This is a genomic window from Corynebacterium sp. HMSC056E09 (assembly GCF_001813425.1).
In the GTDB taxonomy this organism is placed as follows: domain Bacteria; phylum Actinomycetota; class Actinomycetes; order Mycobacteriales; family Mycobacteriaceae; genus Corynebacterium; species Corynebacterium hesseae.
This window is the reverse complement of the sequence record NZ_KV812490.1, coordinates 114,005-170,670: the sequence shown is the minus strand read 5'-3', so window position 1 is coordinate 170,670 and position 56,666 is coordinate 114,005. Positions and strand designations below refer to the sequence as shown.

Here is a 56,666-nt window from a genome sequence, read left to right as displayed (position 1 = left end):
GTGCGAGCGCAGCGCCGACAATGGCGAGGACAGGGCCGGCAGTCGAGGCATCCGCGGAGAGCACCGTGGCCCAATCAGAAATGGTTGTGGACTCCACGGAGGTATCATTCGTGCCTCCCTGCAGCAGTTCCTCGGCGCGCTCCGCCTCTGGGCCGGCGGTCAGCAACGCAACTGGGCGCCATCCCGCAGCCGCCGCGGCAAGTGCTGTGAGGCCAGATACGATTCGGCGGCCGGTGCGCCGTAACGCGAAGGCCGCAACACCGCCGGCGAGGACCACAACGCTCAACGCGATGAGCTCGAGGGACCACAAGGAACCCGATAGCTCCGCAACGCTGGAGCCGGCCTTATCATCCTCAACCGCAGCCTTTACCCACGTCATGCGGGAAGACAGCCACAATAGGACGGCACCGACAAACATCAACAGGGGCCCAATGCGCTTAGCCATCATTCTCCTCCCCTAAGAGATCACGTGCATCGAAACAGGTCCGGTCACCGGTATGGCATGCCCCGCCGCGCTGACGAACGGTGAGCAGGATGGTGTCACCATCGCAATCCAAGCGCGCGCCGACCACTTCTTGGGTGTTGCCGGATGTTAGGCCTTTGATCCAATACTCGCGGCGGGAACGTGAATAGTAGGTTCCGCGGCGCGTCGCCAACGTGTAGGCCAGGGCATGGTCATCCATCCACGCCAACATGAGCACCTCACCGCGCTCCGACTGCACGATGGCTGGAACAAGCCCCGCCTCGTTGCGCTTAAGTTGCTGAGCAATCTCATCACTCAGCTCATAAGCCCCGACAGCCGTTGGGTCGGTGGTGGGGTTGTCGCTGTTCCTCGTCACTGTCGCACCTCCTTGCCTGCCGCAGCTAGCGCCTGCTTGACCTCGGAGATCCCCACTTCTCCGAAGTGGAAAATGCTGGCGGCCAGCACCGCATCTGCCCCAGCGTCGACAGCCGGTGGGAAGTGTTCGGCCTTTCCCGCACCGCCGGAGGCGATGATCGGAACGGAAACTTTCTCGCGCACTGCCTCGATCAATTCGATATCGAAGCCCGCCTTGGTTCCGTCGCCGTCCATGGAGTTCAGCAAGATTTCGCCGACGCCTAATTCCTCACCGCGCTTGGCCCATTCCACGGCATCGAGGCCCGCAGAACGCGTTCCGCCATGCGTGGTGACCTCGAATCCGCTGGGGAAATCTGCAGCACGGCGCGCATCCACCGACAACACAATGCACTGCGAGCCAAACACATCCGCGAGCTCGCGCAGCAGCTCCGGGCGCGCGATGGCAGAGGAGTTGACGGAGACCTTATCGGCGCCGGCACGCAGCAGTTCGCGGACGTCGTCGACAGACCGCACTCCACCGCCAACGGTCAGCGGGATAAAGACCTGATCGGCGGTGCGGCGTACGACGTCAAGCATGGTACCGCGGCCGTCCTTCGACGCTGACACATCGAGAAAAGTCAGCTCATCAGCACCCACGCGGTCGTAATGGGCGGCCAACTCGACTGGGTCGCCGGCATCACGCAGGTTTTCAAAGTTAATGCCTTTGACCACGCGGCCATTATCAACGTCAAGGCACGGGATCACTCGCACGGCAAGAGCCATGGTGACAATCCTCCTAAAGCTCAAAGCGAAATGAAAGGCAGCTCGAATCGAACTGCCGATTGATGAAATTCAAGTCCGGTATGCGGCGCCAGCGACGAGCACTAGCGTCCTAGGCAAGCCAAGCGCCTATCAACGGCTTCCGCGGGGGTTTCGGGCGATGGCATCCAAGATCGTGGCATGCACCTGCGGGGTACCGCCCACGAATCCCTGTGAATGCGCGGTCCACTCGTTGCCCTCTGGATCACTCACGCGGCCACCGGCAGCCTTGATCATGAGAGCACCCGCCGCGTTATCCCACGGGTGCGGCGAGAAATTCACCGCGCCGTCAAACACGCCTTGAGCCACAAATGCATTATCCAGACCCACGGACCCGGTCATGCGGGGACGCAGCCCGGTCTCCCGGAGATCATTGAACAGGCCCGTCGGCAGGTGCGAGGAGCAGCCCACGTGGCCACGAGCCTCGTCGAATCCCTGGGCTTCTTCGCCACCACCGAAACCAGTGGAGGGGCCGCCGCTGGTTCGCAGCTGCATGCCCTGCGCCGCAACGACGCGGCGGTGTAGCAGGGGGAAATCCGCTACTGCAACAACCGGCTTTGCTTCGTGGATAAGCGTGACAAGAATGCCGCAGCATGGATTCCCGGCTGAGTAGTTCGCGGTTCCATCCACGGGATCCACAACCCACACCGTTTCTTCAAGGCTGCCGCCTGATTCTTCACCGAGTACCGGGATACCGGTGAGCTGGTTCAGCGTCAGTCGCAGCTGCTGTTCAATCAGCAAATCCACCTCGGTGGCAAAGTCCCCTTCGCCCTTGAAACGCGCGGGCGCTGCACCGAGGCCCCGGCGGAAGAGATCATCAACCTGGTCCACCGCTGCTTCTGCAAAGGCCACGAGTTCGCGCGGATCCGACGCGGAGGTTCCTGACATCGGGGCCATTGGCCTACCTCTCCTCGATCGGGTCAATGTATTCTTCGCCCGGCAACGGAGTAACTTCCGCAACCGCCGCGAGCGCCTCCTCCAGTGTGAAGCGCTCCTCATAGAGAGCCTTGCCGATGATGGCGGAATCAATTCCCTCATTTTCGTAGAGGGCCAATTCACGCAGATCATCAAGGGTGGAAATCCCACCGGAGGCTGTTACCTTTGCCTCCGTGGCGGCCGCAACCTCACGCAGCAGTTCGATATTGGGACCTTGCAGCGTCCCGTCCTTGGACACGTCCGTCACCACGAAGCGAGTGCAACCAACGGCGTCAAGGCGCTCGAGGACCTCCCAGAGGTCGCCACCATCGGAAACCCAGCCGTTACCGCGCGTGCGCCACTCGCCGTCCACCATCCGCACTGCGAGATCGACCGCGATGCGGTCACCATGCTCTGCCAAGACCTTGGCAATCCATTCGGGGTTCTCCAAAGCCGCGGTACCAATATTGACGCGGCGGGCTCCGGTGGCGAGTGCACGGGCCAAGGAGTCATCATCCCGGATACCTCCGGTCAACTCCACGTTAAGGTCCACGCTCGTGGTGATCTCAGCGAGCAGCTCGTGGTTGGAGCCGCGGCCAAAGGCTGCGTCCAGATCTACTGCGTGCAGCCACTGCGCGCCTTGGGCCTGCCACTTAAGGGCGGCCTCACGCGGCGAGCCATAGGGCTTTTCAGTTCCGGCCTCTCCCTGATCAAGGCGAACCGCCTGACCGTCGACGACATCAACCGCGGGCAACAGTGTAAAGCTCATGGTGGGTAGTCTACCTTTCGAGTGGGCTCTTTAAAGCGTTCCAATCCAGTTCTTTAGCAGCTGCGAGCCGACGTCACCCGACTTCTCCGGATGAAATTGCGTGGCCCATAGCGCACCGTTTTCTACCGCGGCGACAAAACGGTCACCGCCATATTCGGACCACGCTACCTTCGGCGGCTCAGTGATTTCAGTCTCGAGCTCCCAGCTCCGCGCGGCATAGGAGTGCACGAAGTAGAAGCGATCCTGCGCGCTCACGCCATGGAACATAAGGCTATCGTCGGGAAGCTCGACGGTGTTCCAGCCCATATGGGGCAGAACCGGCGACTGCAAGCGGGTCACCTCCCCCGGCCACTCACCACAGCCTTCCGTAAAAACGCCGTGTTCTGTACCGGACTCAAAGAGAATCTGCATACCTACGCAGATACCGAGAACCGGGCGGCCGCCAGCTAGGCGTTGGCCAATGATCCGTGGGCCCTGGGCCGCACGCAGGCCTTCCATACAGGCAGCGAAGGCGCCTACGCCGGGCACCAACAAGCCATCGGCTTCCACCGCCAGCTTCGGGTCTGCGGTTACCGTCACGGTGGCACCGACCCGTTCCAGTGCGCGCACAGCCGAGCGGACGTTGCCGGCACCATAATCAAGGACAACTACGTCGTGTGAGCTCATCGTGGCTCCTTTCCGGGCCTCCTCGGCCTTCTAATCCTGCGCAAGCGCGTTTGGATGTCATTGAGTTCGCTCACGCGGGTCTTACCCAAAGCTAGATCAGCAGCAGTCATGAGCAAGCCCACCGCAATGATGGCGGCACCTGCGGCAAAAGCGCCTTTGTATCCTGACATCGCCACGACGGCGCCAAGAACCGTCGAACCAAGGCCAGTACCACCGTCGTAGAAGATGTTCCACACCGCAGAACCCTCGGAGAGCCGCTCGCGTGGGAGGCGGTCAAACATCGACAACAGCGCCTCGTTTTGAACGATGCCGAAGCCAGCACCGTAAATGACCGTACCGAACACGAGCAGCCATACCGACCACTCTTGCCACAGCACGGCGGCGATGAGTCCCACACCCACAACCGAGGAAGCCTGGGCCGGAATCATGAGTGTGCCAGGCTTGCCCACTCGGTCCGCCACGACACCGGCGACGTAGCGCGCAATCATGCCCGCGCCACCAATCACGGATAGCATGAAGCCGCCCAAAACCGCGCCGCGTTCAGGATCCAATTCGCGCACGGCCGGCGAAATGAAATTCGAGGCCACGCCGTAGCTCACGGAGAAGCTCATCAACGCCAGTGCCGGCACGAGCACAAGCTTCCACATTGGAGCACGCGGAGTGGTATCCGATGGGTCCGGCACTCCCACCGGGGCAGCCTTGATCTGCGGTACCAGGATGCAGGTAAAGAAACCCAGAAGGCCGAGGCCGGCGGCCAAGAGGTACACCACGTTATAGTTGTACGCTGCGGCGACGGCAAGGCCGACGGGCAGGAAGGCCATCTGTGCCGCGCCGATAAAAAGGCCGAAGATTCCAGTGGCCTTGCCCAACAAGCGCCGCGGCGTGATTTCCGCGATGAGCGCGTTTTCCGACACCGTCAGGGCACCAAAGCCAATACCGCGCAGTGCGGAAAAGCCTAGGGCGATTGGGGCGGCGTCGCCCAGCATGTGGCCCAACGCCGGCACGCCCAAGAGCAGCGCCGACGCCGCCATGATCGGCCGGTAGCCAAAGATGCGCAGCAGCATCGGAGTCGCCATTTGGGTAAGCACGGTGGCCAGCATGAATACGCCGGTTGTGGCGCCAGCCAGCGTGGCCGATCCGCCGGAATCCAACACAGCCAACGGCACCACGGGTAGCAAGACTGACCACGCGCCGAAGGCGGAAACCACCGCGATCATGGTTTCCTTGAAGCCGGCAACCTTCCACACACTCTGAGGGGCGTTATCTGTCACTTTGCCGCCAATCCTGCCGAAAAGATGTCGAGGAACCAGACCAACGCGGCGGCCACGGCGACCGCCGCGAGCGCGCCCGCGACCACAGTCAGCAATACTGAACCGTTCTGATACGCCGCCCACGCGCCGCCGACGAGCAGACCGGCGACGAGAAAGAGAATGAGAACCATGACATTCATAGCGTCTTAGAGTGCTCCCTTCGTCGAAGGAACTCCGGTTACTCGCGGATCCCGCTCGGTTGCCTGGCGCAGGGCGCGGGCCACTGCCTTGTACTCGGCTTCCGTGATGTGGTGCGGATCGCGCCCATAGCGCACGTTGACGTGCAGAGTCGTCGCCGAGTGTGTGGCAAAGGTTTCGAAGAAGTGCCGGTTGATCACCGTGGCGTAGTGCCCGCCGATAACCTGCCACTCCAAGTTCTCCGGCTCGCCATTCATGACAAAGTAGGGCCGCCCAGAAATGTCAACGACGGCCTCCACCAGCGTTTCATCCATGGGCAGAAGCTGGGAACCGAAACGGCGGATGCCGGACTTATCCCCCAGTGCTTCGAGGAAAGCGCGGCCAAGAACAATCGCGGTGTCTTCCACCGTGTGGTGGGCATCGATATCGATATCGCCCTCGGCATGGACCTTAAGGTCGAAGGAGCCGTGAGTGCACACAGCGTTGAGCATGTGGTCAAAGAACGGCAGCCCCGTTGAAATATCCGCCTGGCCGGTGCCATCGAGGTTGATTTCAACGGAGATCTTTGTCTCCCCAGTCACGCGCTCTGCGCGGCCAATGCGGTCGCCTAAGTCGTGGCGTGTAGCTTCACCAGCGCTCATTGTCCCACGCTCCTTCTTGTCATCATGAGCCTTTTCCTGGGCTCAAGTTTCAGTTCTCAGTTAGCCATCTCTACTGTATCTGCCACGTCCTCAGCCGCCGAAAGGAAGGCGTCATTCTCTTCGGGCAGACCAATCGTGGCGCGCAGGAGACCCGGTACGCCGTTGTCTCGGATCAACACATCGCGGTCGAGGAATCCCTGCCACACCGCGTGTTGATCGGCAAAACGTCCGAAGGAGACGAAGTTAGATTCGCTCGGCACCACGTAGTACCCGAGCTCCTGGAGCCGTGCGACGACCCGATCCCGCTCTGCGGAAAGCTTCGCCACGGTGCCCAAGGTCTCTTCCTTGTGAGCAAGGGCCACGGTGGCCGCGATTTGGGATAGCACGGAGAGGTGGTACGGCAAGCGGACGAGCATCACGGCTTCCACGAAGGCAGGATCCGCCACGAAGTAACCCAAGCGCCCGCCGGCGAAATCGAAGGCCTTGGACATCGTGCGCGAGACCACGAGCTTGGTCGGGTACTTAGCCAGCAGTGTTGTAGCTGACGGCGAGGGCGAGAATTCCATGTAGGCCTCGTCCACGATGACGATGCCCGGCGCGGCCTGCACGATCTTCTCCACCAGTTCGATCGGGGTGACGTCACCGGTGGGGTTGTTCGGGGTGGTGATGAAGACGACGTCGGGGCTGTGCTTGGCGACGGCCCCCAGAGCCGCCTCCTCATCGATGCGGAAGTCCTCATCGCGCGGGCAGGAAATGAATTCGGTCTGCGTGCCTGCGCACAGGATCGGATGCATGGAGTAGCTCGGCGTAAATCCCAGCGCGCTGCGGCCCGGCCCACCGAAGGCCTGCAGCAGCTGCTGGAGCACCTCATTGGAACCGTTGGCTGCCCACACGTTCTCCACGCCCACGGTGACACCGGTCTGTTCGCTGACGTATTCCGCCAGCGCCGTGCGCAGCTCCACAGCATCGCGCTCCGGGTAGCGGTTGAGTTGACGTGCGTGCTTCTCGACGGCCTCCACCATGTCCTTCACCAGCGCCTCCGACGGCGGATAAGGATTCTCGTTGGTGTTGAGTTGGTTGGTTACCGTCAGCTGCGGGGCACCATAGGCGCTGGAACCACGCAATTCTTCGCGCAGGGGAAGATCCTTCAGCTCAGTCATGGCTTAAACCTCTCCTTTCTGGGTATCTGTGGCCTCTCCGAATCGTGCGGCGATTGCTTCACCGTGGGCGGGCAGCGCCTCCGCGGTGGCGAAGGCGATAACGTTCTCCGCTACCTCGCCGAGTGCCGCGCGGTCATACTCGATGAGGTTTACTGGGCGAAGGAAGGTGTGCGTCGACAAGCCGGCGCTAAACCGCGCGGTTCCAGAGGTTGGCAAAACGTGGTTGGAACCCGCGGTGTAATCACCAAGAGGTACGGGCGAATAGTCGCCAACGAAGATGGCACCGGCGTGGCGAATGCGCTCCGCAACTGCCCGGGCGTTCTTCGTGTGAACCTCCAAGTGCTCGGCGGCATAGGCATCCGCGACGGCGATTCCCGCCTCAAGGTCCTCAACCACGACAATGCCCGACTGCTCACCGCGCAGCGCCTCGGCGGCGCGTTCGGCATTGGCAGTGGCGGTATAACGCTGCGCTACCTCCGCGTTCACGGCGGCGGCAAACTCCTCTGAATCAGTAATGAGCACGGAAGCAGCCATGGGATCATGCTCTGCCTGGGAAATGAGGTCATAGGCCACGTAGACGGGGTTGGCGCTATCGTCTGCCAAAATGGCGATCTCCGTTGGCCCGGCCTCCGCATCAATGCCCACCACGCCCTGCACTGCGCGTTTAGCGGCGGCAACAAACACGTTGCCTGGGCCGGTAATGATATCGACAGGCTCCAGTGCTTCTTCACCGGTAACCGGTTCATCATCGCCATAGGCCAGAAGGGCAATGGCTTGCCCGCCGCCTACTGCCCACACCTCGTCCACGCCGAGCATGTGGCATGTTGCCAAAACAGTCGGGTGCGGCAGACCACCGAACTCCTTTTGCGGCGGGGAAGCCACGACCATCGCCTCAGCGCCCGCTTCCTGGGCGGGGACGGCGTTCATAATGACGGAAGATGGATACACCGCCTTGCCGCCCGGGACGTACAGCCCCACCCTCTCGATGGGGTGAAAAACCTCGGTGACCGTTGCCCCCGGCGCCAGGGTGGTCGTGTGCGAATCCGACCTCTGGTCAGCATGGACAGCACGCACGCGTGCGATGGATTCCTCGATGGCTGCCCGCACTTTCGGGTCCAGCTCATCGGCTGCTTTCTTCAGCTCCTCCTGAGGAACACGCACCGCGGCCGGGCGAATGCCGTCAAATTTTTCGCCGAAGTCGAGGGCGGCCGCCGCTCCGCCGTCACGGACCTTCTCCACCATGGGGATAACAGTGCCCATCACCGAGGACACGTCCGTGCCCCCTCGCGGCAATACTCGGCGCAAACGGGAGGTAGTAAGTTCCTCTCCTCGCAGGTCGATGGTTCGTAGCATGCTGGGACCTCTTTTTATAATATGCAGTGGTTTCTATACCTTCCCATTACTATACCCGGACCGAAAAGCCAGCGAACCGGCAGGTGCGGGTTATAGAATGTGCCACTAGTAACACATTCCGGCATCCCGAATCGGTAGAGGGAGGTGGCGAAATGAGCAACGGCGCCGACGGCTTGGACCGCCAGTCCCCGTCAGACCTGCTTGCCCGCGTCGAATGCCTCACGCGCCGGGAAAACCTTGACTGCATCCGGGTAACCGCACACGAACTCCTCTTCCCGCACTCGCCGCTCGGGGAAACCCGCGCTTTCATGGACACTGAGGGCGAGCCGATCCTACGCTTCTACACCACCCACCATGGCATTCTTGGTTTCGGCGATATCCCCAGTCTCAGCGAGTTCGTCAACGACTGGAACCACGACTGCCTCTCGCCGCACCTCGTGCTCAACTATTCCTCCCCTACCGAAGTCGAAGTGTGGGGCCACTCCTTCCTCGTGGTGCACCAGAAACCCACGACAGCCCAACTCTCCGCTTCGGTAGTGCCAGCGCTCCACAACGCCGCGGCCTGCCTCGAAGAACTGGCTAAACACTTCCCCGTTCTCACGCTTCCCCGCCCGGCAGTCCCGGAAGAACAGACAGAACTCGACGGCCCCGTCGCCAGCGTAGATACGGCCCGCCTCGAAGCCCTCTTACCCGCCCTGGGAATTTCGCGCTTCCAATCAGATGGCGATGAAGCAGTTTATGCCTGGATCAATGACGTCCTCTTTGCCTTCGCCATTGACTCCGGCCCGAGCCTCATCATCAAAGGCCATTGGGACCCGAACCTACAGGGCAGCGAGTTCTCCAAGATCTTCCTCATTTGCAATGATTGGAACCGGAACAATCACTCGGCCTCGGCCTTCTGCCACTCCAACGTTGACGGGCTGCAGGTGCGCATTGATTACGCGGTCATGACGGGCGCTGGGCTTTCCGACGCCCAACTGATAACCGCCCTCGGCCGCGGCATCAAGCACGTCCTCCACGGCATCGATGACATTTCACGCGATGCCGTGGGCTCCTCCCCCGTCGCCTGGCCCTAGCGCACGTCGACCGCTGCCTCGTTTTCTTCCGTTTCACTTTCGAGCGCCACGCTGGGCGGCTCAAAGAACAGCGCGGACCAGTAGACAAACATGGCCATAAATGGTCCCACAAGCCACGCGATGCCGGGCGAAAACTTCGGCACGAACTCCACGAATTCCCCAGGGTTCTCCGGAACATCAGTGGCCGTCGCCCCGCCGAAGACATAGAAGGACGCCGCACCGGCCAAAGCCGCCAGCGCCACCCACAGCAGCACACCGACGCCACGGTAGCGCTCTCCCCAACGGTGGGCGATTGCCCCCAAGGCCATACCGAGGACTCCGGTGATCAGCACGAAGGTGATATAAGAATCGAATTGCACGTCGGCAACGTTGCGCAGGACATAGCCGCCATCCTCCATGCGATGGCCCTCCAGAGTAGGCCGCCACAGCCCCCAGACAGCGCCAACAGCGGAGAAACCAAGGAGCGCTAACGCGAGCAACCCCGCGCCGAATCCAATGGCGCGGGGTATATGAAAGCTAGGTGCACGCAGTGCAGGCACGATAATCTCTAGCCGCAGAAGGTCCAGTTACCGTTCTCGCGCTTGAAGCGCATGGTGGAGCTGTCCATGCCCTTGCTGGTGTTGACGTTCACGGTTGCGGATGCATCGTCACCGTTGACCACGACATCGTTGATGGACTCAACACCGGTCTTGGACCAGTCGAAGCCCTCCATCTGGGAGGTGTCCTGGCCAGCTGCGGCCATCATGTCCTTGAGCTGGTTCATCGGCACATCCGGGACCTGGTTGTAGTCCACCTGATCGAGGCCGGAGTTCGGATCATTACGCACGGCCGCGCAGGTGTGCTCCGGAAGGTACTTCACAAAGGAGCGCATAGTCTGCTGTTCGTACATGCCACGGACCAGTCCATTGATGCCGTCGATGTCTTCCTGGCTTGCGGCCTCACCCTGGACCGGCTCAACCTTCGGCATGCTCTGGAACGGATCAACGCCGTTTTCGAAGGGGTTGGCCACGGCTTGGTCGCCGCCCTCAGGGTTCTCTCCCTCCGGCTTCGGCGCAGCGCTCTCGCCGTCCTTATTCTCTTCCCCCTCCTTCTTCTCCTCAGATGTCTTCTCTTCCGTCTTCTTCTCAGACGTCTTTTCCTTGGACTTCGTCGCCGTGGTGGTGGTCTTTGCCGCAGAGGAAGCGGTGTCGCCTGCGTTCTCGTCATCGGAACCACAAGCAGCCAAGGAAAGCGGTGCAACGAGTGCAACAGCGATGAGGGACTTCTTGGCAGGTGTCAAAAAGGACAAGGGATAACTCCTCAAATTAAATAGAGAGCGATAGGTAAATCCACGCTAGGCGTGGTGGTTGCTCTTGGGCATCTCCGACAACCCTAACAAGGGCTGTTTGAAGAAATCATATTTTACACCTTGAAGCTTCCTGTGAGCCCCACTAGGGGTTTCTTGCGCCGCGTAGAGTTGGTCGTGTGCATCTATCTCGCGACGCTATCGTTTCCACCGCCCTCGAACTCTTGACCCGCTACGGGCTTGCCGACGTTACCATGCGCCGCGTCGCTACCAACCTCGACGTGGCCCCCGGCGCCTTGTACTGGCATGTAGCTAACAAGCAATCGCTCATCGCAGCCATGACCGCTGAGCTCCTCTCCCCCGTCGCGGGTGAAACCACGGCGGAGTTGGTCAGCTCGCTGCACCGGGAGCTGCGCCGCTGGCGCGATGGAGCCGAGGTAGCCATTGCTGGCGCCGCTTTCCCAGAGTCTTCAGCCAGCACCGACTTAGAAGAGCTATTCACAACTACGCTGCAGAAAGAAGCCCCCGATGCGTCACCGGAGGATATCGCCGTCGCCGCTCGTACGCTGATCCACTACACACTCGGGGCTACGTTCATGGAGCAATCCCGCGAGCAGCTCAGTGGGGCGTCGTCCAGCGAGGCGTCGCCCAGCACGGCCTCTCCCTCTCCGGGCACCGCGCCCGTGGACGCCACCTCTGTGCGCGCCGCGGAGCTCATGGTTGCCGGTTTAAAGTCACTGCGAACCGATCGCTGCGAATAGAATTGACTAAGCTGAGCCTCATGACTGAGACCCGTGCTGATCTAACGCCATCTCGCCAGGTGTGGCCTGGTTCCCCCTCCCCGCTCGGCTCCACCTTCGATGGAGCCGGAACTAATTTTGCTATCTTTTCCGAAATCGCGGAAAAGGTTGAGCTCTGCCTCATCGACCACGATGGCAGCGAAGAGCGCATTGAGTTGACCGAAGTCACCGCCCATGTCTGGCACGCCTACCTCCCCAACGTCAGCCCCGGACAGCGCTACGGTTACCGCATCCACGGCCCTTATGAACCGGAGCACGGCCTGCGCTGCGATCCCTCGAAGCTACTTGTCGATCCTTATGCCCGCGCCTTCGACGGTGATTTTGACGGCGATGCCTCGCTGTACTCCTACGATATCTTCGCTGAAGAGCCTGGCACCGGGCGCAACGAAGATGATTCCTTGGGCCACACGATGCTGTCGGTGGTCATCAACCCCTTCTTCGAGTGGCACGGCGACAACCGGCCGCATACCCCGGATAACGAGACCATCATCTACGAAGCCCACGTCAAGGGCATGACGATGACGCACCCGGATGTGCCAGAGGAGCTGCGCGGCACCTACGCCGGCATGGCGCACCCGGCGATCATCAACTACTTCAAGGACTTGGGTGTGACGGCCGTCGAGCTGCTGCCGGTCCACCAGTTCCTCCAGGATGACCGTCTGCGCCAGCTGGACCTGCGTAACTACTGGGGCTACAACACCTTCGGCTTCTTCGCTCCGCATGCGGACTACGCCTACGCCAAGAAGCCAGGCGAGGCAGTGGCTGAGTTCAAGGCTATGGTTCGCGCTTACCACGAGGCTGGAATCGAGATCATCCTCGATGTCGTCTACAACCACACCGCCGAAGGCAACCACATGGGGCCAACCATTGCCTTCCGCGGTATTGATAACCATGCCTACTACCGCTTGGTCGATGACAATCCCGAGCACTACATGGACTACACCGGCACCGGTAACTCCCTCAATGTCCGCCACCCGCACTCCCTCCAACTGATTATGGATTCGCTGCGTTATTGGGTGACGGAAATGCGCGTGGATGGCTTCCGCTTCGATCTCGCGTCTACTCTGGCGCGCGAGCTGGATGACGTCGACAAGCTCGCCACCTTCTTCGATCTGGTGCAGCAGGACCCGGTGGTCTCCAAGGTCAAGCTCATCGCCGAGCCCTGGGACGTGGGCCATAACGGCTACCAGGTTGGTAACTTCCCGCCCATTTGGAGCGAATGGAACGGTAAGTACCGCGATACCGTCCGTGATTTCTGGCGCGGGGAACCGTCGAAGATGGGTGAGTTTGCCTCACGCTTGACCGGCTCTTCCGACTTGTATGCCAACAACGGCCGCCGCCCCACCGCATCCATTAACTTCATCACCGCTCACGACGGCTTCACGCTGCGTGATTTGGTGTCCTACAACGAAAAGCACAACGCGGACAACGGGGAGGACAACCGCGACGGTGAATCCCACAACCGCTCGTGGAACCACGGCGTGGAGGGCCCGACTGACGACGAAGAAATTAAGAAGCTTCGCCGCCGCCAGGTCCGCAACTTCCTCACCACTCTTCTGCTCTCCCAAGGCACCCCGATGCTGTGCCACGGCGATGAACTAGGCCGCACCCAGGGCGGCAACAACAACGTGTACTGCCAGGACAACGAGATTTCCTGGATCGATTGGTCGATGTTGGAGCAGGAAAAGAACATCGCCATGCACGGTTTTACTAAGCGCCTGATTAACATCCGCAAGAACCACCCGGTGTTCCGTCGCCAGCGTTTCTTGGCCGGTGGCCCCTTTGGTTCTGAGGTGAAAGACCGCGATATTGCATGGCTCGTGCCCTCCGGCAAGCTGATGACCTCTGAGGACTGGGATTTTGAATTCGGCAAGGCCCTCATGGTCTACCTCAATGGCAACGCCATCACGGAAACGACGGCCCGCGGCGAACGCATCACGGATGATTCCTTCATCATGATTTTCAACGCCCACCACGAGGACATTGAGTTCACCCTGCCGAAGAAGGACTTGGGCGCTAGCTGGCGGCTCATCGTCGATACTTCTGATTCCGGCGGATATCCGGACGAGGAAAAGCTGATCTCTGCCGAAGGAACCATCATGGTGCAGCCGCGCTCCACGCTGATTTTGCGCCAGACCGAGCCCCCAGTCTTCGACGACAACGACGAACCTGCATAATCGGTTGCTTCGGCAAGAAGCAGCTGAAGCTTTGGCTGCTTCTTCACCGCTTGCTCTCCACCACCAACACCATGCTTTGAAAGGAATCCGTGTCCTACACTGCCCACGGTGCCGTCATTGATGTCACCGCCGAAGCCATTGTTTTCCGCCGCTCTTTGCTTGCTTCTTCCCTCGGCGCACCAGCCCACGAGAGTCTCTCCCTCGCTGGAGCCACGGGCGTGGAATGCACGGAGCCGACGGCAACTGGTTTTGGTCAAGTCATCGTTCACGGCACCAGTGGTTCCGGAGATGGTGCTGGTGACACGGTCATCCGTTTTGCACCCGGCCAGGACGCCACGGCTTTCGCGCAGGCGGTGGAGGCTGCCTTGCGCGGCGAAGCACCGGCCGCCAGCACTCGTGTTCAGGGATTGAACTTCACCGCCGTCGATGTGGAAACGGCCAATGACAACTGGGGTTCGGTGTGCCAGATCGGCGCGGTCCGCTTCCGCGATGGCGAAGAGACCGAGTCCCGTACGTGGTTGTGCACTCCCCCGCCGGGCCTAGAGCACTTCGACGACGTCAACATCAGTATCCACGGCATCACGCCAGATGACGTCGCTGATGCTTCGCCCTTTGCGGATGCTGCTGCCGAGCTCTTCGACTTCCTCGGCTCTGACACGATGGTGGCCCACAACGCACAGTTCGATTCCACGGCCTTGCGCAGCGGCCTTAAGAAATCTGCGGCGCCAGTTCCGGAGATTCGCTTGGCGTGCTCGCTGGCCCTGGCTCGCGATGCCTCCCGCGCCGGCGTCATCGACGTGGCCAACCATAAGCTTCCGACCGTCGCCTCCTGTATCGGGGCCGAGGACTTCCACCACCACGAAGCCACAGCGGATGCCCGGGCAGCCGGCGAAATTGTTAGCGCCCTGGCTCAGCGCTTTGGTCACTCTGGTTCCATCGAGGACTTGTTCACCATCCGTGACTTTGCCCTGGGCACCTTGAGCGAGGAGTCCGTCATCCCAGTTCTGCGCGCTAACACTGCTCCGCTGTCTGCAGCGGACTTAGGCGCAGGCACGGATTTCCGCGACAAGACGCGCATGGCCGGAACGACCTCGGGTGCGAAAAAGAAGAGCTCCGGGTCCGCACAGCGCCGCGGGCCGGCCCCATGGCAGTCCGTATCCACGCCAGACACCATCCCGGATCCGAACCCCGACGCCGATCCAGAAGGCGCATTGTTTGGCCAGAATGTCACCCTCACTGGTGACTTCGAACCTTTTGATAAAGGTCTGTTGTGGTCCAAGATTGCTGAGCGCGGTGGAAAGGTGGGCAAGAACGTCACGAAGAAGACCACCATCCTCGTCGTAGGCCAGTGGGCCACCAAGACATCGAAGGAAAAGCGCGCCGAAGAGCTACAAGGCAAGGGCCAGGATATTGAGATCTGGCAGACAGACAAGCTCCTCGAGGAGCTTCAACTCGATGAAGCACCTCCGTTTTAACCCGCGATTGGCCTCAAGGCATCCGCGATAAGCCCCAATACAAAGGAATTCTCCTCTTCGCTGGGAACCGGTGGGCGTGGAGCGCAGTCCAATAAGCATAAGGAATCTGCACCTGCCCAACCGTTACGGAGATAAATCCTTATGACCATCGCGCTATCCACTTCCCTCCACGTCGATCGCCTTCTCCCCTCGCTCTGCCCGAGCGAAGAGCTGACCGGAAATAAGCTGTGTGATGATGGTTTTGGGGACTCACCTGCTAGCCTCCAGCTATCGCGCACGCTATCGATGTCCATAGTGCGCGGCACGGGTACGGAGGCCAAGCGTGTGAGCCAGCGCGCTCTGGATGATATGGGCTTGACCGTACGCCAGGCATGGGATTCCGCAGCGTTGAATCTGCAGCGGCGAGCGTTGACGGAGCAGGGACTGCGATTCTTCACCCGCCCTGCCGAACTGGGCTTCATGGGGGCCGAGGCAGGTCTCGAGGTGCGAGCTCATCGCTGCACGATATCGTCCTGGTTGGCCCATCCGCAGGCTTTCGTTATCCTAGACAATCATCTTCAGAGGCTCAGCCAGGCTCGAAGTATCACGTACCTCGTGCCTGATGCGCACACTCTTTATGCGTTGTTCAACGTATCCCCGCATCGCGCCACAGAGTTAGCGTGGCGCGCTGCTGAATTGCGCCCGCGCCATCGAGCCCCGCTCAGCATGCAACCGCTAGTATTAGCTAACGGCTTCCCATTGGAGGTGTAGACGCACCCCCGCGCTTTTCCGCCGTGGCCGAAAGGAGTCACGTTTCACGATGGCTGAATCATCCATGTCCCGCTTGAGCAACCAGTATCATTCCTGGGTGCACGCGCATCCCACTGCGGCGCAGGACTTCCGCGATGCCATCGAGGACTTGCTTAACGACGCCGGAATTATCTTCGACCGCGTAGCTACCCGCGTCAAGCTTTGGCCGTCCCTGAAGGCCAAGGCAAAGAAGCGTCGCGGCAACGGCGAGCTGATGTACCCCACTCCGTGGGAGGATATCCACGATGTCTTGGGCGTGCGGATTACCGTCTTCCACTCCACAGTTATTCCGGAGGCCCTCGAAGTTCTGGGGGAAACCTTCACAGTGCTTCGCTCGGTGGACAAGGCAGCAGAAACGCGGATTTCCGGCGGCTTTGGCTATGGCTCACACCACCTAGTGCTCAAGGTTTCTGAAGATAGTGCCGCTGCCCTTGAGGAACTTGAAGCCTATGTTGGCTGGACCTTTGAGATTCAAATCCGCACTGTGCTGCAGCACGCCTGGGCGGAATTTGAGCACGATATCCGGTACAAGCAGGGCCCCAACCCGCCTTCCCCACAGGTGGATCGGCTGTTCACGCTCGCTGCGGGCCTCATTGAGTTGGCGGACCAGCAGTTCGATGAGATCGCCGCACTCAAAGCCCCCAGCTCCGAGGCGGACGATGACGTGGAAATCACGGCAGAGACCCTCCCCGGCGTCCTCGCCATCATTCTGGGCAACCGCTTTCCGCGTTCACGCTCGGAGCACTATCGCTTCCTAGCGGAGCTTTTAGAAAACAACGGCATCAATCGTCTAAGCCAGCTCAAGCAGCTCCTCGATGAAGACGCTATCGCCCACGTGCATGACGCCATGCGCTACCGCTTCCGCCCGGGCCAGGTCAGGCTTATCGACGATTTGCTGCTCAACAAGTTCGGCGCCCAGCACATCGAGGCCACCGCCCAAGCCGGCGACCGCAAGGATCGCAAGCGTCGCCTGAACGCGCGCCTGAAGGCCTTAAAAAACTTCCGGAATAATTAGCGGAATCCGCCGCGGAACTTGTCCATCTGCCGGCGCTCCTTCTTCGTGGGGCGGCCGGCACCGCGCGGGCGAACCGGAACCGAGGGTAAAAACTCCTTCGGCGGTGGCGGCGGTGCGTGGTCGATGTAGCAGGTCCGCGCGATGGGAGCGCCCACGCGCTTGGACACGGTGGCGAGCACCTCGAGATCATGTTCGTGGTGGTTGCGCCACACGCGCACGCGGTCGCCGGGGACAACCTGCTGTGCGGGCTTGGTGGCGTTGCCGTTGAGCTTGACGTGCCCGGCGCGCACCGCCGTGGCAGCTTCTGACCGGGTCTTGAACATGCGCACGGACCAGACCCAGGCGTCAATGCGGACGGGCCGCCCGTCGGGCTGATTCACCATAGACGCTTATAGGTTGTGGTTTTCGTTGACGATCTTCTGGATCTTGACCCAGTTGTACACGCCACCCACCACGGCGACGATGAGGCCAATGGCCATACAGGTCCAGAAACCAGTCAATGCCCAACCCAGGAGGATGCCGCCGGCGACGCCTCCCACGACACACACAGCGCCGTTGCGTGCGTGGGTGCGTACGGCTTGTTTGCGTTGCTCAATGGGATTGTTGGGGCGTCGCTGCATAGTCATGGGGCTTATTTTACATGGCCAGAAACCCGCAACCTTAAAGCTCCACCCAGGCTGTTCCGGCTTCCTTCGGCCCTACCCCACCCTGAGTCAGTGCCGCGAGCGTTGCAGCGAGTTTCTCCTCACCGCCGGGCTCAACGGACACGGTGAAAGTCACTGCCTGGCCATAAGCGGTATCCACCATGTCGACGCCGCGGTTGCGCAGCTCCGCTTCCAGCCGGCCGGCCTCCGCGTGGGAAACCTCGACAGTATAGAGCTCGCGCAAGGCGCGCGTGACATGCTCAACCTGTTCCATCGTCTCGCTCACGGCACCGCCATAAGCGTGAACGAGCCCGCCCGCACCCAACTTGATACCGCCGAAATAGCGCACGACCACCGCACAAATATCAAGCAGCCCCGAGCCTTTCAAAACATCAAGCATCGGTTTACCGGCGGTGCCGGAGGGCTCGCCATCATCGGAGGAGCGCTCCACCGGATTCGAGCCATCGACGTGATAGATATACGCCGAGCAGTGGTGGCGGGCGTCGGGAAAGCGGTCGCGGGCGGCGTCGATAAGCGCGCGTGCTTCCGCCTCGTTCGTGGCGCGGCCGATGAGAGTGATAAACCGCGAGCGTTTGATCTCAATCTCGTGCTCGACGACGTCACCTGCGACCGGGCGTTGATAACTCTCCAGCATTATGCGACGAGGAAGTCGTACTCAGGGGTGCCCGGCTGAAGCTGCTGGCAATTCAGCTTCGACTTCTCCATGCGCTCCAGCAGGCCATCGATGCCCGCTGCGCTGCCCAGTTCGATGCCTACCAGTGCCGCGCCGGTCTCGCGGTTATTGCGCTTGAGGTATTCAAACAAGGTGATGTCATCCTCCGGGCCGAGAACATCCTGCAGGAAGTGGCGCAACTGGCCTGGCTCCTGCGGGAAGTTCACCAAGAAGTAGTGCTTGAGGCCGCGGTGTACTAGGGAGCGCTCCATGATTTCGGCGTAGCGCAGCACGTCATTGTTGCCGCCGGAAATAACGCAGACCACCGTCGAACCCGGCTGCAGGTTCAGCGTGCACAGGCCGGTCACGCTCAGCGCGCCGGCGGGCTCGGCGATGATGCCTTCGTTCTGGTACAGGGCCAACTGCTCAGTGCACACAGCGCCTTCGGAGACGACATCCCAGTGCAAGCGGCCTTGATTGGCCTCCAAAACCTTGAAGGGCAGCTCACCGATGCGCTTGACTGCAGCCCCATCGACGAAAGGATCCACGGTGTCGAGCGTTACCGGCTCGCCGGCAGCGAATGCAGCGCTGAGCGACGCCGCCCCGGCCGGCTCAATGCCAACCACCGCGGTGCGCGGGGCCATGTCAGCGAGGTAGGAGGTGATGCCGGAGATCAGGCCGCCGCCGCCCACGGGGACAACCACGGTGTCGAGGGATTTACCGATGGACGACAGCTGGGACACGATTTCCGCGGCGACGGTTCCCTGGCCGGTAACGGTATCGCGTGCGTCGAAAGGCTCAATAAAGAAGGCACCGCGTTCCGCAGCATCCGCGTGCGCGGCGGCTGCCGCTTCATCGAAGTTGGCGCCGGTGACCACGAGTTCCACGACGTCACCGCCATGGACCAGGATGCGGTCGCGCTTTTGCTTCGGGGTCGGCTCCGGCACGAAGATCTTGCCGTGGATCCCCATGGTGCGGCAGGCATAAGCCACTCCTTGGGCGTGATTGCCGGCAGAGGCAGTAACAATCCCCTGCTTCCGCTGTTCTTCGCTTAAGTTCGACATGCCGTACAGAGCGCCGCGAATCTTGTAGGAGCGCACGTCCTGCAGATCTTCGCGCTTTAAGTACACCTCATAGCCGGTTTCTTGGGACAGGCGCGGGCAATACTGCAGCGGAGTCGGGGCAATCTCCGAGCTAATTCGCGATTGTGCCAGTTGGATATCAGAGGCGTGGATTGGCTCGAAGTCTTGCGGGGTGCTTGTCATGGTGGCTCATTTTAGCGCCCCAGCTCTCTCGCGTCGCACATTACCTAGCATTCGACCGATTCACCCAACGTTTACCTAGATATCGATTGTTTGCAACGCTGCGTTCCCCAAAAGCACCATGGGCGCAACGTACGGTGGTTCGGAAACTTTTTCGTTCCGCTTCAAGGAGTCTTTCTCAATGTCTCGCTCTTTCTCCCGCCGCACTCTCGCGGTGTGTGCTGCGACCGCGACTAGCCTTAGCCTGACCGTTCCGGCATCCTCGGCCGCGATTGTGGACAACGTCATCGAGCATTCCGCCGCTGACGCCAACCTCAAGGTGACCCCGATCGGCACCTATGAATCCGGCGTGTACGCAGAGTCAGCCGCGGAAATCGTGGCCTTCCACCCAGCCTCCAAGCGCATCCTTACGGTTAACGCGCACGCGGGCCAGATCGACGTCCTCGACGCCGCTGACCCAGCCAAGCCCACCTTGATCGGCTCCATTTCTGCCGGTGAAGGCAAAGAGATCAACTCCGTAGCCGTGCGCCCTGATGGCCTGGCTGTGGCCGCCGTCCAGCAGGCGGACAAGACCGAGAACGGCGAGGCGCTCTTCTTCAACGCTGCGGCCGAGGACCTGGCCGCCACCGAGCTGGGGCGCGTGGCGGTGGGGGCTTTGCCGGATAACGTCCACCTCACCGCGGACGGAAGCTACGCTCTCGTGGCCAACGAGGGCGAGCCGTCGAACGAGCTCAACGCCGAGGGCACCGATTACGTCGCCGACCCAGAAGGTTCCGTCTCCGTTATCAAGCTGCCGGCGGGAGTTGCGGCGCCGGCTCAGGCGGATGCCCGCATCGCTGATTTCACGGCTTTCGACGGCAAGCCACTGCCTGAGGGGGTGCGCGTCTTTGGTCCCTCCGGGCACGAGGCGAAGCCCTCCATTGACTTCGAACCGGAGTACATCTCCTCCCAGGCGGGCAAGGCATACGTGACACTGCAGGAGGCCAATGCCATTGGGGTCATCGATATTGAATCCGCCACCGTGGAGAAGATCCTGCCGGCTCACATTGCGGATCACTCGCAGGTGCCGCTCGACTCCTCCAACAAGGATGATTCGGCTGAGCTGCGCACCATCCCGGTCAAGGGGCTGTCCATGCCGGATTCCATCGGCGCTTTCACCGCCGGTGGCCAGACCTACTTTGCTACCGCGAACGAAGGCGATGCCCGCGAGTGGGGTGTCAAGGAAAAGGACGGTGGTTCCGGCGTCTACACCGATGAAGTCGAGCTCAAGGACCTCATCGAGGACGGCAAGGTGTGCGAGGGCGCGCTGGGCGACGTCTCTGCGGAAGACCTCGCCGATAAGAAACAGGCCGGCAACCTGAAGCTGAGTACTGCTTCCGGCTGGAATGAAGAGAAGGGCTGCTTCGATGAACTCTATGCCTACGGCTCCCGGTCTTTTAGCATCTACGATGCCAACGGCACGGTCGTCTTCGACTCCGGTAGCGATTTTGAAAAGATCACCGCTGAGCTGAATGAACCGGGTGTGTTCCACCACAACGCCGATAACGAAGCGGCCGAGTTTGATGACCGCTCTGACAACAAGGGCCCTGAACCGGAGGCCCTGACAATCGGCAAGGTTGGGGATCGCACCTATGCTTTCGTTGGCGCCGAGCGCGTCGGCGGCGTTTTCGTCTATGACGTCACTGACCCGGCCAATGCCTCCTTCGTCACCTATGTCAACAATCGCGACTTCTCCACCGATGAGTTCGCCGCTGCCGGTGACTTGGGCCCGGAGGGCTTCACTTTCGTCGACAAGGCCAACTCCCCCAACGGCGAGCACCTGCTCATCGTGGGCAACGAAGTCTCCGGAACCACCACCATCTACTCCGTTGAAGATGTGCTCGACGACGAAGACGCTGCCGACAACAAGGACGACGAGGGCAAGAATAACCACAGCTCCCACTCATCCACCGCGGGCATCATCGCCGGTTCTGTCATCGGAGTCATCGCCGCGGTGGCTGCCGCGGTAGGCCTGCTGAACACTCCGGGTATCCGCGAAACCGTCCTCAGCCTTGCACCGGCGCCGCTGCGTGAGCAGCTGGAGAAGTTCCTGTAATCCCTACTTTTCCTCGGGGCGGGCTGCTACATTGAAGTGGGCTTAGGACAAGCTAGCCCCCTTTTTTCTCACACCCCCTTCGCACCTTCTTTCAAGGAGAATTCCTGATTATGCGCCTTTCCACCTCCCTTATCGCAGTGTGCGCGACGACGATGGCCCTGGTCACTCCGTTGGCCACAGCCGCAGAATCTGCTGAGAGCAGCCAGTCCTCCGCTTCCTCCCAGAGCCAAAGCTCTAGTGGCGGAAGCTCTCAGGGCCCCAACGGTGGAAGCTCAATGAACGTCGGTCACATCGACACCTCCGATCTCTCCAAGGAATGTGCGGACGCTGTGCACAAGGCGCGTGAGGAGCACGAAAAGGCGGTTGCCGATGGCACCGCGGGTTCTTCCTTCATGGGGCCGCAGGAGCTGGGGCTCGGCATCCTTAACGGTTATGGTTCCTCTGGCATGCCAGCAGAGCCAGACTGCGTCCAAGCGGAAAAGGACGCCGAGTTGGAGAAGGAATGGGACGAGATGCCCGAATGGGTACAGTCCGCCCGCCCCAATGACACAGCCGAAGAGGTCTTTGCGTGGGTCGGCGGCATTATCGCTCTGGTCGCCGTCGCTATTAATGCGCTGACCGTGGTCGCACAATTCGACCCATCCGTTCTCGATGGTCTGCGCGCCTTCCTGAAGAGCCAGGGCTTCCACTGGGATAACTCCCAGAAGAAGGAAGGCGAGAAAGCGGCTGCGAAGTAACCGCCTCCCCACCAAAAATTAAACGCGCGAACCGAGCAGGTTCGCGCGTTTATTTAGTTTGCTCACTGGTTCATGGCCGCTCGCTGATTAGAACAGCTCCTCGGTGGCAATCTGCGCACCCTCCACGAGGGACTCCAGCTTGGCCCACGCGATCTGGTGGTGCAGACGGCCGCCGAGACCACAGTCCGTCGATGCGATCACGTTTTCTGGGCCGACCAGTTCAGCGAACTGGATGATGCGGTCTGCTACCAAGCGTGGGTGCTCCACAGCATTGGTGGAGTGAGAAACCACACCCGGGTAAATGACGGTGCCCTCCGGCAACTTGTGGTCCTTCCACACGCGCCACTCGTGGGCGTGACGCGGCGAGGCACCCTCGAAGGAGAATCCGCCGACCTTGGCCTGCAGGATCTCCTCAATGATGTCCTCGAACGGAATATCCGTCACGTGCGGGCCATGCCAGGAACCCCAGCAGATGTGCAGACGAGTCTGCTCACGCGGGATGTCCTTGATGGACTCGTTGAGGATCTCAATGCGCTCGCGTAGGAAGGCCTGGAAGTCCGCGACCGTCGGCTCCGGGACCACGGAGTCCCAGGCTTCAGCCAGGTCCGGGGCGTCGAACTGCACGGTCAAGCCAGCATCCGTGATGGCCTTGTACTCCACCTTGAGCGCTTCACCGCAGGCACGCACGAGATCGGTCTCATCCTCGTAGTACTTGTTAGGCAAGCGCGCCGCAGCACCCGGGGACAGGGCGGCGACGAAACCTTCGGTGCCCTCTGGCAGGGCGTCGGCAAGCAGCTTCACGTCTGCCTCGACTTGTTCCTGGCCAATGTAGGTAACCGGGCCGGTGAACTCCGGGTTGGCCACCTTCTTGCGGCCGGTAAAGATTCCCGAATCCGGGTCGTTGTAGGCCTCGGCGAAAAGGGCGCGGTCGCGGCGATCCTTCATCGACGAAAGGCGAATCTTGCCCGGCTCGGAACGAATCTTGTCACCGATTTCCCAGCGGTCCTTGTCCGTCATGGTCAGACCACCCAGGCGGGTAAAGGAGTAGTTCCACCACGCGCCGTAGTCCACGGCGCCGGAGGTGATGTGGCCGTATTCGCCCTCGTTAATGATGTCGATGCCGAGATCGACTTGGCGCTTAACGACGTCTGCGACCGAGCGTTCCAGAATCTCGTGGAACTTCTCATCGGAGATGGTGCCTGCGGAGCGCTCGAGGTTAGCTTCCAGCAGCTCCTTCGTGCGCGGCAGCGAGCCAACGTGGGTGGTGCGGATCTTATTGACCATGAGGAAACGGTCTCCCTTTCAACTAGACTGTGCTGTCTAGCGTAACCCACGGGCGAGGCGCAGCCCGCTTCATTCTGTACTTTTATTCAGCACCCGAACGAAGCATGCTGTCTCAGCCCAGGATGCCGGCGCCCATCGTCGCCTTGAGATCACCCATGAGGTTGCTGGAGCGCTCCACACGCAAATGCTCACCAAGGACCATCATGGTGGACTCTTCGCCGTCGACAAGCGTGAGGTACACATCCGACTCGCCCTTGTTGTTGACCAGGACCTGCTTGAGGCGCGCAATGTTGTCCATCGTGCACTGATCCGTGCGCATGGTCAGGCGCAGCGGCAGGCCGGCACCGTTGCCGGGACCAAGATCGGGGATGCGGATATCGGAGCAGAACAGGGACATGCGCTCATCGCGGATCTTCACCTGCACCTTGGCCAGGATGATGTTATCTTCCGCGATCTGCGCGGCCACCAACGAATACACCTGGTTAAACACGAGGATGTCTACCTGTGCACCGTTGTGGTCCTCCATGCTGACGATGGCCCAGGGCGAGCCATCACGCTTGGAAAAGCGCCTGTCAACGCCCGAGATAATGCCGCCAATCACCAGCTCTTGGCCATTGCCCACCTCACCGTTGAGGATCTTCGTAATCGGGGTATCGGTCTGCGCGTTGAGGGCTTCTTCGAATCCGTCGAGCGGGTGGCCGGAGACATACAGGCCCAGCATTTCCCTCTCCAGGGCCAGCTCGTGCTTGCGGTCCCAGTTCTCGTCCGGAATATCGATGGCGAAGGCGGAGACGGACTCGCCTTGCCCTTCCTCCCCGCCAAAGCCGGCGAAGAGATCGAATTGGCCCTTGTCGGCCGCCTTCTTCGTCGTCTGCACCGAATCCACGGCATCTTCGTGGATGAGCATGAGTCCCTTGCGCGGATGCCCCAAAGAATCGAAGGCACCGGCCTTGATGAGGGATTCGGTGACGCGCTTCGAACAGGCCGCCAGCTCGATTTTGTCCAGGTAGTCGGAGAAGGACGTATAGGCGCCTTTCTCCCGCCTAGTCTTCACGATGGAATCCACCACATCCCCACCAACGTTGCGGATAGCGCCCATGCCGAAGCGGATATCATCGCCCACGGCCTGGAAAGTCTCCACCGATTCATTGACATCCGGGGAGAGCACGCGGATGCCCAGGTGGCGGCAGTCGGCCAGGTAGATGGCGGACTTATCCTTTTTGTCACCCACCGAGGTCAACAGCGCAGCCATGTACTCCGGCGCATAGTAGGCCTTGAGATAGGCCGTCCAGAAGGACACCAAGCCGTAGCCTGCGGCGTGGGACTTGTTAAACGCGTAGGAGGCGAAGGGCTCGATGGTGCCCCACAGAGCGTCCATCGCTTCCTTGGAGTAGCCGTTGTCCTTCATGCCGCCCCAGAACTTGTCGTACTGTTGCGCCAAGACTTCGGGCTTCTTCTTACCCATGGCCTTACGGAAGCCGTCTGCCTCGCCGGCGGTGTAGTTTGCCACCTTCTGCGAGATACGCATGATCTGCTCCTGGTACACGATGAGACCGTACGTCTCATCGAGGATTTCCTTGAGCGGCTCCTCCAGCTCGGGGTGGATCGGAGTGATTTCCTTGCGCCCATTCTTGCGGTCCGCGTAATCCCAGTGCGCGTTCACGCCCATCGGGCCCGGGCGGTAGAGCGCCAGCGAGGCCACGATGTCCTTAAAACCAGTCGGTTTCATGCGCTTGAGCAGCTCCTGCATGCCGCCCGAGTCCAGCTGGAACACGCCCAGGGTATCGCCGCGCGAGAGCAGGTCATAGACCTTCGAGGCTTTCGGGTCGTCGGCATGGAGGTCTTCGAGGTGGACTTCCTCGCCACGGTTCTTCTTGATGTTCTCCAGGCAGTCACCGATCACGGTGAGGTTGCGCAGGCCCAGGAAGTCCATCTTCAGCAGGCCGATGGCCTCGCAGGCCGGGTAGTCCCAGCCGGTGATGTAGGCGCCGTCGGCTGGGCGCTTCCACATCGGAATGTGGTCCATGAGGCGCACCGAAGCCATAATCACGGCACACGCGTGCACGCCGGCTTGGCGGACCACGCCCTCAAGACCACGGGCGGTCTCGTAGATCTTCTTGACGTCCGGATCAGTCTCAATCATCTGCCGGACCTCGGCCGCCTCCGAATAGCGCTCGTGCTCCGGGTCCATGATGCCGGCGAGCGGGATGTCCTTGGCCATGATGGCCGGTGGCAGTGCGCCGTTAATGCGGTCGGCCATCTGGAAGCCGGGCTGGCCAAAGTGCACCTTCGCGGAGTCCTTAATAGCCTGCTTCGTCTTCACGGTGCCGAAGGTGATCACCTGCGCCACCTTGTCCTCGCCCCACCTCTCGGCGGCGTAGGTAATCATCTCGCCGCGGCGGCGATCATCGAAGTCGATATCGATATCCGGCGCGGAGGGGCGCTCCGGGTTCAGGAATCGCTCGAAGAGGAGATCGTGCTCGATCGGGTCAATATTGGTAATCGTCAGCGCGTAGGCCACGAGCGCACCGGCCGCCGAACCACGGCCCGGACCAACGCGAATGCCGATGGAACGCGCGTGCTTAATAAGCTCGGCCACGATAAGGAAGTAGGACGGGTAGCCCTTCATATCGATGACGCTGATTTCGTACTCAGCACGGTCGATGTACTCCTGTGGAACATCCCCACCGGGGAAGCGATCCTTGAGTCCTTCCATAACCTCATGGGTCAGCCAGGAGGTTGGGGTGTGGCCTTCGGGGACGTCGGCAATCGGCATGCGGTCGTGGGTATGTTCCTCCCAGATCTTGCCGTAGTCTTGCACGCGCTCCGCAATCCACAGAGTATTATCGCAAGCCTCCGGCACCATATGATCCCACAGCTCACGCATCTGGGCGGCAGATTTGATGTAATAGCCGGTGCCGTCGAACTTGAAGCGGTCCGGATCCATAAAGGTCTTGCCGGTTTGCACACAGAGCATCGCCTCGTGCGCGGGGGCTTGGGTTTCCAGCACGTAGTGGCAGTCATTGGTCACCAGCGGCGGCAGGTCCAGCTTGCGGCCGATCTCCAACAGGCCATCGCGCGTGCGCTTCTCGATGTCCAGCCCATGGTCCATGAGCTCCAAGAAGAAGTTGTCCTTGCCATAGATGTCTTGCCACATAGCGGCCGCCTCTAGCGCCTCATTGAACTGGCCCAGGCGCAGGCGGGTCTGCACGTCACCCGACGGGCAGCCGGTGGTGGCGATGATGCCCTCGGCGTGCTCGGCAATCAGCTCCGCGTCCATGCGCGGCCACTTGCCCAATTGGCCTTCATAGGAGGCCAGGGAGGACAGCGTGAACAGATTGCGCAGGCCGGTCTCATTTTCCGCCAGCATGGTCTGGTGCAGGTAGGCACCGGAAGCGGAGACGTCATCGCGCTTCTGATCCGGGGTTCCCCACAGCACGCGCTTCTTGTTGAAGCGTGACTCGGGCGCGAGATAGGCCTCGATGCCGATGATGGGCTTCACCCCGGCGCTCGTCATCCTTTGGTAGAAGGCGTTGGAGCCATACATGTTGCCGTGGTCTGTCATGCCGACGGCAGGCATTCCTTGGCGAACCACCTCATCCGCCAACATATCCACCTTGGCCATGCCATCCAGCATGGAGAACTCGGTGTGGTTGTGCAGGTGGACGAAGGAGGAGTTTTTGGCCATGCGGCTCATCTTAGCGGGGACGTCAAACTTCGCTCGTACGTCCTCGTTAAGGTACATTTTCTTAAATGTTCTACACCATTGCTGCCTATCTCATGTGGGGTTTCTTCCCGGCGTTTTTCCCGCTGCTGCGCCCCGCCAGCCCTTTCGAGATCTTGGCCCACCGCATCGTGTGGACCGCGGTTCTTGTCACCGCAATGCTCTTGGTAACCGGCGGCTGGCGCGAGTTACGCGCGTTCAGCTTGCGCACCTGGGGGTGGATGCTCGCCTGCGGCGTGGCCATCACCATCAACTGGGGAACCTACGTCATCGCCATCAACAGCGACCACGTGGCCGATGCCGCACTTGGCTACTTCATCAACCCGCTCGTCTCCGTGGCCCTAGGAATCATCTTCCTCAAGGAAAAGCTGACGAAGGCGCAGGTGGCGTCGGTCAGCATCGCCTTCATCGCCGTGTTGTGGCTAACCTTCATGACCGGTCAGGCCCCCTACTACTCACTGGCCCTAGCCTTCAGCTTCGGTATCTACGGCCTGCTTAAAAAGCGCATCACGGTCTCCTCCATGGGGTCGGTCGCCGCGGAAACGATTGTCATGCTCCCCTTCGCGCTCATCTATCTGGGCTACCTGCAGGCACAGGGCGAATCCACCTTCACTACCGAAGGCCCCGGGCACATCGCGCTGCTGATTACCTCCGGCCTCGTCACCGCCCTACCGCTGCTGTGTTTCGCGCAGGGTGCTAAGCACCTGCGCCTGTCTACCCTCGGCATGCTGCAGTACATGACCCCCATCATGCAGATGCTGTGGGCGCTGTTCGTGACCCAGGAGCACATGTCCACCGAACGCTGGATTGGCTTTGCCATCATCTGGGTTGCGGTGATCATCTACCTTGCAGACTTGGTGCGCATGGGCCGCGCTTCTCGACGCCGCGCCCGCCTCCACCCCGCCGACGCATCACGCGCCACCGCAGAGGGCTAGCGGCGCTTCAGCTCCTCGCGCGCTTGCTTAGCCTGGGCGCGCCGGGCGGATTCCTCGCGCGCGTTCAGCGCCCACCGCGGCATGAGGACGGCCATGGCGATGCAGTAGATGGCCACCACGATGAGAATGCCGAGGGCGAGCTTGTCCGCACCCCAGATCCCTTGCGCGATGGCAGCCCCAGAGGCGATGAAAGCGCCCGCCCACATCAAGAGGTAAGCAAAGCGGTAGTTCGGCGGCCACGTAGAGGTGTTCGGAAACAAGCGCATGTCTTCTCCTTGACTGTTTTAGCGGTTCTCGTTCTGTCCGACGTTAGCGGGCGGGCGCACGCCGAAGGATCCCCAGGCGGCATCGTCGGGGGCAACCTCCACGGTATCGACCCGCGGGTCGGAGGCGAGTGCGCGCAGTTGGGTGCCCGCAGAATAGACCACCACCGCATCAACGTGCGTGGGGACTTCCTCGCCCATGCCATTGGCTTGCGCAGCCACGCGGGCGAACACCGCCTCGATGACGTCGGCGCGCTCGGCCCCTGCGACGGGTTCGGGAACAGCGATGGGGGCAGCCAAGCCGATCACGATGGCATCCATGCGCTGGATTGGTTGCAGGGCCTCAGAGACGTCGTGTGGACTCAGCGGCTTATTAAAACCCACCAGCGCATAGGCTGGCTTATCCGCCTGCGCCAGCGAGGCCTCCGCGCGCTCGCGGTATTCGGCGGCAGTCTCGGTTCCATCCGGGCCCAGCTGGTCTCCCTGCAACGCCGAGCGAGGCTGCGTGCCAAGCAGACCGAAAAGGACAATCACCACCAGCGCCAACACGGCCAGCAGCACCAGTGCCGCGGCACGGCGGCGCCGATAGATGCGCTGGCGCGTGCTCCGCTGCGGGCTCATCCGCGCAATACCTCCACGGCGTGCTTGAGATCGTCCGGGTAGGGTGCGGTGCATTCGAACCACTTGCCGGTGCCCGGGTGAGTAAAACCGAGCTCGACCGCGTGCAACCACTGGCGGTTAAGGCCCACGCGTTTCGCCAGGTTCGGGTCGCAACCATACATCGGGTCGCCCACGCAGGGATGCCCAGTAGCAGACATGTGCACGCGGATCTGGTGGGTGCGGCCGGTCTCCAGGTGGACTTCAAGGAGGCTGGCCTCGCGGAAGGCCTCGAGCAGCGTGTAGTGCGTCACCGCCGGCTTGCCGTCATCAATGACCCCAAACTTCCAGCCCGCGGAAGGATGACGCCCGATAGGCGCATCAATGGTGCCGACGATGGGATCGGGCAGGCCCTGGACCACGGCGTGATAGGTCTTTTTCACGGTGCGCTCGCGGAAGGCGTTCTTGAGCTGCGAGTAGGCCCGCTCACTAGCGGCGACCACCATGACGCCTGAGGTACCCACGTCGAGGCGGTGGACGATGCCCTTGCGTTCGGTAGGTCCGGCGTCGGCAAGCGTATAGCCCGCCGCCCGCAGCCCGCCGATGACGGTGGGCCCATCCCAGCCCAAAGTCGGGTGCGCGGCCACCCCCACGGGCTTGAACACGCAGATGACATCCTCGTCCGCGTAGAGGACATCCATGCCCTCCACCAGCTCTTCCTTAGGGATGAGCGGCTCCTCGGGCGCTGGCATCATGACGTCGATCCAGCCACCGGCGTTTAAGCGCTCGGACTTGCCCACGGCCGCACCGTCGATTTCCACATCACCCGCCGTGCACAGCTGGGCCACGCGGGCGCGGGAAATGCCCAGGAGCTTGGCCAAGGCGGCATCCACGCGCATGCCATCGAGACCTTCGGGCACCGGCAACCTACGGCTTTCGCGCATTACTCTCCCCCGTTTCCTTTTCTTCAGCTTTCTCGTGCATCTCCGCCCAAAACATCGCAATGATGAAGACCACGACTCCACAGGTAATGGCCGCATCCGCGATATTGAAAACAGCGAAGCTACCCACGGAGATGTAATCCACCACGTGGCCGAACCAAAACCCTGGCTCGCGCACGAGGCGGTCGATGAGGTTGCCCAGAGCACCGCCGGCGATCATCGCCAGCCCGATGGCCTGCCACTTGTCATGAATGCGCGGGGCGGCGATTGCTACGCCAACAACGAAGGCGAGTTGGATAGTGGTAAACAGCCACGTCGAGCCTTCCCCTCCCATGGAGAAGGCGGCGCCGGGGTTAAACAGAAGGTAGAAGCGGAACCAATCACCGATTACCGGTAGGGCTTCGCCTTCCGTGAGGATGGACAGCATCAGTGCCTTCACGGCTTGGTCGACGGCGGCCACACCGAGCACCACCGCAACCATCACTCCGATATAACTCCTTACTTTCACCCGTTCCATTCTAAACAGGCTTATCCGGTAATTTGGAATGCGTGTTTCGTGTGAGAGCTCTAGCAGTCCTGTCCGCCACCGTCTTGGGAGTCAGCGGCGCGCTCGCCGGCTGTTCCTATTCCCAGCCGGCCAAGCCAGTAGAGGAGCCAGTGGGCTTAGCCCTCGATGCCCCGCGCGTCACCCTCCTAGAACCCGGTGACGACGCAAGCCGCGTTGTGGCTTATAAGGATCTCGATGCCACTCAGGAGCTGACCTATGAGGTCGCCACGGGTTTTGACCAGCAATTACGCAAGGACGGCAGCTCGGCTCCTGCACCAGCGGCCAAGGACAAGGTCACCCTTCCCCTACAGGCCTCGGTGGAGGCTGCCACCGAGAATGTTGAGGGCCAGCTGCCGGCCAGCCGCAACGCCTTCGTTACCGTGGGCAAACCTGCGGCCGAAGGCGCGGACGTCTCCTCCGCCGAGGGCTTCCAGTTTGGGTGGCGCGGCACGGATAGCGGCCAAATGAACTCGCTGCGCCTAGCCGCCCCGCAGGCCGCAACCGACGAGGCCCGCAGCACTGTGGAGCGCGCCATCACCAGCCTGACCTCGCTGCCCATCGTCTTCCCGGATGAGGAAATTGGCTCCGGCGCTCAGTGGGTCGTGGAATCGCGCGTTACCGGCGAGTCCACGCTGCTGCAAACCACGACCTATACCTTGGACAAGCTCGACGGGGATATCGCCACGCTCAACGTCGAGGTTGAGCAGCGGCCGTCCCTGGGCGCGCTCTCCTTCGACGGCGCTGACGCCCCCGAGGAGCTGCGGGGCAAAGAGCTCAAGGTCATGGACACCACGTCGACGTCGAAGGGCACGGTCACCGTTGATCTGACCAAACCGCTTCCCACCGCCGGCGATGTCTCCGTGACTACTGCCATTTCTTATGGTGCGGACAGCTCCGATCTTCGCGTGGTGCAAACCAGCGCCACCGATATGACGTTCACCACCGACTAGTCCGCTGCGCGCCGAGCCTGCCCCGCATCAGGCAACCGCGCGCCGACCTTCGGACAGCGCAGCGCCCGCCACCCACTGGCTCTCAATCCAGTGTGGTGGCGGGCGCTGAAGCTTGAATCCCAGTCTTACTGAGCCGGGGCGTCGGCCGGGGCCTCTGCGCCTTCTGCCGGAGCGTCGGCAGGAGCTTCGGCACCTTCTGCCGGGGCGTCGGCAGGCGCCTCTGCGCCTTCCGGTACGGAATCAGCACACATCTCCGGCACCTCTTCCGGCGGGACGATGTTGGTGACCAGGACACAGGCCCACGTCTTGGACAGCTTCCACGTGCCGCCCTCGTTGATGAACTCCACCTGGTCGGCGGTCTGCTGCTGGCCGTCCGGGGTGTTGATGTGGACGGTCGCCAGCGCGGAATCCGGCACGAGGCCCGGGATGACCGGGGCCACGACCTCGAAGGTGGCGCCGGACTCGGCCTGGGACTGCGACATGACGTCGAAAAGCTCTGGCGCCGTCTCACTACCCTGGACCAGCTGGACCTTCTCTTCCTGTGGAAGGTTCGGGTCGGCGGCCTTGGTCAGGATCTCATTGAGCTGCTCCACGGTCGGCATCTCGGTGGAGGCCACCTGCGATGCGGAGGTTTCGCCCGAAGGCTTAGCGGCGGTGCTGTTCTCGGTGTCTGCATCCTCGGAAGACGAGCAGGCAGCCAGGGCAGTCGCGGCGCCCAGGGCCACAACGGCGGCGCTCAGCTTGAAGGATTTCACAAATACTCCTCACGTAGGGGATCGTGGTTTATCCCTTTTACTTTAGCGTCCACGACCGCCGCCCTGGGGTTCCCGCGCAGGTGCGTGCCTGTAGTAGCCTGCTGTCATGACTTTCGCCCTCATCACCACCGGTGGCACCATCGCCTGCACGACGGTCCGTGACGGATCCCTGGTCCCCACCGTCAGTGGGCAACAGCTAGCCCAATTCCTCGACGCTGAAGTCGGAACACACGACATTGAGGTGGTGGAATTCCGCGCGCTGGATTCCAGCTCGATTACTTTGGCAGACCTCGATGAGCTACTGCTGTGTGCGCGCCAGCACCTTGCGCGCCCAGAGATTGATGGCGTCCTCATCACGCACGGCACCGATTCCATGGAGGAAACCGCGCTGGCGTTATCCCTCTTCGACCTCGGTGAGGGGCCCATCGTGCTCACTGGCGCGCAGCGCGCCTTCGACCACCCGGCTGGTGATGGCCCGCGCAACCTGCGCGATTCCTATGAGCTCCTGTGTTCCGGAAAGGCCGGCGTGTGGGTGCAATTCGGCGGCAAGACCATTCCCGGACGCGGCGCGCGCAAGTGGCATACTTCGCAGCTCAACGGCTTTGAGGAGCTACCGGTGGGTGACTCCGCTCTGGCGCCGTTGCCGCTCTCCCCCATGGCGCAACACCCCGTTGAGATCATCGCCGCCTACCCGGGTGCCGGCGCCGCGCTTGTCGACGCCTCCCTCAACCACACCCATGGCCTCGTCATCGAAGCCATGGGCTCGGGGAACATGGGTGAAGAGATGGGAGCTGGGGTTGCCCGCGCGCTGCAAGCGGGCGTGCCCGTGGTGATTAGCACCCGCACGCCCTACGGAACTACCAAGCTGGCCTATGGCGGCGCAGGTGGCGGTGCCACCTTGGGCGAGATGGGTGCGGTAGCCTCCGGTGGATTCCGAGCCGGCCAAGCCCGCATTATGCTCGCCGCGGCACTCGCTACCGACACACCGGTGGCAGAGATGTTTAGCACTGCCCCCTCCGCCACTGCTTATACCGCGGGCTAGCTATCCTCGCGTGGCGGTTCCTCCCCAGCGGTGTCAGTCACAGGATCATCGGCCTCGGTGGCGTCGCCTGGCAGCGCCCCCTCCCACGCCAGTGAGTCCAATGGATCGGCCGGGTGGAGATCTTCATCCTCAGCCGCAAAAGAGCGCACAAACCCCGGGCCCGTAGCGCGAGTTTCAAAGCGCACGCTGACCACCCCATGGCCGGCGCCTTGAATCCAGCCGTGTCCAAACTCGGGGTGGTGGACGTCCTGCGTAGCGTGCCAGCGGCGCATCGAATCCGATCCCGCTTCTCCCAGCGTTTCCGACTCTGCTCTGGGCTCCGTCTCCGTTTCCGGCGCGCCGGGCAGGTGGTCGCTGACGCCAGTCTCGTAATCCGTATCCGGAGCTGGACGCACGACCTCGCGGTCGAGCTCAGGAAATAGCACGTCTTGGCGGGCCTCCTCCAAACCCGAGTAGCTCACCCCGACCAGCCTGATGGGCCCGAGCTCCTCCGGGTAGCGCGCCAAGCTCAAGGCCTTAGCCTCGAGGACCTTCAGGTCATCCGTGGCATAGGGCAGCGTGGCCGAGCGGGATTCGATGTGGAAATCCGCCATCCGCAACTTCACCGTCACCGTGCGCGCGCCGCGGCCGTCCTTGAGCAGGCGGGAATGCGCGCCCTGCGCCGCGCGGATTAGTGCCGCATCCACCTCCGCCGCCGTGCGCAGGTCCGTGGGGTAGGTGAACTCGGTGGAGATTTGTTTAGCAATCGCGCGCGGGGCGACCGGACGCTCATCAATCCCTTGGGCGAGCTCCCACAGCTGCACGCCCACCACGTTCCCCAGTGAGACCTCGACTTCCTTGCGGCTCATCGCCGCCAGCTGGCCGATAGTCTCCACGCCGATAGCTGCGAGCTTCTGCTGGGTGACTGGGCCCGCTCCCCAAAGCTTGCCCACCGGCAGCGGGTGGATGAGCTCATCGAAGCGCTCCTGGGGCACGATGAAAGTACCGTCCGGTTTGGCCTCCCCTGACGCAATCTTCGCGCTTTGCTTTCCTGCACCGGCGCCGATGGAGCTGGGAAGGCCCGTCTCGGCTCGAATCACTCGGCGCAAATTCTCCGACCACTCACGGACTTCGGCGGGCGTGGCTCCGACGAGTGCGGCCGGTTCCATGAAGGCCTCGTCGATGGAGAGCTGTTCGATGACCCCCGCATGCTGCGCAATAATTCCAAATACCCGGCGCGAGGCCGCCACATACACCGCCCGGCGCGGCTGCACCACCACAGCTTTATAACCCACGAGCTGCTGCGCGCGGAACATGGGCATTGCGGAATGAGCTCCATATGCGCGGGCTTCATAAGAGGCACCGGCGACGACGCCGCGTCCGCTCGTTCCGCCCACCAACACAGGCCGGCCGCGCAAGGTAGGGCGGGTGAGCTGCTCCACCGACGCAAAGAACGCGTCCATGTCGATGTGAAGAACCCAGCGTTGCATGCCTTCAAGTCTAAAACACACATTCGCATCAGCAAGGCACCCCAACCGTGCCGTGAGAGAACTAGCTCTCACTTGCCCACCGCGTGATCAATGTCTCACGAATTGGCGTTTGCGCTAGACCGAGAGCACCGCATGCATGCATCATGTATACATGCAAAAAGACAAGGTACCCGCCGCGGAACGGGCCTACGATCACCTCAAGCGCCGCATCATCGATGACGACATCGATGACTCGGAGATGCTCTCCGAAGCCGCCCTTGCCGCCGAGCTGGGAATGAGTAGAACCCCGGTGCGCGAGGCTTTCCTCCGTTTGGAGGTGGAGGGCTTCTTGAAGCTCTATCCCAAGCGCGGTGCGCTGGTCGTACCGATTAGCCCCCGCGAAATCCGTGAGGTCTACGAGGCGCGCCTCCTCGTGGATGAGAACTCTGCCCGCCATATTTGCGGACTGTCCGCAGAGGAGCGCGGTCTCATCGCCGATGTCCTCGTCGCCACCATCGATGAGCAAAAGGCCGCCCTCGACGCTGGCGATCTGGGCACCTATACCCAACTGGATGCGAAGTTCCACCAAACCATCATGGACAACGGCGGCAACCGCCTCCTCGCCCACCTCGGCCACACCTTGCGCGAGCGCCAACAGCGCTTTACCGCAACTGCCATCGGCCGCAGCGTCGAGAAGGCACGCGGCTTCGTAGCCCAGCACGCCTTGCTTGCCGACGCCCTCCGCACCGGCGACATCGACACCTACTTGACCGAACTCCATTCCCACCTCAACTCCTCAAGGAAGCAACTGTGACTGTCTCTGCGCATTCGAACCCGCTTGTCGAGGCGCCTACTCCCCAACCCGACGCCCCCACAGACGCCGACACCACCGTAAGCACTGAAAGCGCTGCCACCCCAGGCTTGCCTAGCCGCTCCGCCGAAGCGCCGCTGCCTAAGCGCGCGTGGTTCCCCGTCGCCGGTGCCATGATCGCGGTTGCTTGGGGCGGAAATGAATTCACCCCGCTGCTGGTGATGTACCGCGAGACCTCGAATTTTTCCCAGGTGACGGTCAACGGGCTCTTAGCCGCCTACGTGGTTGGCATCATCCCCGCACTGCTCATCGGTGGCCCGCTGTCCGATCTGCTCGGCCGCCGCCCACTGCTGCTCCCCGCGGCACCGCTGTCCTTGGTGGGATCTTTCTTGCTCTCCATCGCCCCCAACGAACCACTCATCATCGCGTTGGGACGCGTCTTGTGCGGTATGGCATTAGGCCTAGTCATGGCGGTGGGTTCAACGTGGATTACGGAGCTCATCACGAGCGCCGGCGGCGACCCAGCGTCCGGCGCTCGTAAGGCTTCGTTGTGTTTGACCGCCGGCTTCCTCGTCGGCGCGGGTATCGCTTCGGTGCTGGCCCAGTGGGGGCCATGGCCGACTCACACGGCCTATATCCTCCACATGCTGCTCACGCTGTTGACTGCCGTGTGGATCCTGCATACGCCTGAGACCCGCCAGCCCAGCCGAGGCGATGTCAAGACCACCATCCTGGAGCTCAGGGTGCGTGACATGCTGGAGATGCTCCACATCCCCGCCGCTGCGCACAAGCGTTTCCTGCGTGTCGTCGTGCCTGTGGCCCCCTGGGTCTTTGGCTGCGCGGGAGCGGCCTATGCGCTCCTTCCACAGCTGCTATCCGAATCCGCTGGAAACGCCCCCATCGCTTTCTCCGGCCTGATGACCGTCATCACCCTGGGCTGCGGCGTGGCCGTCCAGATGCTGGGCCGCCTGGTTGATACCCACAAGTCCGCGCGAGCCTCGGCCCTGTCGATGTTCGTCATCACCGTCGGCGCAATCCTCGGAGCGTTTGCCGCTCACTCACTGTCCCTGCCGCTCGGCATCGCGGCCGCCGCCACGATGGGCGCGGGATACGGTTTGGCGCTGGTCGCTGGATTGTCCGAGGTCCAGCGCATCGCGGGCGAGCGAGAGCTCGCCGGCTTGACCGCCGTGTACTACTCCATTTCTTACACTGGCTTCTTCATCCCGATGGCCTTTAGCGCGCTTGCGCCCTACATCGGCTTCACGGCGTTGTTCAGCGTCGGCAGCTTCTTGGCGCTGGTGTGCCTCATCAACGTCATCCTTGCGTGGCGCGCACACCTGCCCGGCACCCGCCGCTAGCGCACACGCCCCGTCATCGCGGCCCCTCCGGGCCGCCCTGCGCCACCAGTGCGCAAATGCTCAAAGCTCCGCCTCCCACTCGAGGGAAGCGGAGCTTTTCGCTGCGGATTTAGGCCTTGGCCACGGTAGCCGTCACGCCCTTGAGGACATCATGGATGTTCTGTCCATCGCTTGGCTCGAGAGCCTGGGTCGTCACAGTGAAGTCGACGGCAAGCACCTCCGCCGCGATGTGCTCGCTGTGGCGATGAGCCCACTCTTCCTTCTCCGCCGGGACGGAGAGAACCACGGTGATGCGGTCAGTCACCACGAAATCCTCGGCCTTACGCGCATCCTGCAAACCACGGATGACGTCCGCAGCCCAGCCCTCTGCCTCGAGCTCCTCCGTCACCTCGGTATCCACGGCGACGAGGCCATCGAGCCCTTCCACACGAGCCGTCGACTTCGCATTCGCCGCCTTGAGGCGCTCGGTGTACTCGTCCGGGGACAGGCGGATATCGCCGTCGACCACGACGTCCTCGCCCTCGCGCACGTAGTTGCCCGCCTTGAGGTTCTTGATAGCTCGCTGAACATCCTTGCCCAAGCGCGGACCGGCTACCTTGGCGTTGCACACGACCTCGAAGGTGCCCACCGCGTCGACATCGTCGGTAAGCTCAACGTCCTTAACGTTGACCTCATCCCGGATGATGTCCTTGAAATCCGCCAGGCGCGCCGAATCCTTCATCGCCACCGTCAGCTTCGGCAGCGGCAGACGGTTGCGCAGCTTGTTGGACTTGCGCACCGAGGACGCCGCGGAGGCCACCGCACGGGTGGCGTCCATGGCGGCCACGAGGGCATCGTCAGCCGGGTAGTCCTCGGTCTTCGGGTAGGAGGCCAAGTGCACAGAGCGTTCACCGGTCAGGCCACGGTAGATAACCTCCGCCACATGTGGCAGCAGCGGCGCGACCACGCGGGAGACCGTCTCCAGGACCGTGTAGAGCGTATTGAAGGCCTCCGGATGGATTTCCTCGCCCTCCCAGAAACGATCACGGGAGCGGCGCACGTACCAGTTGGTCAGCGCGTCCGCGAAGAGGCGGACCTCTTCCGTCGCCGAGGCAATGTCGGTATTCGCCAGCGCGTCGTTGGTGTTCTTCACCAAGTCATGCGTTTTGGCCAAGATGTAGCGGTCCAACACGTTGGTGGAGCTCACGTCGAACTTCGCGTCCTGGGAGGCATAGAGCTGCAGGAAGGTGTACGAGTTCCAGATCGGCAGAATGGCCTGGCGCACGCCCTCGCGGATGCCCTGCTCGGTAACGATGAGGTTGCCACCGCGCAAAATCGGCGAAGACATGAGGAACCAGCGCATCGCATCCGAGCCATCGCGGTCGAAGACCTCGTTCACATTCGGATAGTTGCCCTTGGACTTCGACATCTTCAGGCCATCGTTGCCCAACACGATGCCGTGGGCGACGACCTTCTTGAACGCCGGGCGGTCGAACAGGGCGGTGGACAACACGTGCAGGAGGTAGAACCAGCCGCGTGTTTGGCCGGAGTACTCCACGATGAAGTCCGCCGGGGAATGGGTCTCAAACCATTCCTTGTTCTCAAACGGGTAGTGCTTCTGCGCGAACGGCATCGAGCCGGACTCAAACCAGCAATCCAACACATCGGGCACGCGGCGCATCGTGGACTTGCCCGTCGGATCATCCGGGTTCGGACGGGTCAGCTCATCGATGTACGGACGGTGCAGGCTCGTCGGGCGCACGCCGAAGTCACGCTCCAGCTCATCCAGCGAGCCATAGACATCGACGCGCGGGTACTCCGGGTTATCGGAGATCCACGCCGGGATCGGAGCGCCCCAGTAGCGGGTGCGGGAGATGTTCCAGTCGCGAGCGCCCTCCAGCCACTTGCCGAACTGACCGTCGCGGATGTGCTCCGGCAGCCACTCGATCTCATTGTGGTTGAGCTCGACCATGCGGTCGCGGAACTCCGTTACCTTGACAAACCATGCTGGCAGCGCCATGTAGATGAGCGGCTCGCCGGAGCGCCAGGAGTGCGGGTAGGAGTGCTCGATGGTCACGTGGCGTACCACGCGGCCAGCCGCCTTCAGGTCCTTGATGATGGCCTTGTTGGCATCGAAGACGAGCTGGCCCTCATACGGCGGCACCTGCGAGGTGAACTTGCCGTCCTCATCCACCGGGATGACCAGGCCTACGCCGTACTTCTGGCAGGTGAACATGTCGTCCTCACCGAAGGCCGGAGCCTGGTGGACCACGCCGGTACCGTCCTCAGTGGTGACGTAGTCCGCGAGCAAGACCTGGTACGCATTCTCCACATCCGGGAAGAATCCGAAGATGGGCTCGTACTTGAAGCCCTCCAACTGCGCGCCCTGGAACGTCTTGAGGACCTCCACCTCACCCAGCTCCTTCGCCAGGGTGCCGGTCAGCGCCTCAGCCATGATGAAGGTGCGGCCAGCAAAGTCGCCCTCGGCGGCCTTGAACAGCACGTAGTCAACCTCCGGGTGGACCGCCAAAGCCAGGTTGGACGGCAGGGTCCAGGGGGTGGTGGTCCAGGCGAGGAAGGAGGCGTCGGCAAGCTCGGCGTTCTCCGCCAACGTCTTCTCCGCCGCACTTCCCTCCACGGCACCAGCCACCGGGAATGTCACCGTCAGGGTCGGGTCCTGGCGCATCTTGTAGGAATCATCCAAGCGCGTCTCCTGGTTCGACAGAGAGGTGTGCTCCGCCCAGGAGTACGGCAAAACCCTAAAGCCCTGGTAGATCAGGCCCTTGTCATAGAGCTCCTTGAACGCCCACATGACGGACTCCATGTACTCCAAGTCCATGGTCTTGTAACCGTTCTCGAAATCCACCCAGCGGGCCTGGCGGTTAACGTACTCTTCCCACTCATCGGTGTACTCGAGGACGGACTTGGCGCAGTACTCGTTGAACTTCTCTAGGCCCATCTCCTCGATCTGGCCCTTGTCCGTAATGCCGAGCTGCTTCTCTGCCTCCAGCTCCGCTGGCAGACCGTGGGTGTCCCAGCCAAAGACGCGCGGGACGTGATTGCCGGCCATGGTGCGGTAGCGCGGGACGATGTCCTTGACGTAACCGGTCAGCAGGTGGCCGTAGTGCGGCAGACCGTTGGCAAAAGGAGGGCCATCATAAAAGACGTACTCTGGGCAGCCTTCGGTCTGCTTGAGGCTGGCTTTAAAGGTGTCGTCGGCCTTCCAGTACTTCTGGACTTCCTGCTCCATATCGGGGAAGCGAGAAGACCCAGCAGTCATATCGACTTTGGGATAAACACTGCCGACGTTCGCGGGGTTGTTACTCATCTAAAAAAATTCCTTCACTCATTCGCTGTGACGGGGACGCGCCTTGCGGCTCGCGGTACCACCCCGCTTGGGCGCCGAGGCGCCCCGCTTCATTGATGTGAAGGAGATGACGGTCCCTACCCGCCCGGTTCTAATAATGCTCCGCTAAGCGCGAAGCACGTTCTTCCGGAATGCTCCCCGGTGATGGCCGGCTCACTGCATATAGCTCCAAAGTATAACCGAGGGGTCAAGTTTTCACAGGCGCAGGTTCCCGTGAACCCCAAAATAGAAACGCCAGTGCACAAAAGAGGCACCTGGGATAAGGTTTTCCACAGGAACATTTTTTCTAATGCGCGCAGGTCATAAGGTGTTTTAAGCTCCACAAATATGAACGCGCTACAGACTTTTCTCGACGCACTCGGGGCCGGCATCGATGTCGTCGCCGAGTGCGAAGGCATGTCTGAAGCAGACCTCATCGCCGCCGGTTCCCCAGACAAAACCGCGGCGCAATTGGTGCGCTTGCACACCAGTTTCTTTGGCAAGACCGCCATGACGCGGATGCAACGCGACGCGGTGAAAGCTGCGCGCCAGCGCGGCCATTCTTTGCCTACCCTAGAGGTCATCGACCGCTATGCCCGCAAAGCCAAGACACAAGCACTGGGCTGGAAACTGCGTCTAGAACTCTGCCGGACGAGCGCCGATACCCTCGCGATGGAAACACTGGCGAAGAAGAAGCTCAAGGAACACTCGGCACCACCCACGCCGAAGGAGGGCGTGACTGTTTACCGCCGCCGCAACGCACCGTGGACGATGGCGATCACAGGCCCCGCGCAGATGATTGCAGAGCTTAGCGACGCCATCGACCGCGAACGCCCCCTCGAATCCATCCGCGAAGCCTTCTTCAAAGGCGCCGCCCCGCGCCGTGGTTTGCAAACCAATATCTTGGTCCCGCTGGACGCCATGACGAAGATTCTCAGCGGCGACGGCGAAGAAATCACGCTACAGATGACCAACGGCGCAACGATGACCGGCGCGGAATACCTCAACAAGGTTATCGCTGGTGAGATCGACCTCGATGGCGCACTAGCTACCCTTTTCCACCCTTATCACGGGCCAGTCAACCTCTACTATGAGGAGCGCTCCGCCAGCATCAAGCAGCGCATCATGGCCATGGCCGAGTTCCCGGTCTGTGCTTGGGGCTCCTGCATGAAGCCCGCCGATGAATGCCAAGTTCACCATCTCATCGCGTGGAAGAACGGCGGCTATACCAACCAGGAAAACCTAGTGATGCTGTGCCCGTATCATAATGGCGTGAACCAGGACGACCCGAACGCGCCACCGGGACGCGGCCGCATGGCCCGGATCAACGGAAGGGCCACGAGAACGTACGGCCATCTCCCGCCGCCCACGCCTCTGCAAGCGCCTCCCGGGCTATTCGACGCCCCGGAAAGAGACGACTAGGAGCGACACTACTAGGTGTCTTCGCAGAAAAAGCCCTCCACCCAGGATTACTGCTGGGGCGAGGGCTACTCGTCGTGCTTGCGGCGCAATTTAATCACGGTATCTGCAACGAACAGGACAATGCCCACCCCAGCAGAAGCAAAGAGCAGGTACAAAGACCACTCAGCGGCGGAGAGGATGTAATTCACGAACGCCAAGAAAGCCACAAAGGCCAAAAACAATGCACCGATAAGCATGCGCGCTCTCCTTCCCCGTCACTGCCTGAAAAATCAATACCTACTGAGAATACATACCCACAGAAAAGAATAACGGCGCCCCCGCAGGGACGCCGCTGATTCAGTGATTAATTGTTGGACTTGCCGGCTTCACCGTTGGGAGCAGCGGTGCCGCGGGACTCCAGCTCCTCAAGCTGAGACTGCAGCAGCGTCTTGAGGCGAGTACGGTACTCGCGCTCGAAGGTGCGCAGCTCGGAGATGCGAGCCTCCAGAGCGGTCTGCTGCTGCTTGACCGTGTTCATGACCTCGGTGTGCTTCTTCTCGGCATCGGCCTGCAGCGCAGCTGCCTTCTCCTCTGCCTGGCGAATCTGCGCCTCGGCGCGGGACGTAGCGTCGGACTCAGTCTGCTTTGCCTTGTTCTCAGCGTCCGCCACCAGCTTCTTGGAGCGGGTATCGGCCTCCTGCAGCTGAGCTTCGTAGCGCTTCTGGGCGTCCGCGAGCTGGGCCTTGGAGTGGGAGTCAGCGTCGGCAAGCTGCTTCTCTGCCGCCGTGCGGGCCTCAGCCAGCATGGACTCGGAATCAGCCTTGGCCTCGCTGGTGAGACGGTCCGCCATCTCCTGAGCCAAGCCCAGCACGCGGGCTGCCTGCATATGAGTATCCGGGGTAGCCAGGCCCTGTGCGTTGGACTGGGCAGCGCCCACACCAGCCACGGCAGCGGCGGAAGAGGCGGTGGTGGAGGCTGCGGAGTTCTTCTTTGCGGACTCCAGCTCCTTCTTCGTGTTCGCCAGTTCCTTCTTGGAAGCCTCGAGCTCGCGCTTGGCGGCGGCAGCTTCCTCGCGAGCTGCCTTGAGCTCGGCGGAGTTGTCCTTTGCCTGAGCAGCCGACGCCTGGGAAGACTGTGCCTGAGCAGCCTTTGCCTGCTCCTGCGCACGCTTCGTCTCTTCCTTGGCCTTGGCAATCTCATTCTTGGAGTCAGCCAGCTTTGCCTCGTACTCGGCGCGAAGCTTGGATTCAACTTCCTTGCGCACAGCGGCCTCGTCGACCTTAGCGGCAGTAGCGCCGCCAGCGGCGCCGGCCGAAGTCTGAGATTTCAGTTCCTCAACCTGGGCGTGGAGATCATCGTTCTCGTCCTGCAGCTGAGCAAGAGCATCCTCAACGAGGTCGAGGAACTGATCTACCTCATCCTCGTTGTAGCCACGCTTGCCAATTGGCGGCTTGCTGAAAGCGACGTTGTGTACATCAGCGGGTGACAGTGGCATTGACTTCTCTTCCCCTTACGAATCGGTCAAACCTCTAGAGGTTCCAGAGGCCGGGTACATATGCGGTTAATAATACGGATTTTGCTAACTCATTGTATCCGAATCAACACATTATCTAACGCTGGCACGAGTCTCAACGTTAACAGGAGGGTTTAATACACCCGTTAGTTACACAGCAAGTCCGCTGGGGCCGAAAAATAGCCACGAAATCAGTTGCGAAAGAATGGACAAAAGCAGGAACAAAACAATGATGGAAACGTCGAGCGCAACGCCTCCCAACTGCAGCGGAGGAATCACCTTTCGCAGCGCCTTAACCGGCGGGTCAGTGACTACGAAAAGCACCTCTGCAACCATCATGAACCAGCGGGGTGGATTGAATTGGCGCGAAAAAGATTGAATCATTTCGATGACGATTCGCGCTAACAAAATCCACGAGTAAAGACTCACGGCAACGAGGAGAATTGAACCTAAAGCATTCACAGTGCCCGAGCCTATCCGAACCACCCCCGCTAACGGTATTCCCCTGCCCTCCGGTTCGCGCTCGGCGAACATGAACGGCTAACTATCCCCGAACTCAGTTCGCCGCCGGCCACATAAATGCGAAACCGCCCCATCGCTTTCCCTCCCCTAAGCCAACACGGGAGAAAAGAAATCGATGAGACGGTAGAACGCGACGTACTTAGCGCAGATGAGCTGCGCGCTCCAGCTCAACAGTGGAGATATCGGCACCCTTCGGCACGATGGCAAAAACCTTTCGGTTGGTGTCCACGCCCTTGGTCAGGTTCTTCATGCGGCCCTCCAGTGCAAAGCAGAGGCCAGCGGCAAAATCAACGAAGCGCTTTGCAGAGCCACGGTCAGCGTCAGTGAGCTCGAAGACCACTGCGTCACCGTCGCGGAAAGGGCCACCGACCTTCGCTGCATCGTCGAAAGAGACGAGCGACAGCGCCACGATGGTCGGGACAAATTCCTCTTCCGGCTTCTCGTAGGAAGGCGCGTACGCCGGAGCGCTGTAGCTACGCTCGTCAGCGTAGTAAGCATCGTCGGTGTCCATGTCCATCGGGCCCAGCCCGAAGAACTCTTTAGTCCTATCAATCAGTGACATTCTGGGTCTCCCTCTGACCTAGTGTGTGCTGTTCATTTGCTGTCTTGTAATGCACTTTTGCAATGTCAATTAACCTAGCGGGCGAGCTCCCATGATTCCGGTTCCGACACGCACGATATCCGTTCCAGATGCAATCGCCGCCTCCAAATCTGCGCTCATTCCGGCAGACATTTTTAAAGCCCGTCCGAGCTTCGCCGCGACCTCGTCGGTCAGCGCCCTTACCCGAGCGAATACCTCCGCAGGCTCGCTCTCCAGTGGAGGAACCACCATGAATCCCTGCAGCTGCACATTCTCCAGCTCTTCAACGACATCCACCAGAGCGGGGACATCCTCCAGCGGGCATCCGCCGCGTGCGGTGTCACCATCGGCGGAAACCTGAATGAATGCCGGAAGGGCGTCCTCGCGTTGCCCGCGTTCTTGGGCAAGCGCCACGCCTCGGTCCAGCGCCCGGGCAAGCTTTTCTGAGTCAAGGGAGTGCACGCTGTGCGCCCAGCGGGCGACGTGGTTCGCCTTTTTGGTTTGGATCTGGCCGATCATGTGGAAGCGAATCTTGGGCAGCACCTCTGCTTTGGCGCGCGCCTCCTGCTCACGGTTTTCTGCCACATCCGCAATTCCCAGCTCCCCCAGCAGCGCGATGTCCTCTGCCGGGTGAAATTTCGTCACTGGCAGCAGCTGTGGCACGGGACGGTCATACGAGGCGGCAAAACGTCGAATCTCAGCGCGGGTGCGCTCCAGTCCGGCCCGTAGTTCTTCGCGACGCTCAGCGGGGTCCTTGCTAGTCATTTAATCCTCCAACCAAATCACACCGGCTTGACGCCCGGTGACGCCCTCGCGGCGATAAGAAAAGAAATCAGTGTCTTCGATCGTGCAGCGTGGATCCGACTCAATGGCCGTAACCCCCATCCCCATCAGCTGGCGAATCAGGCCGGCGCGCACGTCAACTCCCCACATACCAGACGAGGTGCGAGTCTTGGAGCCGGGCAGATGCTTCTCGACGTCGTCCGCCATCTCCTCCGGCACCTCATAATTGCGCCCAGAAGCAGCAGGCCCCATAAGTACCTGGATCGACGCGGGGGTCGCCCCCAGCTCAACCATTGCGTTCACGGTGTTCCGGACGATTCCGTTGCGTGCGCCAAGGCGCCCGGCGTGGGCGGCGGCGATGACGCCCACGGAGACGTCGACAAGCAGCACCGGCGTGCAATCAGCAACGAGCACGCCTAGCCCCAAGCGCTTTTCGGTGGTTACTACGGCATCGGTGGCGGGGACGGGTTCGCGGACACCGCGGCGTTCGGCCCCCACCACCGTGACCGTGTTGGTGTGGAGCTGTTCCATCCACACGATGTCTTCTAGACCAGTCACCCGCAGAAGCCGCTGGCGATTGGCGGTCACGGCCTCGGGGTCATCACCAACGTGATCACCCAAGTTGAAAGAGTTATAAGGGGACGACGACGCCCCGCCGGCACGGCTGGTGAAAACCATGCGGACGGGGCGTTGTGCTACGTGTGCTTCCTCGTTTACTGGCATGCACTCCAGAGTAGCGGGCTGGGACTAACGCATGAAGGACGGCACGTCGAGATCATCGTCGCCGTCATCATCGAAGTCGCGGCCACGGCGCTCAGCGGGGCGCGAGAGGCGGTACTCGTCATCGGCGCCGCGACGGTACTCCTCACCGCGGAAGCGGTCCGAGGTGGTAAACAGTCCGCTGGACGGGGCCGGCTCGGCCGGCTGCTCGCGCTCGTAGGAGTGGCGCGGGGTGTACTCCTCACGCTCGATACGCTGCGGCTCAGCGCGGGTGTAGTCCTCACGCGGGGCCTCGGCGCGGGATGCGGCTGGGCTTTCCGCCTGTGCCTCGGCGCGGTTCTCAAAGAGGGAACCCGGGCGGGCAGCCGGGGTGGCCTGCTGACTCTGCGGTGCAGCCTGACCGGGCTGCACCGGCTGCGTAGTCATGTTGGCCTGTGCGTCGAATCCGGTGGCGATGATGGTGACGCGAACCTCATCACCGAGGTTGTCATCGATGATGGTGCCGAAGATGATGTTGGCGTCTTCGTCGGCGCGCTCCTCCACCATGGAGGCGGCTGCGTTGACCTCGTGGAGGCCCAGGTCGGAGCCACCAGCGATGGACAGTAGAACGCCCTTGGCGCCTTCCATGGTCGACTCCAACAGCGGGGAGTTGATGGCCTGCTCGGCGGCGTTGAGCGCGCGGTTGTCCCCACGAGCGAAGCCGATACCCATGAGGGCGGAGCCGGCATCGGACATAACGGAGCGAACGTCCGCAAAGTCGACGTTGATCATGCCCGGGATAGTGATGAGGTTGGTAATACCCTGAACACCATTGTGCAGAACTTCATCGGCGGCGCGGAAGGCCTCGACGATGGACAGCTCCTCGCCGCCCAGCTGCATGAGGCGGTCATTCGGAATAACGATGAGGGTATCGCAGACCTCGCGCAGCTCTTCGATGCCAGCCATGGCCTGACGGGTACGGCGCGCGCCCTCAAACTTGAATGGGCGGGTAACGACGCCAACGGTCAGCGCACCCATCTTCTTCGCGATGGACGCCACGACGGGGGCCGCGCCGGTGCCGGTTCCGCCGCCTTCGCCGGCCGTCACGAAGACCATATCGGAGCCTTGGAGGGCGTCTTCGATTTCGGTCTTGTGATCCTCCGCGGAGGTCTTGCCAACCTCCGGGTTAGCGCCGGCGCCGAGGCCGCGGGTGGCCTCGCGGCCGATGTCGAGCTTGGTGTCCGCATCGGAGAAAATCAGCGCCTGGGAATCGGTGTTGATGGCGACGAACTGGACTCCCTTGAGCCCTTCTTCGATCATGCGGTTGACAGCGTTGACACCGCCGCCGCCGACGCCGACGACCTTGATGTCCGCGAGGTTGTTGCTAGATGAGATCATACGAGGGTCTCTTGCCTTTCGAATAAGCTTTTAATGTAAACGAGGAGGCGCCTCTTTTCGCGAGAGGCGGTTACATCCATCTTTAACGACAACGGGGTAATTTCGGCGCACATTTTGCCGCGTGTCGGTACCCTCAACCTCTACTTTAGGGTTGCTGACATGCGGTTTTCTTAACAAGCGCCACACCCGTCCCACTCGCGACGGACCTAGCGGCGAGTCACCAGCGACGGGTTGGAAATGTTCCAGGATTCACCCTCGAGTTTGAGCACATCCTCGAAAGCGATTGCCTTGTTCTTATTGTCTTCCGAGGCACCCCAAAAGATGGTCTTGTTGTCCTTGGTTCGGAACGTCAGCGAGTACCTATCCTTGACCTCGAGGGCCGATACCTTTTCCCGGATTGGAGCGGGAAGGGCCGCAACGGCATCGACGGCCGCTTGCATTTCCGGGGAACCGGAGTCGGTGTGCCCGGTGATTTCCACGGCTTCGGGCGGCGCCTCGGCTTCCACGAATTCCTTGCCGTGGTTATCCACTAGGACGGTGCTGTCACCGTCGCGCACGAAAGCCACTGCCTCGTGCTCGACGATTTCAATGTGCACCGTCGAGGGAAAAGCCCGCGACACAGTTGCGCTTTCCACCCAGGGGATCTCCGCCACGCCCTGCGCGGCCTCGCGAGCGTCCAGGCGCGCCAGGTTTGTGCCCTTAGGCACGCCACTGGCCTGTTCCACGTCCTCAGCCGTGACATGGTCATTTCCCACTACCTCGAAGGACTTCACCGTAAGGATCGGGAAAAGCCACACCACTGCGGCAGCGATCACCGCTACGAGAAGGACCGCGCCCACCACGAGCACCCCAGCCTTTTTAGACATTCGGTTCCTTCGGCTCCTCCGCCTCGTCCTTATTGCCCAGCTCGGACAGAATCTCGCCAGCCACGTAGGTAATCGTGCCCGCACCGATGGTCAGGACGATATCTCCGGGCTGTGCCAAGGAGATGACGTCGCTGGCGGCTTCGGAGAAATCGGGCTCGAAGATAACCGGCATGTCTTCCGGCATCTTGTCGGTGATGATGCGGGAGGTAATGCCCTCTACCGGCTTCTCACGGGCGCCGTAGATGTCGAGGACGACGGCGGCGTCGGCAAGCGCCAGCGCCTGAGCAAATTCGGCGTCGAACTTCATCGTCCGGGAGTACAGGTGCGGCTGGAAGCAGGCGATGACGCGCGCGCCCTCGCCCTCCGCATCCGCCTTTGCGCGGGCCGCACCGAGAACTGCGGAAACCTCCGTGGGGTGGTGCGCATAATCGTCGAAGACGCGGATGCCGCGCTCGCTTCCGCGGTACTCAAAGCGACGGCGCACGCCCGTAAAGTCGGTCAAGCCCGCGGCGAGCTCCGCCGGATCCCCGCCAGCGAGCGCACCGGCCAACAGGGCAGCGGCCGAATTGAGCACCATGTGGTGGCCGGGAACGTGCAGGTCATAGCTTAGCTCCTGCGGAGCCTGGCCCGGCAGGGTCAGGCGAACGCGGACGTGCGCGCCGACGGCAGAGACTGTCTCCTCCACAACCTCAGCCGCGAGGGGCACCGAAGAAGCAGCGTCTGCCTCGCCGCGCGCGCCATAGCCCAGCACCTGAATACCGCGCTCAGCGGCACGCTCACCGGTGGCGGCCGCCTGCGCATCCTCGAGGCAGACGACAAGGTAGCCGCCGTCGACAATGCGGTCGGCGAAGTCATCGAAGACCTGGTAGTAGCTCTCCGCGGTGCCGAAATAATCGAGGTGATCGGGCTCGATGTTCGTAATCACGGCCACGGATGGGCTGTAGCGCAAGAGCGAAGCATCGGACTCATCGGCCTCCGCCACGAAGGCATCGCCCGTACCGCCGTGTGCGTTCGTACCAGCACGGTTCAGCTGTCCACCGATAGCGAAGGAAGGATCCAGCCCCGCCTGTTGGAGCGCGGATACCGCCATGGACGTGGTCGAGGTCTTTCCATGGGTTCCGGCAAGCAGCACCTGGCGGTGGCCTTCCATCAACTCGGCCAATAGATCGGAACGGCGAATAACCGGAATACCGGCGGCGCGCGCGGCAGCGAGCTCAGGATTATCCTGCGGGATGGCGGCGAAGGAAGTCACGACAACCGTCGGCCTATCGCCGGCCATTTCAAGGTTCTCGGCCGCATGCCCAATGGCAATGTGCGCGCCCATTGTGCGGAGGACGTCAACAGCCGTCGATTTCTTAACGTCCGAGCCGGTGACGACCGCACCCCGGCTGACCAGGATGCGCGCGAGACCGGACATGCCGGAGCCTCCGATACCGACAAAGTGAACGCGGGACAGGTCCGTGGTGGAGGGGGTGTCAGTCATAGTGAAAAAATCCTTCTTTAATAAACCTGTACTGTGCGCCTAATCGCGGACGCCGGCGGCGACGCGTTGCGCGATGCGGTCAGCGATGACAGCCGCAACGTCGCCGGCCTCGCTGGCATCGGCAGCGGCACGCATGGCTGCCAGGGCCTCGGGGTGGTCAAGAATAGCGCGAACTTCTCTGATAAGGCGCTCCGAGGTCAACTCGGCGTCCGGAATCTGGACCGCGGCCCCCGCCTCCACCAATGCCCGCGAGTTCAGCGCTTGCTCGCCATTGCCGTGCGGCAGCGGCACGTAGAGCGCGGGTAGACCGGCGGCGGAAACCTCGGCCACGGTCATTGCACCGGAGCGGCACACCATGAGGTCAGCAACCGCGAGCGCGCCAGCCATGTCATCGATATAAGGCACCGCCGTGTAGTGTTCGCGCCCAGCCGGCGCCTCGTTCTTCTTGCCATAAGCATGCAACACTTGGAAATCCCGGCATAGGTCATCGAGCGCGCCGGCGACGGCGGTGTTAATGCTCACTGCGCCCTGTGATCCGCCGGTCACCACGATGGTCGGGCGATGTGCGTCCAGGTTCCAGTTCTGGCGAGCAGCTGCCGCCTTTGCGCCGTCGGGGTCCTCCCCCATGCCCGGCCGCACGGGGATGCCCAAGACATCCCCGGGCATCCCAGAACCTTCTTGCGCGTTAATGCCCGTGCCGCCCAAACGCACGCCTAACTTGTTCGCCATGCCGGCCAGGGCATTGGTTTCGAGAACGAAGAACGGAATGCCTAAGGACTTGGCCGCCAAATAGGCCGGGGCGGCGACATAGCCGCCGGTTCCAAACACAACGTTGGCCCCAACGTCTTTGAGCACCGCGCGGGTTTCGCGCACGGACGTGAGGATTCGCCAGGGCAGCTTCACAGCATCAGCGTTGATCTTGCGCGGGACCGGGACGGGGGTAATCATGCGCAAATCGACTCCGCGCGCCGGCACAATATCGCGCTCCAATCCGCGTGGGGTTCCCAATGCGGTCACCCGCGCGCCGTGGCGTAAGCGCAGCTCCTCCCCCACCGCGAGCGCGGGTTCAATGTGACCGGCAGTGCCGCCACCTGCGATAACGACGGAAATCGGCGTGTCATTCATGCTCTACACGCTACCAGCGCGGCCCCGCCCTACCGACGCTCGCCGCGCCGACGCTCTCGGCGGTACTCCCGCCGCTGCTCCTCACGCGGTACCTGCGCACGCGGCGAGCGCCCCGTCACAGCGCGGCCAAACCTTTCCTCGCGGCTGCGCTCCACCTGTCGTTGGGAGTGCTCGCGGCGCACGCGCTGAGGGTGCTTGCCATGCGCGCGTTCGCGCGGGGCTCGGTGGGCTCCGCCGCGGCGCTCGTTGGGCGGCGTCGGCTCGGGGATGAAGAAAATGCGGTCGAAGAGCGGGCGGCCAAAGTTCTGCATCGCGGACACTTGGAGCGGCTCATGGCGCGCCACGTTGCACAGCAGCCCCATCGAACCGATCGTAATCACCGCAGCTGTACCGCCCGCGGAAATCATCGGCAACTGAATACCCGTCACCGGCAGCACGCCGATGACGTAGCCAATGTTGATGAATGCCTGCACGACAACACCGACCGCCAACGTGGCGGCGAGCAGGGACTGGAACTGATCCTGCGCGCGGGTTGCGGTCCGCAGCCCGAAATAGCCCAGCACGGCAAAAAGCCCGATGACCAGGGCACCGCCCCACAGACCTAGTTCCTCGCCGATAATGGCGAAGACGAAGTCGTTCTTCGCTTCTGGGAGGTAGAACCACTTAGCGCGCGATTGGCCGAGGCCCACGCCCCAGAAGCCGCCGTCGGCAAGCGAAAGGAAGCCCTGGTAAGCCTGGAAACCTGTACCTTGCGTGTCCTCAATGTTTCCGCGCAAGGCATCGAAGTAGGTGTGGAAGCGGTGCGAGCGGAAGCCACCGGCTAGGAAAACGGTGATCATGCCGATAGCGCCGAAGACGCCGACGACGGTAGGAACGCGCCAATCCACGCCTGCGAAAACCAGGGTAAAGACAACGATGAGGGCAAAGGATACGCCCATGCCCAAGTCACCCTGAGCAACGATAAGCACGAACATGATGCCGGCAATGATGGAATACATCATGAATGGATCCGTCAGGCGCATCGAGCGATGCGTCTTATCCGCCAGCGCCGAGGCACCGTACATGCCCACAGCCACACGCGCGAACTCTGAAGGCTGGAAGGCCACGCCTCCCGGCAGCATGATCCATGACTGCGAACCGACCTCCGCGCGGCCAGTACCGATCCCGGGAACGAGGACGAGGATGAGAAGCAGGATGGACAGCCCCAAGAACCAGGGCACGAGCACCCGCAGCGTGCGTGGTGACATGCGCAGGCCAATCCAGAACACAATGAGGCCGGCGACGACGAGCACGCACTGACGCAGGGCGGCTGACCATGGGCTATCGCTTTCTGAAAGGGACGTCGCCATCGACGAGGAAAAGGCCATGAGCACGCCAATGCCAATGAGTGAAAAGATGGCAATACGCAGCACCAAGTAATCGAGCCCGGGATAAGCGCGCAGGCGCTCACGGAGATCACGCAGGTGGTGTCCCAGCGTGCGTGGTGGCTTCTGGGTGCTGGTGGCAGTCACGGCTTCTGGGTGCTCCTAGCTAGCGGGCGAGACGGCGGGCAGCGGCGGCAAAGATGTCGCCGCGCTGGCTCATTCCGGTGTACATGTCCAACGATGCCGCAGCGGGCGCCAAAAGTACGGTACCGCCGGCCTCGGCGTGTTGCACGGCGGCGGCAACTGCCTGCTCCATTGCTGCTTCTGGGTCGTGGCTATCCACGATGATGACGGGGACGTGCGGCGCTTCCTTTGCTAGGGCTTGGGCAAGCACATGCTTGTCGACGCCCACCAGAACCGCCGCCTTCAACCGCGCCGCGTGGGTGCGCAGTAGGTCCGAAACATCGGCGCCTTTGAGCTGACCGCCGGCGACCCACACCACGGAGTCGAGACCACGCATGGCTACCTCCGCGGCGTGCGGGTTCGTGGCCTTGGAATTATCGATGTAGGTCACGCCAGAGTGGCGGTGAACGACCTCTCCGCGGTGCCCCGCCACCACATAGGAGGCGAGGCCTTCGGCGATGGCCTCGGGGCGTGCGCCGGCGAGAGCGGCAACTGCAGACGCAGCGGCAGCGTCCAGCACCCCGGCTAAGCCGGCGGGCTGGATGGTGGTGACGTCCTCGACAACGGCGGCCTTCATCCCAGCGACCTCATTCACCACGAGGCCGCCGGCGCTAACTCCCACCTCACCCGCAGCGGGCTCGGCGTGGCTAAAGGCAGTCGCTTCCGGAATCGAGGAAGCGAGAGCTACAACGTGCTCGTCATCTTTGCCGTAGACAGCGTGCTGCCCGCGCAGGATCTTGGCTTTGTCGGCGGCGTAGGCATCGAAGGAACCATGCCAATCCAGGTGATCATCGGCGAGGTTGAGCAGCGCTCCCACCTCCGGGCGCAGCTGGGAGGACCAGTGCAGTTGGAAAGAGGACAGCTCCGCCACGAGGATGTCCACGCGGGGCTCAGCGGCCAGGGCATCAAAGGACGAGACGCCGATATTGCCTACCGCTTGTGCGCGCTGGCCGGAGCGCTGCTCGTCGGCAGCCATGATGGCGGCGAGCATGCCGGTCGTCGTGGTCTTGCCGTTCGTACCGGTTATCGCGAGCCAGCGGCGAGGGGCGCCGAAGACCTCTGCGCGGTCGAGGCGGTAAGCCAGCTCAACATCACCGATGACCTCAAGTCCTTGGGAAGCGGCCGCGACGAGCAACGGCGAGTCGGGGCGCCATCCTGGTGAGGTCACGACGAGCGAGTACTCCGAAAGGTCGACCGCGGCCGTGTCTACGGCAGCGACGCCCAGCTCGGAGGCGATGCGGCTGCGGGATTCCGTATTGCCGTCAGCCACCGTGAGGTCCACGCCCAGGCTGGCCAAGACCGTCGCGCAACCACGACCAGATACGCCTGCGCCGGCGATAAGGACGCGGCCGGAAAGAAATTCTGAACGCGTCATGCTCCAACTCCAATGCCCGCAGCGGTCAGCCAATCACCGTAGAAGATGGCGACGCCGGCCATAGCCGCCATGGCGGCCAAAAGCCAGAAGCGGACGACGACGGCCGTTTCTGCCCAGCCACCATTCTCGAAGTGGTGGTGGATCGGAGCCATACGGAAGAAGCGCTTGCCCGTGGAGTGGAAGACCACGATTTGGATGACAACGGACACCGTCTCGATGACGAAGAGCGCGCCGATGATGATCATGAGCAGCTCGGTGCGGCTGGTGACGGAGATACCGGCAACCAGACCACCCAGCGCCAGGGAGCCAGTGTCCCCCATGAAGATCTTTGCCGGGGCGGCGTTCCACCACAGGAATCCGAGGCAGCCGCCCAAGCCCGCAGCCGCAAGCACGGCCAGATCGAGGGGATCGCGCACTTGGTAGCAGCCGGCGGCGAAGTTGGTGGCGCAGGAGTACCGGAATTGCCAGAAAGTCATCAGCGAGTAGGAGCCCATGACGATGGCCGTGACACCGGCCGCAAGCCCGTCGAGCCCATCGGTGAGGTTGACGGCATTCGACCACGCCGCGATAAGGATGTACATGAAGATCAAGAACACGATGGTTCCGATCACGGTGCCGCCGACGGCGAGGTCAAAAATCTTCAGGTCACGGATGAAGGACAGCTTCGTGGAACCGGGGGTCAGGCCATCATCATTGGGGAAGCGCAGAACAAAGAAGCCGAAGAGCAGCGCCAGCACGAGCTGGCTGACGAGCTTTGCGGTCTTGTTGAGGCCGAGATTGCGGTGCCGGAAGAGCTTGATGAAGTCATCCGCAAACCCCACTGCGCCAAGTCCCAGCGTCAATCCAAGGACGAGGAGACCCGACGCGGTGAAGCCCTCATGCCCCGTCAGGAGCCCGTAGATGCTGGCAACGAGATAGGCCACAAGGATGCCGGCCAGGATGGCTAGTCCACCCATCGTCGGCGTACCACGCTTGCGCAGGTGGGACTTAGGACCGTCTTCACGGATCTCCTGTCCGCGGCCGGTATCGGAAAAGTACCGGATAAGAACCGGGGTGGTAAAGATCGCCACGAGGAAGCTAACCGCACCAGCGATGATGATCTGAGTCACGAGCTTGAAGTCCTTTCTAGCGGCTAGCTGTTGTTCAGCTGTTCCGCGACCAACCAAAGACGTTGGGCATTGGAGGCCTTAATCAAGACCACGTCCTTAACGCTACGGCTAGCCCAATCATCGACCCCTGCCGGGGCCACGCGCAGAATGCCGTCGACAGCCTTTGCAGCCGCCGCGGCATCGGCGCACACCACTGTATTTATACCCTGCTGCATGGCTGCCTTGGCCATTGCCCGGCAGTTGGGATTCTCCCCTACTGCAACTAGGTGCTCCACGTGGTATTTGGCCAAAATCTCACCGAGCTGGCGGTGCGATTTTTCCGCATCGCCGCCGAGTTCTCCCATCTCCCCCAATACTGCGATGGCACGAGCATCGGGGCGCGCGGCGGCGGTATAGGCCAAGGCGGCGATCGCCGCGCGCATCGAATCCGGGTTAGCGTTATAGGAGTCATCGATGACTGTGACGCCATCGCGGCGTGTGCGCACGTCCATCCGGTGCTCGGAGGCGAGACGATGCCCAGACAGGGCAGCAGCCACGGTGGCGGCCGATACCCCGAGCTCGATCGCTGCGGCCGCGGCAGCGAGCGCGTTGGATACCTGGTGGGAGCCAAAAACCTGCAGCTTCACGGCAACGGGCTCGGCATCCGGGCTATGCAAGGTAAAGGAGGGGCGGGCGACGTCATCGAGTTCAATATCGGTGGCGTAATACTGCGCTGCCGGTGCGCCTCCGCGGCGGTTTTCCGTGGAGTAGTACACCACCTTGGCCGCCGTGCGGGGAGCCATCGCGGCGACGAAAGGATCATCAGCGTTGAGGACGGCCACGCCGCCGTCGACAGCCTTCGGCAGTGCTTCTACGAGTTCTCCTTTGGCCTTCGCGATGTTTTCGCGCGAACCAAACTCACCAAGGTGTGCTGTGCCGACGTTGAGAACAACGCCGACGCGCGGCGCGGTGATGTTGGTCAGGTGCCGGATGTGTCCAATGCCGCGGGCCGACATCTCCGCCACGAGGTAGCGCGTGTGCTCATCGCAGCGCAGGGCCGTATAAGGCAGACCAATTTCATTGTTGAAGGAGCCTGGCGGGGCAACGGTCTCCCCCACCTCACGGAAGATAGTGGCTATCAGGTCTTTGGTGGACGTCTTTCCTGCCGAACCAGTAACGCCCACAATGGTGAGCTCCTGTTCGGCTGCAAGCCGCTGGGTTACTGCTCGGGCGAGCGCGGAGAGTGCTTCAACGACGGCCGCGGCGGAGCCATCGGCATCATTGGCATAAATGTCCGCATTGGCACCGTCGCCTTCGACGCGCCCGTGCGGCTCGACGACGATCGCCGGAACGCCCACCGGCCGCGCCGCCAAAACAGCCGCGGCCCCTTTGTCAATCGCGGTGTTGGCAAAGTCGTGCCCATCTACCCGAGCGCCGGGCAGCGCCACAAAGAGACCGCCCGGGGTGACCTTACGAGAATCGAATTCGACGAACCCAGTCACTCGGGTATCTGGATCGTTGACATTATCCAGGCGGCCGCCCGTGATCTGAGCGATCTCAGCGAGGCTTAACGCAATCATGCTTGCTCCTTGGATTCTTCGTTACTCAGGGTAGTCGCAGTGGCCATGGCATCAAGGGCGCGAGCCATCTCCTCGCGGTCATCGAAGTGATGAACGGTATCGCCAATCAA

General features: G+C 61.9%; 54 protein-coding genes (2 of these 54 running past the window's edge). 13 read left to right on the top strand and 41 right to left on the bottom strand.

The window, feature by feature from the left end; all coding sequences use genetic code 11:
• The 11 genes from HMPREF2912_RS03750 to hisD all read right to left on the bottom strand — a co-directional run.
• Positions 1 to 445: the 5' portion of a TIGR02234 family membrane protein gene (locus HMPREF2912_RS03750; RefSeq protein WP_210396361.1), read on the bottom strand. It extends 185 nt beyond the left edge of the window; 445 of the gene's 630 nt are visible here — the first part of the coding sequence; its start codon is at positions 443 to 445; its stop codon lies off the left edge, out of view.
• Positions 438 to 782: a phosphoribosyl-AMP cyclohydrolase gene (hisI, locus tag HMPREF2912_RS03745; RefSeq protein ID WP_154736475.1), complete on the bottom strand. Its 345-nt coding sequence runs from the start codon at positions 780 to 782 to the stop codon at positions 438 to 440. Before hisI ends, HMPREF2912_RS03750 begins: the two co-directional genes overlap by 8 nt.
• A gap of 53 nt (positions 783 to 835) precedes the next feature.
• Complete coding sequence (gene hisF, locus HMPREF2912_RS03740; protein WP_070683279.1) at positions 836 to 1,600, bottom strand: imidazole glycerol phosphate synthase subunit HisF; 765 nt, start codon at positions 1,598 to 1,600, stop codon at positions 836 to 838.
• A 129-nt stretch (positions 1,601 to 1,729) separates the two neighbouring features.
• Positions 1,730 to 2,533 carry an inositol monophosphatase family protein gene (locus tag HMPREF2912_RS03735; RefSeq protein WP_070533252.1) on the bottom strand — a complete coding sequence of 268 codons (804 nt, stop codon included), beginning with the start codon at positions 2,531 to 2,533 and terminating at the stop codon, positions 1,730 to 1,732.
• 4 nt (positions 2,534 to 2,537) lie between these two features.
• Complete coding sequence (gene priA, locus HMPREF2912_RS03730; protein ID WP_070596863.1) at positions 2,538 to 3,320, bottom strand: bifunctional 1-(5-phosphoribosyl)-5-((5-phosphoribosylamino)methylideneamino)imidazole-4-carboxamide isomerase/phosphoribosylanthranilate isomerase PriA; 783 nt, start codon at positions 3,318 to 3,320, stop codon at positions 2,538 to 2,540.
• A 30-nt stretch (positions 3,321 to 3,350) separates the two neighbouring features.
• Complete coding sequence (gene hisH / locus HMPREF2912_RS03725; RefSeq protein WP_070596862.1) at positions 3,351 to 3,986, bottom strand: imidazole glycerol phosphate synthase subunit HisH; 636 nt, start codon at positions 3,984 to 3,986, stop codon at positions 3,351 to 3,353.
• A complete protein-coding gene (locus HMPREF2912_RS03720; RefSeq protein WP_070596922.1) occupies positions 3,983 to 5,203 on the bottom strand; it encodes an MFS transporter in 1,221 nt (406 codons plus the stop codon). Before HMPREF2912_RS03720 ends, hisH begins: the two co-directional genes overlap by 4 nt.
• 50 nt (positions 5,204 to 5,253) lie before the next feature.
• Positions 5,254 to 5,436, bottom strand: coding sequence for a hypothetical protein (locus tag HMPREF2912_RS03715; protein ID WP_070519941.1), 183 nt, complete (start codon positions 5,434 to 5,436; stop codon positions 5,254 to 5,256).
• A 6-nt stretch (positions 5,437 to 5,442) separates the two neighbouring features.
• Positions 5,443 to 6,075: an imidazoleglycerol-phosphate dehydratase HisB gene (gene hisB, locus HMPREF2912_RS03710; RefSeq protein WP_070519938.1), complete on the bottom strand. Its 633-nt coding sequence runs from the start codon at positions 6,073 to 6,075 to the stop codon at positions 5,443 to 5,445.
• A gap of 56 nt (positions 6,076 to 6,131) precedes the next feature.
• Positions 6,132 to 7,235 (bottom strand): histidinol-phosphate transaminase, encoded by a 1,104-nt coding sequence (locus tag HMPREF2912_RS03705; RefSeq protein WP_070683277.1) that lies wholly within the window; start codon positions 7,233 to 7,235, stop codon positions 6,132 to 6,134.
• A 3-nt stretch (positions 7,236 to 7,238) separates the two neighbouring features.
• On the bottom strand, positions 7,239 to 8,588 hold the full coding sequence (hisD, locus tag HMPREF2912_RS03700; protein WP_070683273.1) for a histidinol dehydrogenase: 1,350 nt from the start codon (positions 8,586 to 8,588) through the stop codon (positions 7,239 to 7,241).
• A gap of 152 nt (positions 8,589 to 8,740) precedes the next feature.
• Here hisD and HMPREF2912_RS03695 point away from each other — a divergent pair, with 152 nt between their 5' ends.
• Positions 8,741 to 9,664 carry a YbjN domain-containing protein gene (locus tag HMPREF2912_RS03695; RefSeq protein ID WP_070683271.1) on the top strand — a complete coding sequence of 308 codons (924 nt, stop codon included), beginning with the start codon at positions 8,741 to 8,743 and terminating at the stop codon, positions 9,662 to 9,664.
• Here the strand turns inward: HMPREF2912_RS03695 and HMPREF2912_RS03690 are convergent.
• Together HMPREF2912_RS03690 and HMPREF2912_RS03685 are read right to left on the bottom strand one after the other, a co-directional pair.
• On the bottom strand, positions 9,661 to 10,062 hold the full coding sequence (locus HMPREF2912_RS03690) for a hypothetical protein (protein WP_227485693.1): 402 nt from the start codon (positions 10,060 to 10,062) through the stop codon (positions 9,661 to 9,663). The two genes, HMPREF2912_RS03695 and HMPREF2912_RS03690, sit on opposite strands and share 4 nt — an antisense overlap.
• A gap of 149 nt (positions 10,063 to 10,211) precedes the next feature.
• Positions 10,212 to 10,952, bottom strand: coding sequence for a hypothetical protein (locus HMPREF2912_RS03685; protein ID WP_070683269.1), 741 nt, complete (start codon positions 10,950 to 10,952; stop codon positions 10,212 to 10,214).
• Positions 10,953 to 11,128: 176 nt separating this feature from the next.
• Between HMPREF2912_RS03685 and HMPREF2912_RS03680 the strand changes: the two genes are divergently transcribed.
• The 4 genes from HMPREF2912_RS03680 (at position 11,129) to HMPREF2912_RS03660 (ending at position 17,205) form a co-directional block, all read left to right on the top strand.
• Entirely contained in the window at positions 11,129 to 11,710 is a 582-nt protein-coding gene (locus HMPREF2912_RS03680; protein WP_070683267.1) for a TetR family transcriptional regulator, read from the top strand.
• Positions 11,711 to 11,730: 20 nt separating this feature from the next.
• A complete protein-coding gene (gene glgX, locus HMPREF2912_RS03675; protein WP_070519926.1) occupies positions 11,731 to 13,926 on the top strand; it encodes a glycogen debranching protein GlgX in 2,196 nt (731 codons plus the stop codon).
• Positions 13,927 to 14,015: 89 nt separating this feature from the next.
• A complete protein-coding gene (locus HMPREF2912_RS03670) occupies positions 14,016 to 15,401 on the top strand; it encodes a 3'-5' exonuclease (protein ID WP_070623185.1) in 1,386 nt (461 codons plus the stop codon).
• A 799-nt stretch (positions 15,402 to 16,200) separates the two neighbouring features.
• Positions 16,201 to 17,205, top strand: a complete 1,005-nt coding sequence (locus HMPREF2912_RS03660; RefSeq protein ID WP_070565494.1) for a GTP pyrophosphokinase — start codon at positions 16,201 to 16,203, stop codon at positions 17,203 to 17,205.
• Here HMPREF2912_RS03660 and HMPREF2912_RS03655 read toward each other — a convergent pair.
• The 4 genes from HMPREF2912_RS03655 to ilvA are packed head-to-tail and all read right to left on the bottom strand — an operon-like array spanning position 17,202 to position 19,787.
• Positions 17,202 to 17,588 (bottom strand): RNA-binding S4 domain-containing protein, encoded by a 387-nt coding sequence (locus HMPREF2912_RS03655; protein ID WP_070519918.1) that lies wholly within the window; start codon positions 17,586 to 17,588, stop codon positions 17,202 to 17,204. The two genes, HMPREF2912_RS03660 and HMPREF2912_RS03655, sit on opposite strands and share 4 nt — an antisense overlap.
• Before the next feature lie 6 nt (positions 17,589 to 17,594).
• A complete protein-coding gene (locus tag HMPREF2912_RS03650) occupies positions 17,595 to 17,831 on the bottom strand; it encodes a hypothetical protein (RefSeq protein WP_070519916.1) in 237 nt (78 codons plus the stop codon).
• A gap of 34 nt (positions 17,832 to 17,865) precedes the next feature.
• On the bottom strand, positions 17,866 to 18,504 hold the full coding sequence (locus HMPREF2912_RS03645; protein ID WP_070565492.1) for a YigZ family protein: 639 nt from the start codon (positions 18,502 to 18,504) through the stop codon (positions 17,866 to 17,868).
• On the bottom strand, positions 18,504 to 19,787 hold the full coding sequence (gene ilvA / locus HMPREF2912_RS03640) for a threonine ammonia-lyase IlvA (RefSeq protein WP_070623188.1): 1,284 nt from the start codon (positions 19,785 to 19,787) through the stop codon (positions 18,504 to 18,506). The genes HMPREF2912_RS03645 and ilvA overlap by 1 nt, the downstream gene beginning before the upstream one ends.
• A 178-nt stretch (positions 19,788 to 19,965) precedes the next feature.
• On the opposite strand from ilvA, the gene HMPREF2912_RS03635 reads away from it, so the two are divergent.
• Together HMPREF2912_RS03635 and HMPREF2912_RS03630 are read left to right on the top strand one after the other, a co-directional pair.
• Entirely contained in the window at positions 19,966 to 21,879 is a 1,914-nt protein-coding gene (locus HMPREF2912_RS03635; protein WP_070683478.1) for a choice-of-anchor I family protein, read from the top strand.
• A 110-nt stretch (positions 21,880 to 21,989) separates the two neighbouring features.
• Positions 21,990 to 22,616, top strand: a complete 627-nt coding sequence (locus tag HMPREF2912_RS03630; RefSeq protein ID WP_070519908.1) for a hypothetical protein — start codon at positions 21,990 to 21,992, stop codon at positions 22,614 to 22,616.
• A gap of 87 nt (positions 22,617 to 22,703) precedes the next feature.
• Here the strand turns inward: HMPREF2912_RS03630 and HMPREF2912_RS03625 are convergent, their stop codons facing one another.
• Positions 22,704 to 23,900: a cobalamin-independent methionine synthase II family protein gene (locus HMPREF2912_RS03625; RefSeq protein WP_070519906.1), complete on the bottom strand. Its 1,197-nt coding sequence runs from the start codon at positions 23,898 to 23,900 to the stop codon at positions 22,704 to 22,706.
• 112 nt (positions 23,901 to 24,012) lie between these two features.
• Entirely contained in the window at positions 24,013 to 27,588 is a 3,576-nt protein-coding gene (dnaE, locus tag HMPREF2912_RS03620) for a DNA polymerase III subunit alpha (RefSeq protein ID WP_070565611.1), read from the bottom strand.
• A 65-nt stretch (positions 27,589 to 27,653) separates the two neighbouring features.
• Here dnaE and rarD point away from each other — a divergent pair, with 65 nt between their 5' ends.
• On the top strand, positions 27,654 to 28,559 hold the full coding sequence (gene rarD / locus HMPREF2912_RS03615) for an EamA family transporter RarD (RefSeq protein WP_070519904.1): 906 nt from the start codon (positions 27,654 to 27,656) through the stop codon (positions 28,557 to 28,559).
• On the opposite strand, the gene HMPREF2912_RS03610 is transcribed toward rarD, so the two are convergent.
• Genes HMPREF2912_RS03610 through lspA form a run of 4 tightly spaced genes read right to left on the bottom strand, consistent with a single transcriptional unit; the run spans position 28,556 to position 30,877 of the window.
• Entirely contained in the window at positions 28,556 to 28,825 is a 270-nt protein-coding gene (locus HMPREF2912_RS03610; protein ID WP_070519902.1) for a type II secretion system protein, read from the bottom strand. The genes rarD and HMPREF2912_RS03610 overlap by 4 nt on opposite strands.
• Positions 28,826 to 28,843: 18 nt before the next feature.
• A complete protein-coding gene (locus tag HMPREF2912_RS03605; RefSeq protein ID WP_046647987.1) occupies positions 28,844 to 29,443 on the bottom strand; it encodes a hypothetical protein in 600 nt (199 codons plus the stop codon).
• A complete protein-coding gene (locus HMPREF2912_RS03600; RefSeq protein ID WP_070519900.1) occupies positions 29,440 to 30,363 on the bottom strand; it encodes an RluA family pseudouridine synthase in 924 nt (307 codons plus the stop codon). Before HMPREF2912_RS03600 ends, HMPREF2912_RS03605 begins: the two co-directional genes overlap by 4 nt.
• Entirely contained in the window at positions 30,347 to 30,877 is a 531-nt protein-coding gene (gene lspA, locus HMPREF2912_RS03595; protein WP_070519897.1) for a signal peptidase II, read from the bottom strand. Before lspA ends, HMPREF2912_RS03600 begins: the two co-directional genes overlap by 17 nt.
• A gap of 32 nt (positions 30,878 to 30,909) precedes the next feature.
• On the opposite strand from lspA, the gene HMPREF2912_RS03590 reads away from it, so the two are divergent.
• Positions 30,910 to 31,857: a DUF6263 family protein gene (locus HMPREF2912_RS03590; protein ID WP_070683265.1), complete on the top strand. Its 948-nt coding sequence runs from the start codon at positions 30,910 to 30,912 to the stop codon at positions 31,855 to 31,857.
• A 125-nt stretch (positions 31,858 to 31,982) separates the two neighbouring features.
• Here the strand turns inward: HMPREF2912_RS03590 and HMPREF2912_RS03585 are convergent, their stop codons facing one another.
• Positions 31,983 to 32,612: a WKL family lipoprotein gene (locus HMPREF2912_RS03585; RefSeq protein WP_070519893.1), complete on the bottom strand. Its 630-nt coding sequence runs from the start codon at positions 32,610 to 32,612 to the stop codon at positions 31,983 to 31,985.
• A gap of 106 nt (positions 32,613 to 32,718) precedes the next feature.
• Here HMPREF2912_RS03585 and HMPREF2912_RS03580 point away from each other — a divergent pair, with 106 nt between their 5' ends.
• Complete coding sequence (locus HMPREF2912_RS03580) at positions 32,719 to 33,654, top strand: asparaginase (RefSeq protein ID WP_070683263.1); 936 nt, start codon at positions 32,719 to 32,721, stop codon at positions 33,652 to 33,654.
• Here the strand turns inward: HMPREF2912_RS03580 and HMPREF2912_RS03575 are convergent.
• Positions 33,651 to 35,123, bottom strand: a complete 1,473-nt coding sequence (locus HMPREF2912_RS03575; protein ID WP_070683261.1) for a DNA polymerase IV — start codon at positions 35,121 to 35,123, stop codon at positions 33,651 to 33,653. The genes HMPREF2912_RS03580 and HMPREF2912_RS03575 overlap by 4 nt on opposite strands.
• Before the next feature lie 151 nt (positions 35,124 to 35,274).
• Here HMPREF2912_RS03575 and HMPREF2912_RS03570 point away from each other — a divergent pair, with 151 nt between their 5' ends.
• Positions 35,275 to 35,916, top strand: coding sequence for a GntR family transcriptional regulator (locus HMPREF2912_RS03570; protein ID WP_070562676.1), 642 nt, complete (start codon positions 35,275 to 35,277; stop codon positions 35,914 to 35,916).
• 107 nt (positions 35,917 to 36,023) lie between these two features.
• Positions 36,024 to 37,271, top strand: a complete 1,248-nt coding sequence (locus tag HMPREF2912_RS03565; RefSeq protein WP_210396367.1) for an MFS transporter — start codon at positions 36,024 to 36,026, stop codon at positions 37,269 to 37,271.
• A gap of 109 nt (positions 37,272 to 37,380) precedes the next feature.
• Here HMPREF2912_RS03565 and ileS read toward each other — a convergent pair whose 3' ends face one another.
• Positions 37,381 to 40,578, bottom strand: coding sequence for an isoleucine--tRNA ligase (gene ileS / locus HMPREF2912_RS03560; RefSeq protein WP_070683257.1), 3,198 nt, complete (start codon positions 40,576 to 40,578; stop codon positions 37,381 to 37,383).
• Between the two features lie 366 nt (positions 40,579 to 40,944).
• On the opposite strand from ileS, the gene HMPREF2912_RS03555 reads away from it, so the two are divergent.
• Complete coding sequence (locus tag HMPREF2912_RS03555; RefSeq protein ID WP_070683255.1) at positions 40,945 to 42,018, top strand: HNH endonuclease signature motif containing protein; 1,074 nt, start codon at positions 40,945 to 40,947, stop codon at positions 42,016 to 42,018.
• Between the two features lie 65 nt (positions 42,019 to 42,083).
• Here the strand turns inward: HMPREF2912_RS03555 and HMPREF2912_RS12985 are convergent, their stop codons facing one another.
• The 15 genes from HMPREF2912_RS12985 to HMPREF2912_RS03485 form a co-directional block, all read right to left on the bottom strand.
• Positions 42,084 to 42,254 carry a hypothetical protein gene (locus HMPREF2912_RS12985; RefSeq protein WP_168166643.1) on the bottom strand — a complete coding sequence of 57 codons (171 nt, stop codon included), beginning with the start codon at positions 42,252 to 42,254 and terminating at the stop codon, positions 42,084 to 42,086.
• A 107-nt stretch (positions 42,255 to 42,361) separates the two neighbouring features.
• Entirely contained in the window at positions 42,362 to 43,492 is a 1,131-nt protein-coding gene (locus HMPREF2912_RS03550; protein ID WP_070565470.1) for a DivIVA domain-containing protein, read from the bottom strand.
• A 168-nt stretch (positions 43,493 to 43,660) separates the two neighbouring features.
• Positions 43,661 to 43,972 carry a YggT family protein gene (locus HMPREF2912_RS03545; RefSeq protein ID WP_070520150.1) on the bottom strand — a complete coding sequence of 104 codons (312 nt, stop codon included), beginning with the start codon at positions 43,970 to 43,972 and terminating at the stop codon, positions 43,661 to 43,663.
• A gap of 199 nt (positions 43,973 to 44,171) precedes the next feature.
• Positions 44,172 to 44,594 (bottom strand): cell division protein SepF, encoded by a 423-nt coding sequence (locus HMPREF2912_RS03540; RefSeq protein ID WP_070683254.1) that lies wholly within the window; start codon positions 44,592 to 44,594, stop codon positions 44,172 to 44,174.
• Between the two features lie 69 nt (positions 44,595 to 44,663).
• Positions 44,664 to 45,377, bottom strand: a complete 714-nt coding sequence (locus HMPREF2912_RS03535; RefSeq protein ID WP_070683252.1) for a YggS family pyridoxal phosphate-dependent enzyme — start codon at positions 45,375 to 45,377, stop codon at positions 44,664 to 44,666.
• Positions 45,378 to 46,118 (bottom strand): peptidoglycan editing factor PgeF, encoded by a 741-nt coding sequence (gene pgeF, locus HMPREF2912_RS03530; protein WP_070683250.1) that lies wholly within the window; start codon positions 46,116 to 46,118, stop codon positions 45,378 to 45,380.
• A gap of 24 nt (positions 46,119 to 46,142) precedes the next feature.
• On the bottom strand, positions 46,143 to 47,492 hold the full coding sequence (ftsZ, locus tag HMPREF2912_RS03525; protein WP_070683248.1) for a cell division protein FtsZ: 1,350 nt from the start codon (positions 47,490 to 47,492) through the stop codon (positions 46,143 to 46,145).
• A 206-nt stretch (positions 47,493 to 47,698) separates the two neighbouring features.
• Positions 47,699 to 48,358 carry a cell division protein FtsQ/DivIB gene (locus HMPREF2912_RS03520; RefSeq protein WP_070565462.1) on the bottom strand — a complete coding sequence of 220 codons (660 nt, stop codon included), beginning with the start codon at positions 48,356 to 48,358 and terminating at the stop codon, positions 47,699 to 47,701.
• Positions 48,351 to 49,841 (bottom strand): UDP-N-acetylmuramate--L-alanine ligase, encoded by a 1,491-nt coding sequence (gene murC / locus HMPREF2912_RS03515; protein WP_070565460.1) that lies wholly within the window; start codon positions 49,839 to 49,841, stop codon positions 48,351 to 48,353. The genes HMPREF2912_RS03520 and murC overlap by 8 nt, the downstream gene beginning before the upstream one ends.
• Before the next feature lie 39 nt (positions 49,842 to 49,880).
• Positions 49,881 to 50,966, bottom strand: a complete 1,086-nt coding sequence (gene murG / locus HMPREF2912_RS03510; RefSeq protein WP_070519863.1) for an undecaprenyldiphospho-muramoylpentapeptide beta-N-acetylglucosaminyltransferase — start codon at positions 50,964 to 50,966, stop codon at positions 49,881 to 49,883.
• Positions 50,967 to 50,995: 29 nt separating this feature from the next.
• On the bottom strand, positions 50,996 to 52,477 hold the full coding sequence (locus HMPREF2912_RS03505; protein ID WP_070683247.1) for an FtsW/RodA/SpoVE family cell cycle protein: 1,482 nt from the start codon (positions 52,475 to 52,477) through the stop codon (positions 50,996 to 50,998).
• 19 nt (positions 52,478 to 52,496) lie between these two features.
• A complete protein-coding gene (gene murD / locus HMPREF2912_RS03500; protein WP_070683245.1) occupies positions 52,497 to 53,888 on the bottom strand; it encodes a UDP-N-acetylmuramoyl-L-alanine--D-glutamate ligase in 1,392 nt (463 codons plus the stop codon).
• Positions 53,885 to 54,997 (bottom strand): phospho-N-acetylmuramoyl-pentapeptide-transferase, encoded by a 1,113-nt coding sequence (gene mraY, locus HMPREF2912_RS03495; RefSeq protein ID WP_070683244.1) that lies wholly within the window; start codon positions 54,995 to 54,997, stop codon positions 53,885 to 53,887. The genes murD and mraY overlap by 4 nt, the downstream gene beginning before the upstream one ends.
• Positions 54,998 to 55,020: 23 nt before the next feature.
• Complete coding sequence (gene murF, locus HMPREF2912_RS03490) at positions 55,021 to 56,556, bottom strand: UDP-N-acetylmuramoyl-tripeptide--D-alanyl-D-alanine ligase (RefSeq protein WP_070561908.1); 1,536 nt, start codon at positions 56,554 to 56,556, stop codon at positions 55,021 to 55,023.
• Positions 56,553 to 56,666: the final stretch of a UDP-N-acetylmuramoyl-L-alanyl-D-glutamate--2,6-diaminopimelate ligase gene (locus HMPREF2912_RS03485; protein ID WP_070683242.1), read on the bottom strand. 1,440 nt of this gene lie beyond the right edge of the window; the window shows 114 of its 1,554 coding nt (coding positions 1,441-1,554); its start codon lies off the right edge, out of view; the stop codon is at positions 56,553 to 56,555. The genes murF and HMPREF2912_RS03485 overlap by 4 nt, the downstream gene beginning before the upstream one ends.

Coding starts and splice junctions, on each gene's coding strand:
- hisF (WP_070683279.1), bottom strand. CDS start 1,600: ATGGCTCTTGCCGTGCGAGTGATCCCGTGCCTTGACGTTGATAATGGC.
- HMPREF2912_RS03735 (WP_070533252.1), bottom strand. CDS start 2,533: ATGGCCCCGATGTCAGGAACCTCCGCGTCGGATCCGCGCGAACTCGTG.
- priA (WP_070596863.1), bottom strand. CDS start 3,320: ATGAGCTTTACACTGTTGCCCGCGGTTGATGTCGTCGACGGTCAGGCG.
- hisH (WP_070596862.1), bottom strand. CDS start 3,986: ATGAGCTCACACGACGTAGTTGTCCTTGATTATGGTGCCGGCAACGTC.
- HMPREF2912_RS03720 (WP_070596922.1), bottom strand. CDS start 5,203: ATGATCGCGGTGGTTTCCGCCTTCGGCGCGTGGTCAGTCTTGCTACCC.
- HMPREF2912_RS03715 (WP_070519941.1), bottom strand. CDS start 5,436: ATGAATGTCATGGTTCTCATTCTCTTTCTCGTCGCCGGTCTGCTCGTC.
- hisB (WP_070519938.1), bottom strand. CDS start 6,075: ATGAGCGCTGGTGAAGCTACACGCCACGACTTAGGCGACCGCATTGGC.
- HMPREF2912_RS03705 (WP_070683277.1), bottom strand. CDS start 7,235: ATGACTGAGCTGAAGGATCTTCCCCTGCGCGAAGAATTGCGTGGTTCC.
- hisD (WP_070683273.1), bottom strand. CDS start 8,588: ATGCTACGAACCATCGACCTGCGAGGAGAGGAACTTACTACCTCCCGT.
- HMPREF2912_RS03695 (WP_070683271.1), top strand. CDS start 8,741: ATGAGCAACGGCGCCGACGGCTTGGACCGCCAGTCCCCGTCAGACCTG.
- HMPREF2912_RS03690 (WP_227485693.1), bottom strand. CDS start 10,062: ATGGAGGATGGCGGCTATGTCCTGCGCAACGTTGCCGACGTGCAATTC.
- glgX (WP_070519926.1), top strand. CDS start 11,731: ATGACTGAGACCCGTGCTGATCTAACGCCATCTCGCCAGGTGTGGCCT.
- HMPREF2912_RS03660 (WP_070565494.1), top strand. CDS start 16,201: ATGGCTGAATCATCCATGTCCCGCTTGAGCAACCAGTATCATTCCTGG.
- HMPREF2912_RS03655 (WP_070519918.1), bottom strand. CDS start 17,588: ATGGTGAATCAGCCCGACGGGCGGCCCGTCCGCATTGACGCCTGGGTC.
- HMPREF2912_RS03650 (WP_070519916.1), bottom strand. CDS start 17,831: ATGACTATGCAGCGACGCCCCAACAATCCCATTGAGCAACGCAAACAA.
- HMPREF2912_RS03645 (WP_070565492.1), bottom strand. CDS start 18,504: ATGCTGGAGAGTTATCAACGCCCGGTCGCAGGTGACGTCGTCGAGCAC.
- ilvA (WP_070623188.1), bottom strand. CDS start 19,787: ATGACAAGCACCCCGCAAGACTTCGAGCCAATCCACGCCTCTGATATC.
- HMPREF2912_RS03635 (WP_070683478.1), top strand. CDS start 19,966: ATGTCTCGCTCTTTCTCCCGCCGCACTCTCGCGGTGTGTGCTGCGACC.
- HMPREF2912_RS03630 (WP_070519908.1), top strand. CDS start 21,990: ATGCGCCTTTCCACCTCCCTTATCGCAGTGTGCGCGACGACGATGGCC.
- HMPREF2912_RS03625 (WP_070519906.1), bottom strand. CDS start 23,900: ATGGTCAATAAGATCCGCACCACCCACGTTGGCTCGCTGCCGCGCACG.
- dnaE (WP_070565611.1), bottom strand. CDS start 27,588: ATGGCCAAAAACTCCTCCTTCGTCCACCTGCACAACCACACCGAGTTC.
- rarD (WP_070519904.1), top strand. CDS start 27,654: ATGTTCTACACCATTGCTGCCTATCTCATGTGGGGTTTCTTCCCGGCG.
- HMPREF2912_RS03610 (WP_070519902.1), bottom strand. CDS start 28,825: ATGCGCTTGTTTCCGAACACCTCTACGTGGCCGCCGAACTACCGCTTT.
- HMPREF2912_RS03605 (WP_046647987.1), bottom strand. CDS start 29,443: ATGAGCCCGCAGCGGAGCACGCGCCAGCGCATCTATCGGCGCCGCCGT.
- HMPREF2912_RS03600 (WP_070519900.1), bottom strand. CDS start 30,363: ATGCGCGAAAGCCGTAGGTTGCCGGTGCCCGAAGGTCTCGATGGCATG.
- lspA (WP_070519897.1), bottom strand. CDS start 30,877: ATGGAACGGGTGAAAGTAAGGAGTTATATCGGAGTGATGGTTGCGGTG.
- HMPREF2912_RS03580 (WP_070683263.1), top strand. CDS start 32,719: ATGACTTTCGCCCTCATCACCACCGGTGGCACCATCGCCTGCACGACG.
- HMPREF2912_RS03575 (WP_070683261.1), bottom strand. CDS start 35,123: ATGCAACGCTGGGTTCTTCACATCGACATGGACGCGTTCTTTGCGTCG.
- HMPREF2912_RS03570 (WP_070562676.1), top strand. CDS start 35,275: ATGCAAAAAGACAAGGTACCCGCCGCGGAACGGGCCTACGATCACCTC.
- ileS (WP_070683257.1), bottom strand. CDS start 40,578: ATGAGTAACAACCCCGCGAACGTCGGCAGTGTTTATCCCAAAGTCGAT.
- HMPREF2912_RS03555 (WP_070683255.1), top strand. CDS start 40,945: ATGAACGCGCTACAGACTTTTCTCGACGCACTCGGGGCCGGCATCGAT.
- HMPREF2912_RS12985 (WP_168166643.1), bottom strand. CDS start 42,254: ATGCTTATCGGTGCATTGTTTTTGGCCTTTGTGGCTTTCTTGGCGTTC.
- HMPREF2912_RS03550 (WP_070565470.1), bottom strand. CDS start 43,492: ATGCCACTGTCACCCGCTGATGTACACAACGTCGCTTTCAGCAAGCCG.
- HMPREF2912_RS03540 (WP_070683254.1), bottom strand. CDS start 44,594: ATGTCACTGATTGATAGGACTAAAGAGTTCTTCGGGCTGGGCCCGATG.
- HMPREF2912_RS03535 (WP_070683252.1), bottom strand. CDS start 45,377: ATGACTAGCAAGGACCCCGCTGAGCGTCGCGAAGAACTACGGGCCGGA.
- pgeF (WP_070683250.1), bottom strand. CDS start 46,118: ATGCCAGTAAACGAGGAAGCACACGTAGCACAACGCCCCGTCCGCATG.
- ftsZ (WP_070683248.1), bottom strand. CDS start 47,492: ATGATCTCATCTAGCAACAACCTCGCGGACATCAAGGTCGTCGGCGTC.
- HMPREF2912_RS03520 (WP_070565462.1), bottom strand. CDS start 48,358: ATGTCTAAAAAGGCTGGGGTGCTCGTGGTGGGCGCGGTCCTTCTCGTA.
- murC (WP_070565460.1), bottom strand. CDS start 49,841: ATGACTGACACCCCCTCCACCACGGACCTGTCCCGCGTTCACTTTGTC.
- murG (WP_070519863.1), bottom strand. CDS start 50,966: ATGAATGACACGCCGATTTCCGTCGTTATCGCAGGTGGCGGCACTGCC.
- murD (WP_070683245.1), bottom strand. CDS start 53,888: ATGACGCGTTCAGAATTTCTTTCCGGCCGCGTCCTTATCGCCGGCGCA.
- murF (WP_070561908.1), bottom strand. CDS start 56,556: ATGATTGCGTTAAGCCTCGCTGAGATCGCTCAGATCACGGGCGGCCGC.